The 44,668-nt window shown below is 42.8% G+C and carries 37 protein-coding genes (1 of these 37 running past the window's edge); 9 read left to right on the forward strand and 28 right to left on the reverse strand.

Annotated features, from left to right (window positions below):
- The 3 genes from corA to ACT3S4_RS09725 all read left to right on the forward strand — a co-directional run.
- Positions 1–413, forward strand: partial view of a magnesium/cobalt transporter CorA gene (gene corA, locus ACT3S4_RS09715; protein WP_193007512.1) — the end only. 802 nt of this gene lie to the left of the window's left edge; 413 of the gene's 1,215 nt are visible here — the last part of the coding sequence; its start codon lies off the left edge, out of view; it ends in the stop codon at positions 411–413.
- A gap of 290 nt (positions 414–703) precedes the next feature.
- Positions 704–2,413 carry a chromosome condensation regulator RCC1 gene (locus ACT3S4_RS09720; RefSeq protein ID WP_443518027.1) on the forward strand — a complete coding sequence of 570 codons (1,710 nt, stop codon included), beginning with the start codon at positions 704–706 and terminating at the stop codon, positions 2,411–2,413.
- A gap of 324 nt (positions 2,414–2,737) precedes the next feature.
- Positions 2,738–4,114, forward strand: a complete 1,377-nt coding sequence (locus ACT3S4_RS09725; RefSeq protein ID WP_201559929.1) for a di-heme oxidoredictase family protein — start codon at positions 2,738–2,740, stop codon at positions 4,112–4,114.
- 82 nt (positions 4,115–4,196) lie between these two features.
- Here ACT3S4_RS09725 and ACT3S4_RS09730 read toward each other — a convergent pair whose 3' ends face one another.
- The 17 genes from ACT3S4_RS09730 to ACT3S4_RS09810 form a co-directional block, all read right to left on the reverse strand.
- Positions 4,197–4,715 (reverse strand): phosphate-starvation-inducible protein PsiE, encoded by a 519-nt coding sequence (locus tag ACT3S4_RS09730; protein WP_045451736.1) that lies wholly within the window; start codon positions 4,713–4,715, stop codon positions 4,197–4,199.
- 99 nt (positions 4,716–4,814) lie between these two features.
- Positions 4,815–5,693, reverse strand: a complete 879-nt coding sequence (folD, locus tag ACT3S4_RS09735; RefSeq protein WP_193007509.1) for a bifunctional methylenetetrahydrofolate dehydrogenase/methenyltetrahydrofolate cyclohydrolase FolD — start codon at positions 5,691–5,693, stop codon at positions 4,815–4,817.
- Between the two features lie 311 nt (positions 5,694–6,004).
- Positions 6,005–7,204 (reverse strand): DegT/DnrJ/EryC1/StrS family aminotransferase, encoded by a 1,200-nt coding sequence (locus ACT3S4_RS09740; protein WP_443563892.1) that lies wholly within the window; start codon positions 7,202–7,204, stop codon positions 6,005–6,007.
- A 10-nt stretch (positions 7,205–7,214) separates the two neighbouring features.
- Positions 7,215–7,826: a sugar transferase gene (locus ACT3S4_RS09745; RefSeq protein WP_198330085.1), complete on the reverse strand. Its 612-nt coding sequence runs from the start codon at positions 7,824–7,826 to the stop codon at positions 7,215–7,217.
- The gene (locus ACT3S4_RS09750; RefSeq protein WP_443563891.1) at positions 7,823–8,992 is read right to left on the reverse strand and encodes a glycosyltransferase; all 1,170 of its coding nucleotides are present in this window, start codon (positions 8,990–8,992) and stop codon (positions 7,823–7,825) included. The genes ACT3S4_RS09745 and ACT3S4_RS09750 overlap by 4 nt, the downstream gene beginning before the upstream one ends.
- A 56-nt stretch (positions 8,993–9,048) precedes the next feature.
- Positions 9,049–9,912, reverse strand: coding sequence for a glycosyltransferase family 2 protein (locus ACT3S4_RS09755; RefSeq protein ID WP_443563890.1), 864 nt, complete (start codon positions 9,910–9,912; stop codon positions 9,049–9,051).
- Positions 9,912–10,952 carry an EpsG family protein gene (locus ACT3S4_RS09760; protein WP_443563889.1) on the reverse strand — a complete coding sequence of 347 codons (1,041 nt, stop codon included), beginning with the start codon at positions 10,950–10,952 and terminating at the stop codon, positions 9,912–9,914. The genes ACT3S4_RS09755 and ACT3S4_RS09760 overlap by 1 nt, the downstream gene beginning before the upstream one ends.
- Positions 10,953–11,153: 201 nt before the next feature.
- Positions 11,154–12,248: a glycosyltransferase gene (locus ACT3S4_RS09765; protein ID WP_444760964.1), complete on the reverse strand. Its 1,095-nt coding sequence runs from the start codon at positions 12,246–12,248 to the stop codon at positions 11,154–11,156.
- A 46-nt stretch (positions 12,249–12,294) separates the two neighbouring features.
- The gene (locus ACT3S4_RS09770) at positions 12,295–13,308 is read right to left on the reverse strand and encodes a glycosyltransferase family 2 protein (RefSeq protein WP_444760965.1); all 1,014 of its coding nucleotides are present in this window, start codon (positions 13,306–13,308) and stop codon (positions 12,295–12,297) included.
- Positions 13,305–14,387, reverse strand: coding sequence for a polysaccharide pyruvyl transferase family protein (locus ACT3S4_RS09775; RefSeq protein ID WP_443559555.1), 1,083 nt, complete (start codon positions 14,385–14,387; stop codon positions 13,305–13,307). Before ACT3S4_RS09775 ends, ACT3S4_RS09770 begins: the two co-directional genes overlap by 4 nt.
- Before the next feature lie 13 nt (positions 14,388–14,400).
- Entirely contained in the window at positions 14,401–15,591 is a 1,191-nt protein-coding gene (locus tag ACT3S4_RS09780; RefSeq protein ID WP_444760966.1) for a hypothetical protein, read from the reverse strand.
- Entirely contained in the window at positions 15,584–16,600 is a 1,017-nt protein-coding gene (locus ACT3S4_RS09785) for a glycosyltransferase family 2 protein (RefSeq protein WP_444760967.1), read from the reverse strand. Before ACT3S4_RS09785 ends, ACT3S4_RS09780 begins: the two co-directional genes overlap by 8 nt.
- A 69-nt stretch (positions 16,601–16,669) precedes the next feature.
- Positions 16,670–17,941 (reverse strand): oligosaccharide flippase family protein, encoded by a 1,272-nt coding sequence (locus ACT3S4_RS09790; protein WP_250163856.1) that lies wholly within the window; start codon positions 17,939–17,941, stop codon positions 16,670–16,672.
- A gap of 111 nt (positions 17,942–18,052) precedes the next feature.
- Positions 18,053–20,056, reverse strand: coding sequence for a nucleoside-diphosphate sugar epimerase/dehydratase (locus ACT3S4_RS09795; RefSeq protein ID WP_201559941.1), 2,004 nt, complete (start codon positions 20,054–20,056; stop codon positions 18,053–18,055).
- A 49-nt stretch (positions 20,057–20,105) separates the two neighbouring features.
- Positions 20,106–22,373, reverse strand: coding sequence for a polysaccharide biosynthesis tyrosine autokinase (locus ACT3S4_RS09800; RefSeq protein WP_201559942.1), 2,268 nt, complete (start codon positions 22,371–22,373; stop codon positions 20,106–20,108).
- A 25-nt stretch (positions 22,374–22,398) separates the two neighbouring features.
- Complete coding sequence (locus tag ACT3S4_RS09805) at positions 22,399–22,875, reverse strand: low molecular weight protein-tyrosine-phosphatase (RefSeq protein WP_201559943.1); 477 nt, start codon at positions 22,873–22,875, stop codon at positions 22,399–22,401.
- A 9-nt stretch (positions 22,876–22,884) separates the two neighbouring features.
- Positions 22,885–23,976 (reverse strand): polysaccharide biosynthesis/export family protein, encoded by a 1,092-nt coding sequence (locus tag ACT3S4_RS09810; protein WP_444760968.1) that lies wholly within the window; start codon positions 23,974–23,976, stop codon positions 22,885–22,887.
- Positions 23,977–24,565: 589 nt separating this feature from the next.
- Between ACT3S4_RS09810 and rluB the strand changes: the two genes are divergently transcribed.
- A complete protein-coding gene (gene rluB / locus ACT3S4_RS09815; protein ID WP_045444804.1) occupies positions 24,566–25,513 on the forward strand; it encodes a 23S rRNA pseudouridine(2605) synthase RluB in 948 nt (315 codons plus the stop codon).
- A 144-nt stretch (positions 25,514–25,657) separates the two neighbouring features.
- Here rluB and ACT3S4_RS09820 read toward each other — a convergent pair whose 3' ends face one another.
- The 3 genes from ACT3S4_RS09820 to ACT3S4_RS09830 all read right to left on the reverse strand — a co-directional run bounded on the left by ACT3S4_RS09820 (position 25,658) and on the right by ACT3S4_RS09830 (position 27,924).
- A complete protein-coding gene (locus ACT3S4_RS09820; protein WP_201559945.1) occupies positions 25,658–26,215 on the reverse strand; it encodes a hypothetical protein in 558 nt (185 codons plus the stop codon).
- Positions 26,216–26,255: 40 nt separating this feature from the next.
- Entirely contained in the window at positions 26,256–26,939 is a 684-nt protein-coding gene (locus tag ACT3S4_RS09825; protein ID WP_201559946.1) for a hypothetical protein, read from the reverse strand.
- A 256-nt stretch (positions 26,940–27,195) separates the two neighbouring features.
- Positions 27,196–27,924, reverse strand: a complete 729-nt coding sequence (locus ACT3S4_RS09830; RefSeq protein WP_444760969.1) for a hypothetical protein — start codon at positions 27,922–27,924, stop codon at positions 27,196–27,198.
- 166 nt (positions 27,925–28,090) lie between these two features.
- Here ACT3S4_RS09830 and ACT3S4_RS09835 point away from each other — a divergent pair, with 166 nt between their 5' ends.
- The gene (locus ACT3S4_RS09835; protein ID WP_444760970.1) at positions 28,091–28,693 is read left to right on the forward strand and encodes a LysE/ArgO family amino acid transporter; all 603 of its coding nucleotides are present in this window, start codon (positions 28,091–28,093) and stop codon (positions 28,691–28,693) included.
- 127 nt (positions 28,694–28,820) lie between these two features.
- On the opposite strand, the gene ACT3S4_RS09840 is transcribed toward ACT3S4_RS09835, so the two are convergent.
- The 4 genes from ACT3S4_RS09840 to ACT3S4_RS09855 all read right to left on the reverse strand — a co-directional run bounded on the left by ACT3S4_RS09840 (position 28,821) and on the right by ACT3S4_RS09855 (position 33,539).
- Positions 28,821–30,203, reverse strand: a complete 1,383-nt coding sequence (locus ACT3S4_RS09840) for an NAD(P)-binding domain-containing protein (RefSeq protein WP_444760971.1) — start codon at positions 30,201–30,203, stop codon at positions 28,821–28,823.
- Positions 30,204–30,497: 294 nt separating this feature from the next.
- Complete coding sequence (locus ACT3S4_RS09845; RefSeq protein ID WP_083475671.1) at positions 30,498–31,139, reverse strand: MarC family protein; 642 nt, start codon at positions 31,137–31,139, stop codon at positions 30,498–30,500.
- Positions 31,140–31,431: 292 nt separating this feature from the next.
- Positions 31,432–32,292 carry a carboxylating nicotinate-nucleotide diphosphorylase gene (gene nadC, locus ACT3S4_RS09850; protein ID WP_444760972.1) on the reverse strand — a complete coding sequence of 287 codons (861 nt, stop codon included), beginning with the start codon at positions 32,290–32,292 and terminating at the stop codon, positions 31,432–31,434.
- A 170-nt stretch (positions 32,293–32,462) separates the two neighbouring features.
- Positions 32,463–33,539: an NUDIX hydrolase gene (locus tag ACT3S4_RS09855; protein WP_444760973.1), complete on the reverse strand. Its 1,077-nt coding sequence runs from the start codon at positions 33,537–33,539 to the stop codon at positions 32,463–32,465.
- A 270-nt stretch (positions 33,540–33,809) separates the two neighbouring features.
- Between ACT3S4_RS09855 and nadA the strand changes: the two genes are divergently transcribed.
- The 3 genes from nadA (at position 33,810) to ACT3S4_RS09870 (ending at position 37,838) form a co-directional block, all read left to right on the forward strand.
- Entirely contained in the window at positions 33,810–34,949 is a 1,140-nt protein-coding gene (gene nadA / locus ACT3S4_RS09860) for a quinolinate synthase NadA (RefSeq protein WP_444760974.1), read from the forward strand.
- A 1-nt stretch (position 34,950) separates the two neighbouring features.
- Positions 34,951–36,867, forward strand: coding sequence for an L-aspartate oxidase (gene nadB / locus ACT3S4_RS09865; protein ID WP_201559980.1), 1,917 nt, complete (start codon positions 34,951–34,953; stop codon positions 36,865–36,867).
- 77 nt (positions 36,868–36,944) lie between these two features.
- A complete protein-coding gene (locus ACT3S4_RS09870) occupies positions 36,945–37,838 on the forward strand; it encodes a phosphatidate cytidylyltransferase (RefSeq protein WP_201559951.1) in 894 nt (297 codons plus the stop codon).
- A 7-nt stretch (positions 37,839–37,845) separates the two neighbouring features.
- Here the strand turns inward: ACT3S4_RS09870 and ACT3S4_RS09875 are convergent, their stop codons facing one another.
- The 3 genes from ACT3S4_RS09875 to ACT3S4_RS09885 are packed head-to-tail and all read right to left on the reverse strand — an operon-like array spanning position 37,846 to position 42,639.
- The gene (locus ACT3S4_RS09875) at positions 37,846–38,661 is read right to left on the reverse strand and encodes an SDR family NAD(P)-dependent oxidoreductase (RefSeq protein WP_201559952.1); all 816 of its coding nucleotides are present in this window, start codon (positions 38,659–38,661) and stop codon (positions 37,846–37,848) included.
- Positions 38,662–38,669: 8 nt separating this feature from the next.
- On the reverse strand, positions 38,670–39,860 hold the full coding sequence (locus ACT3S4_RS09880; RefSeq protein WP_444760975.1) for a patatin-like phospholipase family protein: 1,191 nt from the start codon (positions 39,858–39,860) through the stop codon (positions 38,670–38,672).
- The gene (locus ACT3S4_RS09885; protein ID WP_444760976.1) at positions 39,853–42,639 is read right to left on the reverse strand and encodes an alpha/beta fold hydrolase; all 2,787 of its coding nucleotides are present in this window, start codon (positions 42,637–42,639) and stop codon (positions 39,853–39,855) included. The genes ACT3S4_RS09880 and ACT3S4_RS09885 overlap by 8 nt, the downstream gene beginning before the upstream one ends.
- Positions 42,640–42,908: 269 nt before the next feature.
- On the opposite strand from ACT3S4_RS09885, the gene ACT3S4_RS09890 reads away from it, so the two are divergent.
- Positions 42,909–43,820 (forward strand): lysine exporter LysO family protein, encoded by a 912-nt coding sequence (locus ACT3S4_RS09890; protein WP_201559955.1) that lies wholly within the window; start codon positions 42,909–42,911, stop codon positions 43,818–43,820.
- 282 nt (positions 43,821–44,102) lie between these two features.
- Here ACT3S4_RS09890 and ACT3S4_RS09895 read toward each other — a convergent pair whose 3' ends face one another.
- On the reverse strand, positions 44,103–44,582 hold the full coding sequence (locus ACT3S4_RS09895; protein WP_201559956.1) for a hypothetical protein: 480 nt from the start codon (positions 44,580–44,582) through the stop codon (positions 44,103–44,105).
- Positions 44,583–44,668 lie beyond the last annotated feature (86 nt).

The following is a 44,668-nucleotide window of genomic DNA, read 5'->3' on the forward strand; positions in this document are numbered from 1 at the left end:
TACATATGCGGGCGATTATTTTACCAGTACAGGATATCTGTAGTTTTTTTATCAATCATAAAAAAAGCGAGATGGTCTCTGGGTTTTCTCAGGCCGCTAAGCCCTACTTCCGCGACGTCAATGACCATTTGCTACACTCATTAGACGCCATTAACGGTCTAAACGAGATGCTGAGTGTGGTCATGAATACCTATATGGCCATGGTTAATATGGGACAGAACGAGGTGGTGCGTAAGCTTGCTGCTTGGGCAGGTATTTTAGCTGTACCGACGGCCATTGCGGGTATCTATGGGATGAACTTTGATTTCATGCCCGAGCTGCATTGGCAATATTCCTACTTTGTCATCATGCTCATCATTGGGTCATTATGTGGCTATTTATATTACAACTTTAAAAGGCTTAAATGGCTATAACCAAAATTTATAGTTGCTGTTTCATTTGTAGCCAGCGTTCAGCTTTTAAAAACAGCATCCTTAGTGGTGCTGTTTTTCCACTTTATTATTGATAATAATTCTTATTTGTAATACTATTCACATTTATTATTGCTAAACTCTTGCCGCCATTTCTATTATTCCAATGCCATCATATACGATTGACTCAGTCAATAGCACAAACCCTACACCGTCGGATTTGTATGGGACGGTTTTGTTATTTTACGGCTGGCGTACTGACATATTGTCAATTTGCATCTATCGAGGTTTTTATGCGTTTATCCCGTCTTACTCAAGCTGTCGCGGTCGTTACCGCAGCCTTGATTCTTACTGCTTGTGGCAGTGATTCCGACACAGCCACTGCTATCATAGATGGGACACCGCCACTACTAACCACTGATAGCAACTTTACTGATGGCTATAGCGCGGTTGCAGCGGTATTTGTCTCAGGACAAGTACAAGATAGCAGCGGCGTCAAATCATTGACTTATATGCATAATAACGAATTAGCCCAAGCGCTAACGCTAGATGCTGATGGTTATTTTGATGATCGTATTTTATTAACGCTAGGTAGCAATACCATTGTCTTAGAAGCCACAGACAATGCCGGTAATATCATGCGCTCAACCAAGACCATCTACGTAGGCGATACGATTGCCGCAGGTGGTTCGCATACCGCTGCCCTGCATGATGGTCAGCTATATGGTTGGGGTCGCAACAACTATGGTCAGACAGGACTCGGTCTGACCACAAAAATCAGCGATATTATGGGACATCCAGACACGCCGATGCTAATGAACAGCGCACCAAAAGATTTGCTATCTATTGGCTTTAATCAAAATCATTCACTCGCTATTGCTCAAAATGGTCAAGTTTATAGTTGGGGTGAAGACAAATACGGGCAGCTGGGTCGCGGTGATGGGGGTCGTAATGACTGTAGCAAGACTGCAGACTGCCGTTTGGATATCAGCACGATCGAAGGTATCGAAAACGCCGTCATGGTCGCACCCGGCTATAGCCATAACTTGGTATTGACCGAAGAGGGTACGGTTTGGACCTTTGGTGCCAATGGGTATGGTCAACTTGGTAATAATACCAGCACCGATAGCAGCACCCCTGTTAAAGTTGACTTTACAGCAGCCACAGAGGCAGGACATATCGTGCAGGTGGCTGTCAGTGGCAATAGCTCTTATGCCTTAGATGACAAAGGTCAGGTTTGGGGTTGGGGCAGCGATGCTTACGCCAATCTTGGCAAAGGCAAAGTCTGTAACACTACAACCAACTGTATCAACGTCAATGCAACCCCTGTACGTATTCATGTCATTAATGAAACGATTAATAACGCCATTACTGCTAAGACAGATGACGCCACTCAAAAAGCTGACGACCAACCCGCTATAGATGCAGAAAAAGTGACCCAATTGACGGCTGGCAAAGACCATATCTTAGCATTGACCAATAAAGACGCAGTGTATGGCTGGGGGTTAAATGCCACTAGTCAATTGGGCTACAATGGTGAGACATTTAATGGCAGCGAAAAGGCATGGGCAGATGTCATTACCTCACCGACCAAACTGCCTTGGTTTACAGATAAAGAAGTTCGCCGCGTCTATGCCAATGGCAATGCCAGCTATGCGTTACTGGATAATGTCGCCACTAATAATGGCTCATCAGCAACGGATGGTATTCTCTATGCATGGGGCATGTTTGGGGAGACAAATGGCGCAGGCAAGACCATTTACAACGACCTAGATGAACCAACCAATAAGCTGCCGAATCTAAAGAATATCGATAATATGGCCATGGGTGCCATGCATCTGATTGCTCATGAAAAATCGTTTGACCAAGATAATAATACGCTGAAAGCTGGTCATTTATTTACGTGGGGCTGGAGCTTTGAAGGCTCACTCGGCAACAAAGACACCACTCATATTTGGATGTACAACAACCCTATCCCAGTTGCTTTACCTAGTCAGCTATAAGTGTTTTAAGTATGACGAAGCGAACAGTGCATAGTTGGTTGAATTTCCTATCATAAAATTCTCAAACAAGCAGCCTCGTTTGTGCTGCTTGTTTTAGTCAATACGCCTAACTATTGCGCGGTAGCTTATCGCATAATCCTCAGGATATCCTCAATTAAATCGACATCTCTCTAAATAGGCTGACGATGAAGATACACCCTAACCCCTTATATTCTAGCCATTTCAGGTCAGCCCATGTTCTTACGATCAAACTCGTCAACCATATCAAATTCTTCATTGTATACATTACCTCCCATCATACGTAACACACTACTCAGTGTAAGTATGGCGCTGCTGCTCATTGCTTGTGGTGGTTCAGATGATTCAAATAATTCCAGTAATGATGGCAATACTAACGTTCCCAACCCACCCACTACTCCTGACACTCCAGAAATCGATACCAACTGGCAGCCAGCAGGTGGCAGTGCTACGATTGCCGCCAATGGATCACAGCCTTTTTTGCAAATCATGCCCAATCTACCGAGCAGCGCTTTAGGCGGGGTATCACCTGGACGTGAGTTATTTATCACCGAGTGGACACCAGCAAATGAGGGTCGCGTACTGTTCGATGGTGTGGGGCCACTGTTAAATGCCAATGCCTGTACCCAATGCCATAGCGCTGAAGGTCGCAAACCCATTTATGCAGCCAATGGTCAGCTGAGTGATGCGATTTTATTCCGGTTGGGTAATAAGCAAGGCCTGCCACATGCTTATTACGGTGAACAAATGCAGCATCAAAGTATTGCCACAAGTATCAATCCCGAAGGGAGCATACGCTACGCAGCAATGCCCAGTCAAAATGATAAACCTGCTGGCATACAGTTTAGCTTTACTCCAACTGACCTTAATCAACCCTTAGGAAATACAGCGATTAGCGGACGTATCTCACCGCAGCTGGTCGGCATGGGCTTGCTCGACCTGATTCCTGAAGCGAATATCATTGCGGCAGCTGACCCTGATGATAACAATCAAGACGGTATCAGTGGCCGCGTACATTGGGTACAAGATGGCAAACAGCAGCGCATTGGCCGCTTTGGCTGGAAGGCTATTAATACCAGTCTACGTACCCAAAACGCCAATGCCATGTCGCAAGATATGGGTTTGACCACCTCGGTATTTATGGATCCTAACTGTACGGTAAATCAGCCTATTTGTTGGACAGCAGCGAATGGCGGCTCTCCAGAAGTCTCAGACAGCAGTCTAGACGCCGTGACCGATTTTATGACCGCCCTTGCCGTACCTGAAAGGCGAATAGACGATTTATCAGATTTTAATAAAGGAGCGCAACTGTTTGCACAAGTCGGCTGTGCTGGCTGTCATACACCCAAGCAAAAAACAGGCAATAGTGATCGCTTCCCGCTCCTATCACAGCAAAACATTTATCCTTATACTGATTTATTACTGCATGATATGGGCGCTGGACTAGATGACAGCGTAAAAGAGAAAAATGCAGAAAGCTTTGAGTGGCGTACACCGCCATTGTGGGGAATTGGCATTGTGGCACGTGATCCAGAAGCGCGGTTTTTGCATGATGGTCGTGCCAGCAGCTTGACTGAAGCGATACTCTGGCATGGTGGTGAAGCAGAAGGTGCAAAGACGCGCTTTACACAGTTATCCGCCACGCAAAAACAAACATTAATGACCTTCTTAAAGGGCATTTAACGCTCAAACAATAAAATGTGAGATTTAAGAAGGCAAAAAAGGGCTACCAGTGGTAACCCTTTTTTATGCTGCTATTTAATAGTTATTCACGGCGATGCTTGGTATGACTATCAGGCGCTTGAGCATTATCAGGTAACAGCGCTTTAATCGTTAAGTTTGCATGCTGTTTATCTAGATTGTCCTCTGGACGGCCAAACGTTTTTGCTGTCCAAGTTAATACTACGATAGAACCACTCAATAGCATAATGGCCACAGAAATTGTCGCCAGCAGCCATAAATGGAAATAGTCTGAGACTGCCTGTACATCAACCACCAAATGTCGTGACAATGCAGTAATCGCGATAAATATCAAAAACTGTACCGGCAGACGATGGGTTTTAAAATAAATACCTATCATGGCGAGCAGCTCAAGATAAATAAACAACATCAATATGTCTTTTAAATCCGCTGAGCCTTTTTGAACAATACCAACGAACTCTTTACCGGCGGTCCAAACGACAACCACACTGATTAGAAATAAAATAACGTAATGACAGACATCGACAAACTCTCTACCGATACCTTGTAGTCGCTCATGAACACCTACGTTTTTTTTAGCCATGTTTAGGTCCTATCAACTGAGATGTGGTTGATTTAGCCTGAGTATATATTACCTCAGGCCCCTTATTTATCGGCAATCAGTATTCGTATGACTCTCTTTTTAGCCGATATTCAAACCGGCAGATTTTTCAGCAGCATCAACCGTTTGGCGAATAAGGGTATTAATGGTCATTGGACCCACGCCGCCCGGTACAGGCGTATAAGCACTGGCGATGTTTTCAACACCTTGCAACTCAATATCACCGACGCCGCCATTATCCGTTGGATGAAAGCCTGCATCGATAACCACAGCGCCCGCTTTGATCCACTCCGCTTTAATCAATTCTGGCACGCCCACTGCCCCAACCACGATATCCGCACGCTTAATATGAGACTCTAAATCTTGCGTTCTTGAATGGCAAATCGTTACGGTGCAGTTGGCATTCAATAGCATCATCGCCATTGGTTTACCCAAGATGGCACTGCGACCTACAACTACGGCTTCCTTACCAGCAAGCTCGATATTATGATGCTCTAATAAGTGCATGATGCCTTGCGGGGTACATGAACCATAAGCGCTCTGCTGCATCGCCATACGACCAAAGCCAAGACAGGTCACACCATCGACGTCTTTTGCCAAGTTAATCTGCTCAAAGCAAGCACGCTCATCGATATGTGCAGGCACTGGATGTTGTAGCAAGATACCATGGACGTCTGGATTGCTATTAAGCTCATCTATTTTTGCCATCAGCTCTTCAGTGGTTGTCGCACTTGGCATCTCAACGCGTATAGAATCCATGCCGACACGTTTACAAGCATTACCTTTCATACGTACATAAGTCGCAGAAGCGGGATCGTCGCCGACCAATATCGTCGCTAAGCTTGGGGTACGTCCTGTTTTAGCTTTAATAGCGTCTACACGCGTACTCAGTTGCTGTTCTATTTGTTTAGCAAGTGCTTTACCGTCCAAAACGGTAGCAGATCCTTGGGCAGTTGACATAGTAACTCCAATAGAGGGTGCGATAAAAAAAAGAAAGACAGCGCCCGCAACTACTTGCATGCCTGTCTTATGCTTGATCAATGTATGATTAAGACTGATATTGTACCTGTCTGGGCTAAAAAATCCTAGCGTGAGATAAGATTTGAATACTTATAAATTTCTATCACTCGCCAATCTAGCAATCTCATGTCATTACCGATGCAACCTTGACAACCTTTACTGTTTTATAAGAAAGTCCAATCAAAAATAAAAACTTATAGCCGCAACCATTTATAAATAATCAACACGCCTTAATAAGCGATATTCTCACATCACTGAATCATTGAAACAAACACGCGATCGATTGCATCTACCGTTTGCGCGATTTCGGCAGTGGTTAAGGTAGGATGAACCAAAAACATTAAGCTGGTCTCTCCCAACTGTTTTGCTATTGGCAGTCTGTTTTCTGGACGCAAGCCTGTATCATCGAATGCTTTTTCTAAATATACCTCTGAGGCAGACCCTGAATAGCAAGGCACGCCTGACGCATTTATTTCTTCAATGATGCGATCACGTGTCCAGCCCTCAGCTAGGTTATGTGGTTGCACATAAACATACAATTTATAATAAGCATGGGTAGAGTTTGGAAACTGATAATCTTGCTCTAATGTCGGCACCGATAGATAGCCTTTTTCTTCCCATTTAGCACATGCCTCTAATATCGCTTGAGCATTAGCACGGCGCTTCGCTATCCAGTCACTCATATGTGCCAATTGAATACGCCCAATCACGCCTTGAATCTCGGTCATGCGCCAGTTGGTGCCAAAGCTCTCATGCAGCCAATTATAGCCGGGCAGCTGCTCGGTCTCATAGACCGCCGCATAGCTTTTGCCATGATCTTTATACGCCCACATTTTTCGCCATAGCTGCTCGTCATCGGTGGTGACCATGCCGCCCTCGCCGCCTGTGGTCATGATCTTATCTTGGCAAAAACTCCACGCGCCAATATGACCGATACTGCCAACGCTACGACCTTTGTAGCGTGCACCATGCGCTTGTGCACAGTCTTCAATGACATATAAATGATGCTGATCTGCCAGTGCCATAATGCCATCCATATCACAGGGCCAACCTGCCAAATGCACACAGACGATGCCTTTGGTTTTGTCCGTCAATACCGCCGCTATCGACTCTGGAGTGATATTCCCTGTCGCCTCATCAACATCCGCAAAAATGGGCGTCGCGCCTGCATTAACCACTGAGGAGATACTGGCAATAAAAGTACGCGGCGTCACGATAACTTCATCACTCACACCTATACCAAGTGCCTGCAATGCCGCGTCCAATGCCAAAGTTCCGTTGCCCAATGCAATCGCGTATTTGCTACCCGCCCAATCAGCGAATTCCTCTTCAAACTGACGGCATTCTTGCCCTGTCCAATAATTGACCTTGTTGGATAGCAATACTTGACTGACCGCATCCGCTTCTTGCTGAGTAAAACTAGGCCAAGGTGAAAAAGGAGTATTTAGCATGCGTTCCTCATCAAAGCGTGTTTTTATCGACGCTATTACCTGTGAATTTACTCATGGTCGCTTCACCATCAGCACTAATGCCATCTTTGATAATGACTTTTTTTACTGTTTTAACCAAGATCATAATGTCTAACCATAATGACTGATGATCGACATACCATGTGTCGAGCGTAAATTTTTCATGCCAACCAATCGTATTGCGACCATTAACTTGTGCATATCCCGTAATACCCGGACGTACGCGGTGGCGACGCGCTTGCTCATCATTATATAGCGGCAGATATTCCATCAATAGTGGTCGCGGCCCCACCAAACTCATATCACCTTTAATCACATTCCATAGTTCAGGCAGCTCATCGAGACTGCTATTACGCAAGGTCTTACCAAATGCCGTCAAACGCTCATCATCCTCTAAAGGATTACCCTCTGTATCGATAGCATCTTTCATCGAGCGAAACTTAATCATCTCAAACGGCTTGCCATTTAGACCAGGGCGAGTTTGTTTAAATATCACTGGTGAGCCTAAGTTTTTTTTGACTTTATAAGCCGTAATAGCATAAACAGGAGATAATATTACCAAGGCCGCTGTGGCCGCCGTGATGTCAAATAGTCGCTTTATCATTTTGCAGCCCGCCTTTTGTCGTTTACGCGGTCATCCCTACTGCGTAAATAAAAACTTAAATAACTTTGCCACAATTGCTTGCGTTCAAAATTTGCAATGGCCCAGTCTCTTGCATCAGGATATCTCTTTTCAAATTCCTTATCAGTAGCAGCAGCACTGATCGCTTCGGCGACAGACGACATATCCTTAAAATTGAATTTTCGACCACTGACCTCTTCTTTGACACTATCCTTTACACCAACGACATCATAGGCAAAAGTTGGAACAGCGCAACTTGCGGCTTCAATAGCGACACTGCCAAACCCTTCACGATAGCTCAAAAACAAATGTAAATCAGCACACTGAAAAACCTCGTGTACATTTGGATTGGCTGGTATATATACACCTCTATTATCTTTTACAATTTTCTCAACGACTACTTTCCCTACGTCGTCTTCACAGTCTCCTATGAACATAAAGTAGACGTTTTCTTCTCTTAGTTTTTCGGATATATACTCAATATCTTTGAAGCCTTTATCATCACAAACTCGTCCTACCACGCAAATCACAAAGGTATTGTCAGGTATCTTGTACTTCTTTCTTAATGCCTCTTTTTCTAGCTGAGCCATAGGTTGCAGCAAATCAGTATCGATGCCGTTAAATGAGCCATTATCAATGACAATTGCCTTGCTTTTTTTGAGAATATTTTCTGCCAAGCATACGCTGAGCAAAGACTCAGAAACAAATAAAACCTCGTGAGATAAGCCAAAACTTAATATATCCAGACCCTGAAACACCCTCTTTTTTAAACCTGAAAAATTCTCATAGGCTCTACCCACGCTAAAAGCAATTCGTCTCTTTTGCAATGTAACAGCACTTGCGATACTCCCTAACAACAAGGCTTTAGGCGTTAAATAAACCACCACATCAAAACGATTCGATAGCATATAACGGGTTAAAAGCGCGAGCGACTGAGCATCTTTAAACAAAGATGGCTTACGCTGAAAATTTAAATTAATCACCTTGCCTATTTTGCGCTCACGTAAAATATCTAACTGCTGTTTATCGCCACCGCAGATTAAGGTGATCTCAACATCCGCATGGTCTCTAATGTATTCAAGCTGATCACGATATAGCACATTAAATGACACCGCATCTGTCATTAGAAAGCATATCTTTAATGTCATTTCAGCACCTCAATATTTTTTTATATTATTTTATCAGTGACATTTTATAAATAATATTATTTAGCACAAATACTATTTATCACTGACTGATGATGACTTCTTAGCGTGTCAGATATTGTTAATTTATTTCTTTTATTGGCTATCTTTTGTAATAATCCTATCGAATCTAAAAAAGTAACTGTTGTCAGTTTTGCTGATAATTTTAAAGAACCTAAATAACTGTTTCCTTTATATTCACAGTACGTTTTAAAACTGTCTTTGTATGATCTGGTTATTTTAGATAGTGATAAATTTCCTTCTTCTCTATAATAGTATAATAAATCGGGCAATACCGCTAAATTTAAATCTTGATTTGAGATAGCTCTACACCACAAATCGTAATCTTCAGACCTTGGATAATTTTCATTATATTTATTTCGTTCATACCAACTCTTTTTTGCCAAAACAGCAGCATGTACAATAGGATAAGCCGCGGCTATTTCTTTAAATTCCGTGTAAATTTGATCGACATGACGACAACCATAAACTTTATTAAAATTATCAATAGACACGACACCTGTAGAAACCAAATCATAATTTGGATTTTTTTCTAAAAAACTTAATTGAATTGCCAGTCTATCTGGATGAATGAGATCATCGGCATCCATGCGCGCTATATAATCATAGTTCGCTTCTTCAATAAGCTGATTTAATCGAGCAGGCAGTTTTTTATTTATACCATCAGCAATGACCCTTATTCTATGATCAGCCTCTTCAAAACGCTTGGCGATGGCCAATGACGCATCAGTAGAGCCATCATCGATTAATATAAGCTCCCATAACTCATGCGTTTGAGCCAATATGGAGTTGATAGCATCTTCCAAGTACGCTTCAGCATTATAAATGGGAATACCAATGGATATATATGTCTGATTTTTCATTAGAAAACCTCAAATATCGGATTGATAATATACGGACTCAAGTTACTAAATCTCGATGTCGTCAAGACAAAATACATGAGAAAAATAATGATACTCGCTATATATAAATAAATATTATTAATCCTTTTTAAAATCATAGGCAGTATCAAAACCAATGTCCATGTAAAATACGCAAGCAGCCTTTGAGGACCTGAAGGACTGGTGCCCAACATCGCTAACGGTATGATAAAAACCACGCCTGATGCATAAAATGTTATTATTTTTTGAAAATCCTTATCTTTAATTTTATACAGATAACTGACCAAGATGATTAAAATCATGATGGCTGTATAAAAACCAAGCGTTAAAAACCCGCCTGCTTCATCGGATGCTTTCGCATAGCCCTCATATCTATCGTTAGTAGAAGAAATATAAGCGACCAATACCCCACTTACTAATAGCGATCCTAAAAATGTTGCCAAAATCTTATATAAGGGTTTTATTCTTAAATTGACGATAAAATAAAATGGAATCATAAATAATGCGGTTACATGGAACAATGAAGCAATTGCACAAATCAGCAGGTATGGAATAAATCGTTTTTCTAACAGATAAGGAATGGCCAAGGTAAAGATCGCCATTGCCAATCCTTGACGCAATCCATTAAAAGAAAAAGTATAAACGCCTAATGTAATAAATAAAAATACGGAAAACCAATAATTGACGCTGTATTTTTTAATCACTCTAAGATAGCAATAGACAATAATTAAACTGGTAATAACAAGCAGCCAAAAATAATGAGTGGTCATACGTAATAACGCATACTCTAATAACTGATAACCGAACTCAATGTCTTCGTTGAACCTAAAGTACTCGGCATTCAATTGACTGTTGAAATTTCTCGTATAGTTTCCTGTATCCGTACCGACTCGGTAGCTACGAAGGCCTGCAAACAATGTCAATATAATTAGCGGCAGCCAAAAAGACGTACGATTGAGAGATTTTTTCTCCAGTACGATCCAAAAAATAACAAGGCTAAGAACCAGCAGGTATGGAAGCATTTAACCCTCTATAAAAGTAAATGTCGTCAATCTTATATAAATCGGATATGGTGGCAGGTTTACACCGTCTAGTATCTTTTGTACCGTCCAGTACCTATATAACTATAGCCTTATAACTATAGCCTTCCTAGCCACCTCGCTTTTTTTCTCATTCCTTCCAAACTACCTTGGAACAACTATAGATAAGAAGCAAACACTCCGTCACATATTCAAGTACTTTTGCATTAGTATTTGCGCATTGGTAGCAGCACTAAATCCATATAAATTCAGCGCTGCGGTTATGTCTTTTTCATTGGGCTTTGGTTGTTTAGACGCTAATAAGTAATCAACCCAATCCTTGGCTGAGTGAATCGGTAAAAACTGTACTAATCCAAGTCCTAAATCTACTTCAGGCGATACTTGGTCAGAAACCAACGCTTTTAACCCAACTGTTTGGCTCTCGACCAAGACGACAGGGAAACCCTCGTGCAACGAAGGCATGATCATATAGTCGGCGCTGGCCATTAACTCTGTGATATCCGTACGTATCCCCAAAAACTTGACCGTATCTAGGAGTGACTTATCTGCTACTTGTTGCCTGAGCCTCGCCTCCAATGAACCTTGTCCAACAATATATAAGGTAAAGGCAACCTGATATTTTTTTAACTGCTCAGCGACCTCTAAAGAAAACTGATGGTTTTTAACCTCATTTAGACGACCGACTTGGATGATTTTTAGCCCCTCATCGCCAAATTCTTGGTCGATATACTGTCTTGATTGGTTAGCGACTGTCATCATCTGCTGTATGTCAACAGCATTGGGCAATAGCCACACATCTTTTATGCTACCAAATAGGTAATTTGCCGCTTGTTCACCGCAACTCATTTTATCCGTGGCCAATTTACGATTGGTAATGAACGCCCACTGTTCATATATTTTTTTAACAATATTGGTTTTACCATTACTGGTACTATGAGAATGTGAAATGCGATACGGCACGCCAGCACCTTTAGCAGCTAGCAGATGAAAAGCATTGTTTAATAGCATATGAGCATGAACGATTTGATAGTCAGGGTGTTGTTTAAGGAAGTTTTTAAGCTTCCACATACGCGCTAATGAATGATCCGCTAAAATCGGTATAATCCTACCGCCCAGCGCTATTATCTCAGCATCATAGTCACCGACCTCGTCGGTAAAAGTGATAAAATCAAACTGAATCTGGCTATGATCTATATGACGATATAGATTCATGAGCATGGTCTCTGCCCCAGCCCGATCCATTTTTCCCACGATGTGCAGCACTCTCTGAATAGTCATCTCTTTACCTATTAAGAAGCCATAAAACCAAACGTATTTTTCAAAACTATTCTGAATCTGCTTGCTCTTGACCTTTAACCCTTGCTCTTTTGTCTAGCGCTTGACGAAGCACCTGTAACATCAGCAAGGCAACTTGCGTCGGCATACGTACGATATTACTAATCATCATATTTCTTACGGTCAAATCGCTCTTATAACCCTTTAATCGTAACGTTTTATCTGCTTTTTTAGCTTGTGCCAATGCAGCTGCTAAATAATCATTATCTATACGAGTAAAGATGCTCCAATGACTTTGTTTAATTTTATTGGCGAGTGTTTTTTTAACCTCATCCGCTTGATAGTCCTCTACTAAACTGATGACTTCTGCGTGGATAACGAAAAGGTCTAATAGCTTTTTATCTGTTGACCCTGTGATCGACGTGCCGCGCTGTCTGTATAGATAAAAATCAATGGGCAGGTGATACTTAATATTAGTAGCTAAGCCAAGATGCCAATGAAAAGGCCAGTCTTCGTAGTACAGACCCACTGGGAACTGTAATGAGGCCGACCGCACTGCGCTAGATTTAATAAATTTGAGCCATGCAAAATGCGGTAAGCTAAAATATGAGCCGTCTATTTCGGTTGCCTCAAATGCTAAATTGCTAGCGGGATACGGTAGATCTGTCTCTATGATGCCATCTTTGAATGGCGTAAAGCCATACGTCACGACCTCTGCATTCGTGCTAAGCGTACAATCCACACACGCTGCCACCAAGCGAGAGTCTATAATGTCATCAGAATCAACGAACATCATGTATTCGCCTATCGCAGATTTGATACCAGTATTACGTGCCGCAGAAAGACCACTGTTTTTGTGATGCTGAATGACTTTGATGCGTTCATCCATAAGATGTGACGCAAGTGCTTGTTTTGAATCATCAGTGGAGCAATCTTCTACAACGATAATTTCAATATTCTGATAAGTCTGCTGCTTGATGGATGCCAAGCAAGCATCGATATATGACGCAACGTTATACACTGGTACGATGATACTCACTAATGGCGTTTCGATAGTCGTCATATCGCTACCAGCGCTTTTTTTAGGTCATCATACTCAGATATATCAACTGGCGACTCATCCATCGTACCGTGAGGCAGGGACAGAAGGCTATCGATGAATGTTGCAATATCAGCAATCTCTTCTAATTCTAAAAACACCAGCCTTGGATGACCGCCTAACCAGTCCAACTGCGTCTGTCTTATCTTATGATTGGCGTTCGGGAGTACCAAGCACGGCGTACCCGATAGCAAACATAAAATCATGCCATGCAGCCGGTCAGTCACGACCAATTTTGCAGCACGGAATTGACTAAGCTTGTCCGTCAGTAATTTTGTGCAATGTGCCTCATCGAGTTGCGAACCACCAGCATGTGTGTCGGTCTTTTCAATCTGATAGCCAGTATCTGCTAAGGCTTTGTCTATCATGGCGTATTGCTCAGCTGATAATGCGGCTTCTTTGTCATCTCGTAAGCAGCGCAAAATACCTGAAGGCGCTAAGCAATCTGTCGTACCCAGCACTGTGGCATTCGCGCTCATCACAATATCTGGTACGAGACCAATATGCACATTACTGTACTCAGCAAAAAGCTCGAAGAGTTTTTCCGATGTTATCGACTCTCTGGCAAAAACATGTATATCTGGATGCTTGGCGTAAACGTTTACAATACGCTGCAAGGCACGTTTAGACTGAGCAGAATCATTCCAATCTAGTGTCTGAGGAAAACAAACGATTCGATTGGCAGGAAATGACTTGATGACTAATTGGCGCAGCTCCTCAATATCAGGATACGTGCCACCCATATTACCGCCGCCGATGATAGTGACGATATCCGTCTCTTTTATTTGTTGTTTAATTGAATTGAGCACAAATCTGGTTTGACTGATAGCAACACTAACAACATCATAATCCGTCAGCACACGTTGCAAATACTGCTTTTGCGCGTGAGAAATAGCAATATCACCAATATTGCCATAGTCAGCAGCAAGAAAAATAAAGCACCGTTTACCAGTTGGTAACGGTAAACCTCTCGCCCCCATATAAGCGGCCAAGTGTTTTTTTAATCTGAGCGGAATGAGCTTTTTTATAGCAGCAATATTCATTTTTAATGCTCCCTTATTCGTTTCTCATTAACAGCTTCTTCACCCACATACGACGCCTTGAGCCAACAGGAAACAATCTATTCAAGTTAGGAGGCGGTTTACGTTTGAGTGCTTTTTCAATGTATGGCAGCCATTCAAGACCTCTACCCGTTTTAATCATCTCATGACGAATTAACTTCCAATCTATGCTGACAGCCCTGCCCTTTAGAGCCATTGATTTAAAAAGTGATGAGTCCATGGGCTCGCTAAAACATTGAGGGTTATCTATACCTGCAACCAAAAAGTTGAGACGCGTCCTAACACATTTCTCACAGCGACCGCAGTTACTATCATGCTTATCTCCAGCCCAACAGACACGTAAATTCTCTATACCCAATAGCCATGCTGAAAGAGTTTGAAGCTTCTCTGAACGACTAAAGCCTGCACCATCATGAATGAGTCTAAAGTCGCCAGAACTTAGCAGCGGGTCAGTGATTGGGTGTGAGCCCCAAGGACTAATCAATACATCATAAGAATCACCACTACCAATGAGCCCAATTCCTGCATATCGTTTTAAGCCACATAAGACCGAAGCGATAGCAGCAGCATGATAGTCTTCCCAGTTGATGTCCCAAAGTCCTCGAATATTTGTTTTCACAATGACCAAATCGATATTGATATCTGCAAGTACTTTTGTCGCTGTTTTTGCTGCACTGGCAAAGCCTTTTGTATCCTCTAAAGGTATATCAAAGCCATGCACAAAAACCCCTGCTTTAATATTTCGTGTGGCGTATCCTGCTCTGCCTGTCGCATGACGATAAGCGGTAAACTGAGCATCAACGCCACCAGAAAATGCAGCAATCGCACCATCTACTTGTACGTCGCTCTCTCTAATACGATCAACTTGTATATCAATCAAAAAATAACGCTCTGGCAACCACTTATTCCAAACATACTGTAGCTCTGTCAGGTTGGCTAATAGCTCATGCGACACGCTACCATGCACATGAATGGCTGCTCGCATCTGCATCGCGGGCAATAATGTGGCCAGTAAATAAGCATCACAATCATCGTCTTCTGGCATTGGCAAGTTCGCTGGATATACAAACCACAATGCCTTCTCAGTCATTTGCCCACTAGCTGTTGTCTGTTGCAGCAAACAACAGCGCTTTTGACCCTTCTCGTCACTGCGTAAAGGCTGAGGCAACAAATCAATATTAAGCATATTTTTTCACCTTTGCTTTCGACCAAGACAGTTGAAGAAAAACCAGCGTCATAACATACCAGCGCCGTGAAAAACATAAAATCAATACACGAATGCCGCGTGCTGGATGTCGTTGATAATAATGCGGCAAACAGTTCTGATAAACGAAAGACTGTCGTATTTTTATTAACTCTGCACGACGCTTTTTCATATCGATATGTGCCAAATTATTAAGTAAATATGGCAGCATATGCTCAACATAACTACGAGCAAAGTCCGATAATAGCACTTGCTTTTCAGTAGCACTGATCGACCAATCATGTATCCTGACTCTGGCTGTATAGTCCGCTTCAATGGACTCCAAAAGCCCTGATTTATATTGTGAGCTTGTTATCGAGGTCGCATTTTCATAGTAGTTGTATGGACAGTCTGGCAGCACCGATAAACGATTCGCTTTGCTTAGACATGCGATATTAAAAATACCATCCTCACCAAATTTGACGTCGCTATCGAAACGCAGCTCTGCAATTAAATTTTTTCTATACACCTTGGTACAGGCATACCAATATATATGTCTATTCTCTGTCACTCTCAGTTGTAGCGTTTCGATATCTTGCCGTGAGTATTCTGCCGCACTATTAGGACGCTTAATAACAGAACCATCCAGCATCATGCGTTTATGACCAAATGCCAACATCTCGACATCTCGATCTACAGCTTGTTCAAAAACAAAATCAAAATACCAATCATCAATGGTGTCATCCGCATCTATAAAAACGATGTAATTGCCGGTTGCGATATCGAGCCCAGTATTACGAGCCTCTGCCACGCCACCATTTTTTTGATATTTCACCGTAATCCATGACCTAGTACTTGCCCAGCTATGCAATAGGCTAGCAGTATGATCTTTAGAACCATCGTCAATGACTATCAGTTCAATGTCGTGATTCTTTTTCGCAACGTCAATACTATTAATACAACGATCAATAGTAGCAGCGGCATTAAATGCAGCGATAATGACTGAAATCATAGTGAGCCTCTCAAGTTGAGACTTCTCATACATATCCTTTATGACATTCAAAGCAGTCAAAAAACATACCTACTGCTCCACTTCATCGATATGAACAAGACGCCGAAAAGCAACATAAATGATAGATAAACTGAGCAAAACCCCAACAAATGAGAAAAGGGCAATGGCTATCATATCTGACTCAAAAACGTCAAAACCTACATACAGCGCTGCAGCACGAAATACCACTGCAAACACTTCTCTAATCAAAAGAAATCGCTGTAAACGCAATGCTGGCAATGCCGCAGTACTCGCACCAGACACTAAACTGGTCAAAAGCCAAATAGACAGCCACTGCGAATAACTACCTGCCAATGCCCACTCTACACCGAACACTAAAGAAAAAAGATAATCACCAAAAACGAACACCGTACCGAATGGCACAATACCAACCACCAATAAAATCAACGTCACTTTTAATAAAAATTGATAAGCCTCAGGTGAATTTGCTGTGATGGCACGCGTAATTTTAGGATAGAAAACCTCTCCAACCGCCTGACCTAACAGCATCGCGGGTGCACCAAGCACAAGGACAGCCAACGAATACTGCCCTGCAGAAGAGGCACTAAATAGTGATGCTAACAAGATAGTTGGCAACCCCACTGAAGCCGCATTCAGGATACTTTGTGGCATACGATATATCGCAAAATCACGCTGCGATATGGCGGCATGTCGAACACCCTTAGTACCAAACCAATGACGCACATTTAATACACCTACTCTAGGTACACGAAGCATCTGCATGATAAAGTTTGTGAGCTGCCCTGCTATCGTCAATAAAATAAGCAACATCCCTGAAGGTGCTAGCATACCGCCTATCAGCTTACTACTATCTGTCACAAGCTTGCTTTCCACATAAGCCCGAGCTTTCGCTTTAAATAAGCCCACTCTAATAGCAGACTGATCAGCGACAGAAAGAAAAGCACCGACTAATAGCGTTAATGGTATGAGATATAGCATGTTTGGCGTGCTTTCCATACCCATCCAACTTGCCAAATAAAACTTGCCGACATAGACAACAATGAATGAGAGGACAGCTATAACCACACTGAGCAATATGGACAATCGGGCAATGGCCGCAGCATCCTCATCACTGTCAGGCATCACGATTGCATTGGCATAGCCCATAGTGGCAATCGGCGTAATAATGCTGACGATAGCAGTAAAGGCAGCAGCGATACCGAAATCCTCAGGTCTATATAGTCTGGTAAGAAATGGCATAAAAATCATGGCGATGGCCTGTCCAGCAGCAATCCCGCCACCGACCATGACCACATCTCGCACAAAGTGACTGGTTTTCAACCTGTTTATTGTGCTCTGTATCGATGAAAATACTCCAGAGCTCATGACATATTGTCCAATTTAGTGACTCACAGAACTTGTAAGGAATTTATGACAGCGCGCCTCTCTCTATTAACCCATTTCATCTGTCAGTGTGGTATCTACTTTCTCTACCTCGCCATCTTTATCAGACCCTTCTCGGTAACCTTCGACAAAAAACTTAAACTGTGTTTTTAGCCAGACCACATCCTGCTGCTTTGCTTTTTCTGCAAATTCAAATAAAATATTTTCGATATCTTGCAAAGGAAAGCTGTGCTCCATTGCTTGCATAATCAATGGATGAAAAGTAGGTTCGATATTGTCTTCACCAATGATTAACTCCTCGTAGAGCTTTTCACCCGGTCTCAAGCCAGTAAATACGATTTCGATATCGCCATTGGGATTGCTCTCATCTTTTAGCTCACAACCTGTCAAACGAATCATACGTTTTGCCAGATCAACAATTTTGACGGGCGCGCCCATATCAAGCACAAACACTTCACCACCGAATGCCATCGCACCTGCCTGAATAACCAAACTGGCCGCTTCTGGAATCGTCATAAAATAGCGTGTGATGTCTGGATGAGTGATGGTGATCGGACCTCCTTGCTCAATCTGTTTGGTAAATAACGGCACCACAGAGCCTGATGACCCTAAAACATTGCCAAAACGCACCATGCTAAAACAAGTCTGACTGTTACTTTGGCTCAATCCTTGGCAGACCAACTCAGCCAAGCGTTTGGACGCTCCCATGACATTGGTAGGTCGCACGGCTTTGTCAGTAGAAATCAGCACAAAAGTCTCAACGCGAGCCTGTATCGCAGCACGGGCACAATGGTAGGTGCCTTTGGTATTATTGATGGTGCCCTCAAAGGGATTGGACTCAACAATAGGCACATGCTTATAGGCTGCAGCGTGATAAATCGTTTTTATATGGTTTTTTTCGAATATATTGATTAATTTTTTTTCGTTACTGACACTGCCGATAATGCTAATAATCTCAATATTTTGATAATCAGCATTCGCTGTTTTTAGATTACCAAGTTCTTGATCTATAGTGTATAAAGCATACTCAGACTGTTCATATAGCACCAAGCATTTAGGCTTATTTTTAATGATTTGCCGACACAGCTCACTACCGATTGAACCACCTGCCCCGGTAACGAGAACATTTTTGCCCGTGATATTTTTTTGTAGCAACTCCGCAACAGGTTCGACCGTTTCTCGTTCGAGCACATCTAGTATGTCAACGGGTCGTATATGACTGACGGTTACTATCTCATCAGCAAGCTCACGTAAGCTTGGCAAGTCTTTTATCTTAACGGAGATACCTGACAGACTGTCCATAATCTGTTTTTTACGAGCACGGCTCATAGAGGGCATGGCTAAAATCACCTGCGCCACATTGAGTTTTTCTATCAACCACGGAAGCGCGTGAGCCGCATATATTTGTTTGCCATGTAAATAAGCCCCAGTAAGCTGCGGATCATCATCGATATATGCCACCACATTGTACTGATAAGAATGCCTCAAACTTTCTAGCAACTCTCGACCAGCTTCTCCTGCACCATAGATAATCACGTTGTCACAACAGGCATCTGGACGACGGCTTTGACCTGCACCCTGTAGACGTTTCAGTAACGCGCGGATCATGAGCCTACTATTCCACAGCCAAATAAAAAATAGAAATAAAAATATAACGGGGGCTGAGCGCGGTATTGTCGCTGATGGGCTCAAATAAATGATGACTTGATAAACAATAATAAGTAAAAAAAACAGTTGCAGCACACGACCCATCACTGCATCAAAAAACCCTCGAGAGGCGCTGCGATAAAAACCAATAAGATATAAGCTAGCAACCGGCACGAATGCATAAAAAGCCAATGCTGCAAGACTGATATGAGAGGCCATATACCCTTGTCGTAGCATCAATGCCAATAATAGGCAAAAGATCGACATGGCAAAATCTATACTAAATAAGAGGGTACTTTTAGTCAGGCGTGGTAATGACAATAAATACAGAGCCATACGCTTCGACCATTGATTAAAACCACTGGACGATTGATAAGCATTGTTTGACTCTGTTTTTATAAACATAATATCCACCCAATTAAGTTGGTTTGCTTATGAGCGACAACCACGCAAACTAGCGGTTATCTCCATAGGCATAATGATAATGGTAGCTATATTTATCCATAAGACCCTGCTGTACATCATTGAGAATAATGCCATCTACTTGTACATTGGCTTTATTCATTTGCTTGATCGCATAAACCAGCTGCCCTTCTATTGAATGATTAAACTTCGTAACGATGAGTACTTTGTCTGCATGTTGCGCAAGTACCATAGCATCTGACGCCGCCAATATCGGGGGTGAGTCGATGACAATATAATCGTATTGAGTTTTTAATTCTGCCATCAAATGATTGAATTTTTCGCCCATCAATAAGGAGGTGGGATTATGCGGTTGCCGTCCGCGCGGTATGAAATCAATCAACTCCATACCAGTGGGGTGAATAAAGCTTTCGACCCCTAAGCTAGGAACCTCACTGTCTGATCGAGTACCATCAATCGGAGAAAAATGCTTTTTATCCTGCAACAAATAATCGGCAAGACCATCATGTTGGCTCATATTAAACATTTTATGCAGCTCACCTAAGCGCATGTCACCATCTATGACCAAGACTTTTTTGTTGAGCTGGGCAAATACCTCTGATAAATTGGCAGCGATAAACGACTTGCCCACACCAGGGCTCTCCCCAGTAATCAATATGACTTGCGCGGGCTGCCCGACCGCTGTCCCCATTGGCATACCAAACATCAAATTGGTTCTTAAGCTTTTGATCGCCTCATAACTCAAACTACTGTGATCAACATGAGCGAGCATGCGAGGGGTGGTATTCTTCTTTTTACTCAACCTCGACAGTAAGGGTGAGCGTGGAATCGTTGCGATGACAGGGATGCCCGTTGTGACCTCTAAATGCTCTGGATCTTTTACGACATTTCTAACAAGGTTCTTCAAGAGCACCATCATCACCCCAAACATCATGCCTATCAATGTGGTCAGCATCAGGATTTGTAGTTTATTTGGTGCAATGGCATTAAAGGTGCTGGTCGGTGAATCGATAATACGGGCATAGCCGATTTGACCAGCCTTGACGATTTTAAGTTGCTCATAGTTTTTGAGCAGCGTCAGATAGATTTCTCGATTGATGGCGGTATCTTCTGACAGCTTTAAAAACTCTCGCTGTATTTCAGGGAGACCTGCAATGGTATTGTCTATCTCTCTTATTCTATTATTCAGCACTTTGAGCTGTTCATTAATTTGAATGACCAGTGGATGTTCTTCGGTGTAATAAGTAGTTAGGTCTGCTTTTTTGAGTCTAAGCTCATTGAGCTGCTCCTCAATGCGCGACTTCTCATTCAATAACAATTCAGCTTCTTTACCCACATCAATCGTGCCATATTTTTTACGAAAGTCATTAAACAGTGCTTCAGAAGTCTCTAATTTTTCTTTTAATAGAGGTATCTGCGTTTCCATAAAGGCAAGTGTTTTGGTCGTTTCTTCAGAGCCACGAGATTGGTTTTGATCGACGTAGGATTGGACAATCTGATTGAGTATAGTCGTGATTTGCTCTTGGTTGGGACCCGTCATCGACAGCTGAATAATCCCCGTTTTTTGACCTTTTTCTTCAACGGATAAGGCGCCGTTGATAGCGTCAGTCGCAGCCTTTATCGTCTGCTTACTAATATTAATTGGGTAACCATCAGCAGGTAACTCTGTGACAGTAATATTAATCTGACCGTCCAACCCTTTGAACTGATGCGCCTGACCAAGCTGACCTTTAAATTCATCAAACCCATTGCTCAAAACAAACCCTGTAGCAGATTTTGTTAGTGTAAAAGGTTGGTTCAAGTACGCTGGTGATACATCAAATTGGCGGACTTTTACTATGCCATTTTCGGTATCAAGTGACACATCATCCGGTGTGTTTAATTGCGTGTAAGTACGATTGCTTTTTATTCTATCAAGATGACCAATATTGGGATCTGTTAGCTTAATGCGTAGGTGCAATAGCTCAACCACCGGCTCCAATATCATACGTGATCGTATCAGCTCTGCTTCTGTCTCCGCTTTGCTAACTTCTGCACCAACCAACTCTGAGATACTCTCACCAAGCGCCTCTATTCCTTGAGTATTTTCTTCAATCTGTATCAGCGCATCTGATTTATAGATGGGATTCACATAGCGGGTATACAAAAGCCCTAGTAAAAGCCCCAATATCGCCATGAGAGCAATAATTTTCCAACCACGTAACAATACTAAAGCCAGCGCCATTAAATCGATGTCGTCATTGTTTTTTTCGCCCGTAGACGTTGATAGGTCTTTTGAATCCATATTATTCATAACCATATACTCATCGCTCAATGTTGATCGTTTAATAGCATTCGCTGAACTTCAACGCTCTAATCGATGGCGCGTCGCTAATCTTGTCAGTCCATTGTTCAAGACTATCGATAATATCTTGTCTACTCTTCTCAAATGCTGAGTCATCCTGCTGATAAGGGTCAGCAATATCTTTATCAAGCCAATGCCCAATTCGAAAGATTTTTCCGCGACAGTGCGGCCACTGACTTTCAATCCATTTTGTTTGGCTGGTTGTCATCGTCAAAATTAAATCTGACTGACTGACTAATGCTTCATCAATTTGCTTGGCGATATGAGCACTGATGTCTATATTATGAGTAGCCATCAATGCAACCGCTTTGGCATCAGCTGCGTGACCTACGAGCGCTGACAGACCAGCAGAGTCGATGTGCTTTTCTGGATAATATGCCGTTAATATGGCAGCGGCCATCGGGCTGCGGCATATATTGCCAACACAAACAACCAAGATCTGATCAAACGCTCGCATGACTGACTCCTATATCCCTGAAATCACATTGATTGCTGATGTTGAAGGCAGTATGGCGCTGATAATACGGTTCCAGCGCGCCAAGCCAGTTGGATCAACATAAAGGATGTCATTGGCTTGCATGTCAAAACGACTGGCCAAAGCAAAACTTGTGATGCTCTGCATGTCGACATAATAAATATTGGTGTATTGATACTTTGGATTATCCCGAACGATATATACTTTGGCCGCATTGGCCGTATTAGAATTCAATCCATTTGACTCACCTAATACATGCGCTAGGCTCAGCCCTTGCTCAGGAATAGCAACGGGCTCAATTTTGCCAAATTCTCCCAATACATAGACCTTATTGCGGCTTTGGCTATTGACATGAATAGCATCGCCGTCTTGTAAGTATATTTGATTGGCAGACAGCCCCATTTGATTTAATGATTGGATACCGAGCTTGTAACTTTTGCCTTGACGGTTTAATACGATATGGTTTGAATCACCCGTATCAGTCGTACCACCCGCCATAGAAATAGCGCCATATACTGAGATGGGCACATCTGCGATAACAAACTCACCAGACTGCTTGACCTCACCATCTACGAAAAACTTACTACCACGGTAGTTGATGATTTTGACCTGAGGATCTGAGTATTTGAGATAGCGTTGAAGCTTGCTTTGCAAAGTGGCAGTGAACTGCGGCACACTGAGACCACTGGCTTTGACTCTCCCTATTAAGGGGAATTGTATAAACCCTTGCTGGTCAACGGTCAGACTAGACGTTGAGGCGTTAATATCTGGATAATTGGTCAGGATAATATTGAGAACATCCCCTTTAGCAATGCCATAGCTGACACGCCCAGATGTTTTTACTAAATGATATAAATCTCGATCAAGATTGACGGCTTCTTTAGGTGGTAGATTAGCCAAACTCAAAGGTTGAATATAGAATTGTAGACCGTTTTCTGCAGTGAATGTCCCTGACTCAGGTAATTTTCCAGACTGAAGTCCTGAATTTATGGTGCAACTGCTGAGTAATACTGTCAGCAATAAGCAAGACGCACTCGCTATTAAGGAGCGCTTTTGTACAGAAATGAAATATTTATAAACCATAACAGTTACTCATATTTATATTCGTGAATCAAAAATAAGTGCCTTGCTGCTATCAATATATTCATAAAAAAGGATGTATTTATTGAATATACACCTAAACTATACATAACGCAATATTTATAAACATTGATGTAAGAACAGTTTTTTTAGTTAATTTATTTTACGCAAGCCCTTCTCGTAAATAATGTATAGCGCATATCAATAAAAACAAAAAGACAGAAAAATCTAAATAGGAGGACATATTAAAAGGTGTTAGCAGTATTTTTTACGGTTCATGCTGCCGAAAATAGAAATTTGGTATTGGTTATGCTGCTTAACTGATCTTAATAATACTTAGAGAACTTACTGTTTTATTAAAAAATAAATATAAGCATTTGTGTGCAAATAGCTTAGTTTCACAACACCCTAATCAACTTTTATTTTAGAAATCTCTTTTAATTTAGCAAACTTTCTTTTATTAATGTAAAACGATAAATTGATACCGTTTGTAGATACTGGTTTGCGTGCTAAAGTCATCAAAATAGCGTAGAATAGTCAATCCAATTTTTTACATTGAGAAATGTAAACCCACCGACTCAAGGACATGATTATGAAAGATGAAAAATTACAGAAAGCCCTCGCCCGTATGGGTCTTGGCTCACGCCGTCAAATGGAAGAAGTCATAAAATCAGGGCGTGTTACTGTTAATAACGGACCTGCGACCATTGGTGATCGCGTCGAGCAAGGCGATGAGATTCGCGTTGACGGTCGTCAGATCAAATACACCTCTGAAAACGAAAAGCGTCGCCGTGTTATCGCTTACTACAAACCTGAAGGCGAAGTCTGCTCTGCTAAAGATCCAGAAGGTCGTCCAACCGTTTTTGAGCGTTTACCAAAACTGACTCATGATCGCTGGGTGATGGTTGGTCGCTTGGACATCAATTCAACCGGGCTATTATTGTTTACCAATGATGGTGAGATGGCGCATCGCTTGATGCATCCGTCTGGTGAAGTCACTCGCGAGTACGCAGTACGTGTATTGGGTGAAGTCACGCCTGAAATTGCACGTGCATTAACGGCTGGCGTTATGCTAGAAGATGGCCTTGCAAAGTTTGAAGATATCAAAGAAGGCGGTGGTGAAGGCGTCAACAAGTGGTATCACGTCCAACTAAAAGAAGGTCGTAACCGTGAAGTACGTCGCTTGTTTGAATCACAAGGCCTGAAAGTAAGCCGTCTACTGCGCACGCGTTACGGTACGATTGCTCTACCAAAAGAGCTACGTACTGGTCGTTTCTTAGAACTCGACAGAAAAGACATCAATACGTTGACCGATCTAGTGAGCTTGCGTCCTCGTTATGGTACGGGTCTGCATGGCGCAGCGAAAGAGAAGCAAGAGCGTATCAGAAGCAAGCCGCTTAAAGCGCGTCGCGCTACTGACAGTCGTAGCGATAGCCGCAGTGGTAGCGACAATCGTAACAGCAGCGCGAAGCCTAAAAGTAGTGCTAGCCCTGCCAGCCGTGGTACGCGCAATACTCGTGACCGCAACGACAAGCGTTAATCGCCTAAATGTAAAATGTAGTGTGACTTTGAATCTTCAATAGTTTTAAAGTAGACCACAAAAAAGCTGCCAATGATGAATAATCATTGGCAGCTTTTTTATATAAGTTTTACAAAAAGTCGTTGTCAACCTGACGACTTATATTTAGCTATCGTGGCTATTAATATAATTCCTCATTACTCGTAGTTCTTGTAACTGCTGACTTCCCATTTGTTCTAATAATCTATCTAGACGCTGCTCAATATTATTAAATACCTGCTGTAATAACTGATTGGCTTCTGCCTTTTTTTCATTATCTGCATTGTCAGCGCTTATATTAATATTCGCTAGATGATGATGACTGGCAAGCATTTCAGGCAGCCTAGTGTGCAACATCTTATTCAATACAAACTGTTGCTCGGTTACGGCAGGCGTTTTATGCTGAGCTTGTAGTGATTTTTGATACACTTGATAGCGGGTTACTTTTTCATCGATACGTTTTAATTGGCGCAGCTGTGGCTCTGACAAATCTTTCAGGTATTTTTTATTTAAATTTAGTTGCTGCCAACTGAGTTTGGACAATGACAACGGTGCATCATAATCCTGATAAGTGAGTACACCTGGCGAAATACCGACCGCTTTGTGCAGCGCATGCCAGCCTTTTTTACCCAAATAAAAGGTGGTAACGGTCGTTACAATGCCAATGCCTATTAAGATGCTCATATACCCTTACTCTTCATCGTTTAATCAAACCACTTTGCCTTTACAGTTTAATATTCTCAGCACTCACATTCTCACCAGTTGCGCCAGTTGGATCTTCAATCGCTTTAATTTCTATATTAGCACTACTGACACTACTAACATTGCTATCGAGCTTTTGCATATCTGTCGTAGTAGCAGGATTATTAAAGCGTTTTTGTAGATAGCGGTTGGTCGCGAGCAGCTTTTGACCATCTTGATGATAAGAGGCATTCAATAAATCATCAAACTGAGTATTAATGGTACGCAATACATCTAATAGCGCTTCTTTTCCAGTCACATTAGAGTGCTTAATTTTGGTCGTGTCAGCGCGCGCGCCCTCCCCCACATCTAAGTCGTGCAAGCGGCGATAGTCAGTCACAGCAAGTGGCACATGTCTGTCCATTAGGTTTTGAATCATAATGTAGGTTTCATTGACCGTGTCTTTATCGTCTATCTTGCCATCATTATTGGTATCGCCATAAATGACTCGCAGCTTCTCCCCTTTTTCATTGATTTGGTCGAGTGCTGTTTTGACTTCAACAGGCAAGCTTTTTTCTGGGATGTAACCCAATTGCGGCATCGCTTTGTACTCAAGCATCTTAGGCGCAGTCATTTTTTTGATACCACGATACCCAAGATATAACCCAGCGACTGGTAACACTCCATATAAAATGAACATGACAAACATCGCAGTAACTTGAGTCATTAGAGTATCCTAATTGTTGAATAAAATGGCTTGGCTAAATAGCTTGGTAAACTTCTTCTTATTTTAAATAGCTTATTATTCTAAATAAGATAGATGGTTATTATTAAACAAAAAAATAAGGCTCTATTAAAGCCCTATATTGTTATGCATTACGTCGCTTGTGTGAAAACCATGTTAGGGCGTGTCCCCAATTTAATCACAGCTCTGAATTATGTTAATTTTATAATGCCAATTAACAGCCATTATCTATTAGTAATTAACTTTTTGTACGGCTTTTGACATAACGATGCGTTGAAGCAAGACGGTTCATCACTGTTTGATGCAGCTCATCTAGCAATTCATCAAGTTCATAATCAACCTCTAAAAACAAATCTGTCAGCATGTCACCTGCCGTCATCCTTCCTTGCACCATATTGTTTTTGGTGCGATGCGGACTAAAGCGCTGTAATTGCTCATAATGATATAGCGCTTCTGGGATACTCTCTGACACCAGCTTATCGATGACAAACTGGCGTTCATTATGCTGCTGCTGTTGCTCATTGAGCTCGCTGCTCCACTCACGATAGCGTTTTAACTTACCATTAATACGGTCTAGTATCGCAACTGCCTCGATAGGCATGGCGTTTAGGGTGGCTTCATCGAACACATCAACAAGCTCAGTCATAATCGGGCAGCGTCCATGTTTGAGATACCACAAGGTATCGGGGTCAAAGGGCGGTCTATTGGTCGGGCGCATCTGAGCGCGATTGGACAGATAGCGATCAGTCAATGGTGTCGGCGTTCTGATATCACTCACTTGCGCTAGAGCATCACAAATACGATCTGCACGCTCAGGAGGCGTCAGCACAGAATGCTGATTGACAGTTTGTTCGTTCTCATCATTGTTATCAGTCACCGTCATATCTTGACTAATAACCATTTCCTGAGCATTTTTGGCTGCTAGCGTTGGCAGGTCATCTTGCGCTTGCCCAAATGACTTTAGCATTCTTGTCAGACTTACCACCATGACCTACCTTGCCCCTCGCCTCATACACGCTTATCGCGCTCGTATTGCATAGATTTACCCAATAGCGTATCTTAACAGCTTTTTACCGCGCTGCCAGTAAGCAAAATGTCAACATTTCTCATCCGCTCATGCTAAGCACTCTATTATGAATACGACCGATTACACCGCTGGATTTTTACTTGGGCTATCGCTTATCATCGCGATTGGCTCACAAAACGCCTTTGTACTTAAGCAAGGCCTAAAACGCGAACACATATTTTTTGTCTGCTTATTTTGCGCGGTCAGTGATGCTCTTTTAATCTCTGCTGGCGTTGGCGGTTTTGGCGCAGTCACGGCGCAATATCCGCAAGTGGTCAAAATCGCAAAAATTGCTGGCGTCTTATTCTTGCTAGGCTATGGATTGCAAAGCTTATATGCCAGTATGCGCGTCACACATGCACTCACCATCGAGGGACAAGTCGTCACCAGCTTAAAAAAAGCTCTGTTATTATGCTTTGGCTTTACATGGCTGAACCCACATGTCTACCTAGATACATTGGTGCTCGTCGGTATGGTTTCAACTGGTGCTAGCAGTAAACTGGCATTTGCAGTCGGTGCCGTCAGTGCCTCATTCTTTTTCTTTTTTGCATTGGGTTATGGTGCGCGATTACTCAAACCATTATTTGCCAAACCAAAAGCGTGGAATATACTCGATGCTTTGGTAGGGATACTCATGTTGTATTTGGCGTGGCATCTGTACCAAAGTTAAAAACAACGATAAAGGCAAAAATAGGTGATAGGCTAAACCATTAACACAGCTTCTACATATAAGTATAAAAAAGCCAAACACCTTATATAAATGCGTTTGGCTTTTTGGAATCTGACACTTTTACTATTTACGATACTTTTTTACGCTTTTTAGGCTTAACGAAGGTTAAGTTCAAAAAATGCTCAAGCGAGTCATCAAGGACGTCCAACCAAGGCTCTGGCAACTCAGGCGATAGCGTGCCTGTTAACGTAGAGCGATACGCCTTTTCTCTAAAGGTCATGATATTATCGGCTTTATCTTTTTGCCATTCTTTTAAGATTTCACCCTGTTTTTCAACTGCAAATTCTGGATAATCGGTCGCATTGGTTAAATCACGAATATAAGCGGCTTGAAAGTCGATTGAATCGCTGACCGTCACGCACTTCGCATAAGTTGCCAACCACTTTTTCTCATCTGCTTCACGGTGTACCAATTCAGGCAATTCGATATCGCCCATCATCACATCGCGTGCATACCATGCTTGAGCGTCAAACATATTAAAGGTGAAGTACTGATCCTGCATACCTAAATAAATGAGCTTTGGGTTTGGCTGCCAAAAAATCCCTTTGTGCAAGTTGGCTGGATATAAGCAGTTATGTGTTTGCAGACGTAGCTCATCGGGCATAAAGGGGAAATGAAACAGATAACCGGTACACATAATAATGGCATCAAATTTTTGGCTGCTACCATCGGCAAAGTGCGCCACATCTTCTTCAAAATGGGTGACCAAAGGCACTTCTTTGATACCCTCTGGCCAGTCATAGCCGAGTGCTTGCGTGCGATAGCTGATAGTGACTGATTTGGTGCCATACTTATAGCACTGCGTGCCAATGTCTTCGGCTGAATAACTACTGCCGATGAGCAAAATATCTTCGTCTTTGAATTCTAAGGCGTCACGAAAATCATGCGCGTGCAGAATGCGACCGGGGAAAGTTTCTAACCCTTCAAAGTAAGGCATGTTGGGCGTGGAGAAATGACCCGTCGCTACTACGACATAATCAAACTCTTCCACTTCTTGCTCATTGGTTTTATGATTCATCACCGTCACGGTGAATTTTTGCGTCTCATCGTCGAACGCTACCCAACGTACAGGACATTCAAAGCGGATGTATTTTTGGATATCTTGTTTATCGATACGCCCCATAATATAGTCTTTTAGGACTTCACGCGGTGGGTATGAGGGGATCGCTTCACCAAAATGTTCATCAAACGAATAATCAGCAAATTCTAAGCACTCTTTGGGACCATTCGACCACAAATAACGGTACATACTACCGTGAACAGGCTCACCATTTCTGTCTAACCCTGTGCGCCAGCTATAGTTCCACATGCCACCAATAGCGTTTTGCTTTTCATAACAAACTATCTCAGGTAAGTTTTTTGCGCCAGCCAATCGAGCCGCTTCGAAAGCGCGTAATTGTGCTAAACCACTTGGACCTGCACCTAAAATAGCAATTCTTTTATTACTCAAGACTAACTCCTATGATAATAGTTGTCTGTCCACTGTAACATATTTTTATGAATGGTGTTTTTTTGAATACTTTTGGTGATTAATTGGCCATAGCTTAAGATATGACGATTCTCAAGAAATGGCTTCTAACCGAATTTTTGATTTTTAAATTTGATATGGGTTAGCACGTACTTTTCATTAGGGCGTATTAAACATGCATAAATCGGCACTGTCAGTGCTAGGGTTGAATATTCAACACGCCCATTGAGGAATAAATCAAAAAAATTGACGGACAAACATAAGGTAGCAGCGTCATTACACTAAATCAGGAAATAAAGTGCGTAAGCCATTAACGATAATTTCGATAGAAACTGCCGCCAATAACATCCCCATAATTCGGCTCATGATGTTCAATCCAGTATCACCCAGCAAGCGACTGATACGACCTGCCGCCATCAGTGCTAGATAACAAAACAGACTGATAAATAAACCAGCAATCAATATGGCAGATACTTGCAAAATACCAGAGACTTGTGAAGAATAAATAATCACCGTCGAGATACCACCTGGTCCAATCATCATTGGAATGGCGATCGGCACAACCGCTGCTGCCATGGTGGGCGGCGCGTCTTGCACATGGTCAACATCGAAGTTTTCTTGATCGGGCTTCACGGGATTACCGTCGCCATTCATCATATTAAGAGCAATCAAAAACACCAAGATACCACCTGCCAGCTGAAACGAGCCGATAGAAATACCAAGTGCTTTTAGTAGTGTCTCGCCTGCTACCGTAAAGAAACTAATAGTGATAAAAATCGTCAAACAAGCAACACGCGCCACTTTACGTCGATTATTCATCGAATAACCACGGGTCAAATCCAAAAATAACGTCAAAGCGCTAAAGGGATTAATCAGTACCATAAAGGCTAAGATTATCTTGATGATTTCAGTATTCACTGAGCGCTCGCTTGTCTATTAGTCAAATCGGGCAAAAAGATAAGGTCATCGTGCGAGTGCAACGATGACCCAATAGATGGTTAACAATAACTTTGTAGCTTATATTGTATCATAGGCAGATAAGCTAATTAAATCATTAACTTTGCTTACCTTTCTGACAGCAGACTATCAACGAAAATAGAGGCTCAACATTGACCTATCAGCCACTATTTGGCGGGTAAATAACCTCATAAAGCTTAATCGCTAAAACAAATATGTGAAGACAGGTATGTGAAGACAGCCATGTTGAAAATCATGCGCTAAAATCAAGACCGATATCTAATGCCGTGGTACTGTGCGTCAAATAACCCATGGCAATAAAATCAACACCCGTTTTTGCTGCTGCTTGCACCGTTTCAGGAGTAATACCACCTGAAGCTTCTGTTCTCGCGCGACCTTTACACATCGTTACTGCCTGCAATAGTATTTCAGGGGACATATTATCTAATAGCACCAAGCTCACGCCAGCGTCTAGTGCCTGCGCTAGTTGCTCTAAAGTATCGACTTCTACTTCGATGGGTATTAAATGCCCAGCAAAATATTGGGCTTGTTTAATCGCAGTCTTTATATCACCAGCGATAGCAATATGATTGTCTTTGATTAAAATAGCATCATCCAGTCCCAGACGATGGTTGCGCCCGCCGCCGCAGCGTACCGCGTACTTTTGTACAATGCGCAAGCCTGGAATAGTCTTACGTGTACAAGTAATTTGCGCAGGATACTCTGCCACACTATCTACAATTTTTCTGGTATCTGTCGCAATACCACTCAAGTGGGTCATAAAATTGAGCGCGGTACGTTCTGCTGTCAGCAAATGGCGGGCATTACCACGCACACTAGCCAAGACTGTACCTGCATCAACCCATTCACCATCAGCAACTTGAGCCACAAACTCAATCTGAGGATCAACCATGGCAAACGATAAACGTGCCAAATCCATACCACATATCACGCCTGCTTGCCGCGCTTTAATCTCTAGCTTCGCTTGCATATCGGCTGGAATGGTGGCTTGTGATGTGACATCTCCGCGTCTGCCCAAATCCTCAGTTAGCGCAGCTTCAACCAAAGGTCTAAGCAATACATCATCCAATGCTGGTTCTTTTTTAACTGTCATCTTTAACCCTTAAATAAACGTGGCGTTCATATATGCTTATGCAATTAAACTCAAAATGAGCATAAATATAGCGTAAAGTTAACAGCCTCGCAAGGAACCGTCATCATTTTGGGCAGCCGACAGGGTTTTATAGTCATAAAAATAAAGATAGCAAGGTAGTCTATTAACTCCTATTTACGCTTAGGCAACTTACTATCCATCAATAAGCTTTGTAGTTCAATATCATGACGAAATCGATAAAGCTTGGCAGGGCGACCACGTTGGGCACTACTACTCTGCCCTGTCTCCATCACAAGTTTTTGTGAATCTAGCAAACGACGGAAATTTTGCTTGTGCAAGCGCACTCCTGAGAGCGCTTCTACGCTTTGTTGTAATTGTGACAAGGTAAATACATCTGGCATCAAGCCAAAAATAAGCGGTCGGTACTCAATTTTGGCACGCAGCCGTGAAATAGCCGTTGCAATCACTCGGCGATGATCATAATACATTGGCACCCCAATGAGCTGTGACCAGTTTTCAGGTAGCTTATTTTGATGGCTCGGTTGGTGAGCACTTTGATGATTCATTGAATAGCTGGGTGGATAGTTTGGTGCTTCCGGTATCAGTCCCGCTTCATACAGCATCTCATAGCGCAGTAACACATGCTCAGCGACCCACTCTCTATTTTCATAATGATCGTATGCTGTGTATTCATTATCCGCATTTTCACTTGTGGGCATATCACCCACTAAGAGCGCTTCACTTACACCCCAACATAGACCAATACGCTGACGGCGGCGCTGCTGAATGCCTGAATCTTTAGCGCTATCTGCCCAACTCAATAATGCTGGCACAATATTATTCATAATGATGCTAGGTATGCCATCCAAATGATTTTCCCAAGGAAAGTAATCATACCAATCGCGCCACAATGCTTGGCTTTGTAGCTGCGGCGTTTGTGTCTCTTGCACCAGTCCCAAATAGCTCACGTAGACCAGTGCGTGACCATCAACATTGCGCCTATTGGTATCGACAAAGGTATAGAGTTGCTCCAAATAACCAAGTGGTTGCTGTGTTTGCTCCTCAACCCATTGGCGCACACCCGCTTGCAATGAGCGATGCAACGGCATCAATGGACCATTGGGTAACAGCTTTCCTTGATCAACGGTTAAGACCCGAGCGGTATGCTCAGTAATGGCGACTAGCACGGCCACGACTTCTGTGGTGCCACTACCTTGCTGATGCGCGTGTGAATAAGACAACGTCATGACTTTAGTGATTACCTTTTATTTTAATTATTAAATAAAGCTCAACTGCTAAGCTGTTGACCATTTGCTCAGTATAGCTTGAATCAACGATTATCATAGTTCGTGGTTGTAATTATATAAAATGAGTCTTTATAAATCATAAATGTATAAAAAATACTTGTATTTATGCTCAAAATGAGCATAATTAAAACATCTGACTAGCCAACGATATTAATTGACTTATTTTTAGCGGCATATTGCTTGTCGTTACTGCCTAAAAGGTTTGCATTTATGAAAACTTATCCTTACGACGCGCCCATCATGAGCAATGACAATCGTATTGCTACTCAAATGAATATTGAATATGCCAAAGCTAAAATGCCAGCAGACTTGCCGCGTGCTGAACGTCTCATAGTCGAGGAAAACATTAAACAGCTATTAAATGCGCATAATGCAGTATTGGTCGCCCATTATTATGTCGACCCCTTTATTCAGGATTTGGCATTGGCAACGGGCGGTTGCGTGGGTGATTCGCTGGAGATGGCACGCTTTGGGCAAGCGCATAGCGCCCAGACGTTAGTGGTCGCTGGCGTCCGCTTTATGGGCGAATCCGCAAAAATCTTAAGTATGGAAAAAACCGTACTGATGCCAGACCTAGAAGCCGAGTGTTCGCTTGATTTGGGCTGCCCTGCTGACGAGTTTTCCGCATTTTGTGATGCTCACCCTGAGCGTACAGTCGTGGTTTACGCCAATACTAGCGCCGCCGTCAAAGCCCGTGCCGATTGGGTGGTGACGTCATCCATTGGCATCGATATCATTCGCCATTTGCATGCGAATGGTGAAAAAATTATTTGGGGGCCTGATCGCCATTTAGGTAAATATATTGCTGCTGAGACTGGCGCAGATATGCTGCTTTGGCAAGGCTCGTGCCTCGTACATAATGAGTTTAAGGCGACCGAGCTGATTCAATTAAAAGAGGATCATCCAGAGGCCAAAGTATTAGTGCATCCTGAATCCCCTGATAGCGTGGTGGCGCTGGCCGACGTGGTCGGCTCGACCAGTAAGCTGTTGCAATCGACTTATGAGATGGATGCCGATACCTTTATCGTCGCCACCGATTTGGGTATTTTGCACGAAATGCAAAAACGCTCACCATATAAGCGCTTCTTAGCTGCACCTACTGCAGGTGAAAGCGCCAGTTGTAAGAGTTGCGCGTTTTGCCCATGGATGGCGATGAATGGTCTACAAGGTATCGAGCAATGCCTGATCAATAATAGCGGTGAAGTATTAATGACACCTGAGCTGGCAGTCGCGGCTAGAAAACCCTTGCAACGCATGCTTGATTTTGCCGAAACGCAGAAGCAACGTGTGGCAACGAGCGGCGATATTGTCAAAGACCGTGAGTTATTTGCCAATGTCGGGGCTGCCTAATATGAGCGCGGCATTGACAGCGGAATCATTAGGTCTCGATAGCCCTGCTGCTATAGTACAAACGGACGTGCTTATCATTGGCGCGGGATTAGCAGGCTTAAGCACGGCTCTAGCATTACCAAAATCGCTGAATATTACTGTATTGAGCAAAGCCGCCTTAGAGATTTGCTCCAGTCATTATGCCCAAGGTGGCATCGCGGCAAGCTTGGATAAAGAGGACTCTGTCGCTGACCATATTGCCGATACCCTAATCGCTGGCGCAGGGTTATGCGAAGCTAATAATACCAGTCGCATTTTAAGTGCCGGGCAACAGGCCGTTCAATGGCTATGTGAGCAAGGTGTGCCTTTTACCCAAATACCGCAAGAAGATAATGCAGAACCTGTCACCAAACTACAGACTGAACTACAAACTGCCGACTTACATTTAACCAAAGAAGGCGGGCATGGTTGCAGGCGGGTCGCACATGCGGATGATGCGACTGGTCGACACATTATGGAAGCCTTGACTATAAAGGCGCAAAACGCTGCTAATATCACTATTTTGCCTTATCATGAAGCGCTGAGCCTTTTAACAAATAGTGCCAATCCAAATAAGCAATGCCAAGGGGCGCAAGTTTTTGATCATAATAATCAACGACAACTGACTTTTTATAGTCACGCAGTCGTACTGGCTAGTGGCGGTTTAGGACAACTGTTCAAGCGAGCCAGTGCACCAAATGTCTGTGTTGGCGATGGTGTGATGATGGCATGGCAAGCAGGCTGTCGCTTAGCAAACTTGGAGTTCATTCAATTTCATCCAACAGGTTTAGCGTTAGATGACAGCAGCTTTTTGATATCGGAAGCACTACGCGGTGAAGGTGGGCGGCTGACCTGTCCGCAAACTGGCAAGCGCTTTATGTTAAAAATTGATGAGCGGGCAGAATTGGCACCACGCGATATCGTCGCTCGCGCCATCGCTGAGCAGATCAGTAATAACGGGCTTGGCTACGTACATTTAGATGTCAGTCATTTGCCAGAACAGTTTTTACGGGAGCATTTCCCACAGATTTATCAAACATTATTCAACCTCGGCATTGATATGACTAGGGAACCTATCCCCGTTGCCCCGACTGCGCATTATAGTTGCGGTGGCGTGGTTACTGACGCCAATGGTTTGAGCGATGTGATAGGTTTATATGCCGCAGGCGAAGTTGCCTATACAGGTTTGCATGGTGCGAATCGCTTAGCAAGTAATTCACTTTTAGAATGCGTAGTCGTTGGGCGCAATATCGCTGCTGACTTACCGCGATATTTAAAAGCATTAGACAATCTAGATACCGTTGACGTTTATGATAATTTACATTTATCAGCAACTGCCATTTGGACAGCACCAACGCTCAAAGATATTCAAACTATTAAGCTTCCTTCTTCTCCTACCATTCTATTTAATTTATCTCATTGTGATGACACTGATATCGTTACCCGCGATTATGCGGGCAAAATAGTCACAGAATTAAAAGTTTTAATGACCTCTTATATGGGTATCACTCGAAATGCCGAATCATTAGAGCAAATATTAATACAGATACAGCAATGGCAACAGTGGCTTGAAAAAACTAGGTTAAATCAGTCCAGTATGAGTACTTTAGATGGCACTATCACTGCTAATGAGCTGGCACTATTTCAATTAGCACGACAATTACAATTAGCCACGTTGGTTATTCAGTCAGCTTATCAGCGTTATGAGAGTCGCGGTGGTCACTATCGTCAAGACTATCCACATTTGGCATCCACACCTCGAACCAGTGTGATTGCGCCATTATCGAAGTTGAGAGAAGCTGACAAAACAGGCAGCAAAGAGGGTGGCATTGATTGGCTGCTTCAGCCTATAATCGATGACACAGAGGCTAGAGTGGTAAATACAGTTGCTAACATCTAACAGCAATTGGAGGCCGCCACTTTAGCCATGAAAAACGGTAACTTGCCGTTCTTTATTGACCTTGAATTGCTAAAAATATGGCTACTGATTTGCAGTTTGTGATCGGACTTATGATGGTCGTCAGTGTGACTTGGGGCATGCTTGCCCTACCTCGCTTACGTCAGCGCTTACCGAAAATCTATTTAATCGCGCGCTCATGGTGGCTCATGTTAGCGGCGCTTTGCGCGTGTTACGTTATCGCTAAGGTAACGAATAATAGCCAACCCATGCAGCCTCCTACCTACCCTTATCAGTGGCTGCTCATCGCTTTTTTCGTTTTAATTGGTTTGCGTGGCTGCTATGAGATTAAACGTTTGTGGTGCTTACATAGCAAGTCGGTGCTGATTAAAAAGCTGCAAGCACGTGGTTTACAGCCCATGACCATACCTTTTAGCCAAAATCCTGCGCATTCCTCTCAAACTTATACGCGTCTAAATCTGTTAGACCTAGTCTTTAGCTCTGCTTTTCTCACACTGATTGTCAGTCTTATTGCTTTAAAACAATTAATCTGGCAGCGCGAGCAGTATGGCGTTTTATTTTTTGTGTTATTCGCCAGTCAATTTAATGATATTGCCCAGTATTTATGCGGACGATTGCTTGGTCACAAGCTGTTTACGCGTGGTCTTGCCCCAATTATTAGCCCGAATAAAAGTATCGAAGGCGCTCTTTTCGGCAGTATGCTAGCGGCGATATTGGCAACACTATTAGGCATTTGGCTCACGCCTTTTAACTGGTGGATTTGCTTATTAGCCGCTTACGGCTTAGCGGTCAGTGGTATCGCTGGAGATTTATTAGAGTCCGCCTTTAAACGTCAGCATGGGGTGAAAGACACGGGTACGATGCTCGCCGGACATGGCGGCGTATTGGACAGAGTAGATAGCTTGCTCATTGGCGTGCCGCTATTTACCTTGTTTTATTGGCTGCTTGGGTAAGCTGTTATCAAGTCGTTTTATCCAACTTACTGCGTAATATCCAATTAAGCACAGGCTTAGGCAAATGATTGAGCGCCCGAGTAATATAGCGCATGGAGCGTGGAAATATGGCCAGCTCAATATTTTTATCAATGGCTTGCATAACATTCTCAACCGCCGTTTGCGTACTGATGATGGATGGCTTATGACTGGCATCGCCGTTATTCAAATCGCGTAATGCTTGGGTATCGATGTAGCCTGAGGCGATGCAATTGACTTGAATAGGATAAGGCATCAGCGCCGCTCGATAAGCGCTAGCAGTCGCAATCATCGCGCGTTTGCTTTTGGCATAAAGGCTAGCATAAGGGTACTCCATAGTACCAGCGATAGACGCGATACAAATCAGGCTCAGCCTACTTTTTCCCTCGAAATCTATTGACCGACTTTCACGCTTTAACTGCTCACTTGCCCATCTAAAAACCTGCTCAAACGCTTGCAGATTAATTGCTAGCATTTTATCGCTGTCAGCTTGATTGAGATGATGGACACGCTCATTGGTATAACTGCCTGCACTATAAATCACTCTTTGAAAACTGCTATCTGACAAGTTATCTACCAACGTTTGTGTTTGCGCTCTATCGGTTAAATCACAGCAGTGAGTAACAATGTCAGGATGCTGACTATTGATATGGGCTATCTTCTCTACGCTATGACCAACCACGCTCACTTGCCAGCCAAGCGCCTGATGATGCAGCGCCAACGCCAAGCCAAGTCCACTCGTACCACCAAAGACGATAATATGCGATGGCTTATGAGTTGAAGTCGACTGTGTGATGTTTTTCATTTTAGAGTTCATAGACCATGCTGCTGTATATAGTCAGCCGTACGCTGATACCCATACTGCCATTGCACCTGCATCTGCTGTACAAAGCCATCATAGTCACTGTGAATGAGTTCAACCGTCATTTGATTTATATTAAAACGCTTTTGTACATGCTGTCCTGCCAACTGCTGACCATTATCTGCAAAGGGTAACCAATGCAATTGATGGCTATTTCTTTCTGACTTCATAAGTGATGACGTTTCCATTGGCTGATAACCATGCACCTGTGCCAAACGCTCATTTGGGTCAAAACCAAAAACGCGTTGAATGGCTGGTGCGGCAAGCCATGAATCATAACCTGCCTTGGTCTCTGCAAATACCGTCTGTCCTAGCTGACATGCTAGCTCAACGGGCGTGAGATTAATCACTCCGCCCAAGCACCAGCCAAGCGTTTCAATATGCGTTGGCGGTAGATAATACATATCTGCCATAGAAGCACGAACCGCTGGATTGAATTCCCACTGCTTTACGATATTTACTGACTGATGAATACGCCTATCGGCAAACGTATGCGCAGGTGCGTTAAGTATTTCATCAAAATGCTCTGATACTGCCAAACACGGTGGCGCAAATAACAATTCTTGCAGCTTAAACTCATCGTAAACAGAACTATCAGTAGTAAGCGTTTGATCGGCTGTTTGATAAAGTCGGCTAGCAATAATGGCTATCTCTGGCGCGGTAGGGTTATATAGATTATTGTGATTAGGAGAAAAATGAGACAATTCATCGAGCCATTGCCCCTCGTTATCTATCCGAAACATCGCTAAATACTGCAACTCATCCAATAGTCGTTTGTAGCTGTCTGATTGCTGCTGTTTTTGTCTTTTACCTCTTTGTTTTGATAACTGCCAACGTTTAAGCGCCTGAGTCATATAACGTATCTTTAATCGCCTATTGGCTTCGTCTGGCGCAACATGTCTGATTGCCGTAATGACACGATACAACTCACGGCTGCACATGAGCTCCTGCAAATCCTTGGGATCAGGCGCTAGATTGACCAGATAAGCCGACAGACTGCCACCGCAAGTGCCGACGATGACATCTGGCTTCAAATCATGAGCAACCAATGCCGCATAGCTGCCCAAATAATAGGCGAAACGTGAACCGCCCCCTGAAAAAAGTTGCACACGCTCATAGGGCTTGGCATGCGTATTATTCATGATTGGTTGAGGTGACTTTAATTGCCAATGACACGGTAAAGATACCAAAACGATCGATACGCATAGCGACTTTCTTAAAGCCAGCATTCTCAACCAATTGATCCATTTCCGCTTGTGAGCGACAGCGCATCACCCAACTACTGCCGCGATGATTGTTTAAGGTTTTACTAATGAATTCCTGCTCAGGATGCCACGGCTGATTGGTATAAAGTAAATAACCATCAGATTTTAAACTGTCATAAATGCCTGCCAATGCTGTCGCTGGTAGTGTATTGTCAGAAAACAATTCAAACACGCCAGAGGCGATAGCAATATCGAATTTTTTATCATCAAGACTTTTAGCATTGGCACTTCTCTTCTGCATATTAGAATAACTGGCAGGGTCAAACGCATCTTTTTGACAAGTAAGGACACGATCAGCAATCTCTAACTGCTCCGCCTTTGCCTGTAAGGCTTGGATATTATGCTGCTCATAATCACGTAGCTCAGCATGCAAGTTGGTAAACTCTATTAATAAATCAAACGCATAAAAGCCATGCCCACTAGCGATATCGAGTAGTTTTGGTTGGTATGGTTTAGTACTGCTCTGGTTTTTGTCTTCAATATCTGCCAGAGCCTCCCGTGCGAGTTCTAATATATGCTCGCGGCGAATACGAATCCCCTGCCAGCCTATATTACTAAGATAAAATTTATCGACCGCCTGCCCAAATTTATTTTGACCACTAGGCTGATTATAATAAACGTGATCGAGCGAATGCCCCGAATCAAAGCCATGCTCCAGTCCTGTAGCAATCGCGTCGCTGACATGACCAAATTTTTGCATGGCAAATCGAGTAATGGCAAAGCTCGGATTAAAAGGCTTAATCGCTAAACGGTCAACCTTATCTTTACTGGCACTATTCATATGCGCCAAGCTCAAATCAGGCGCTTCAATGTCCTTACTGAATACCTGCTCAGCGAACTCGATACAATCTGCAAAGACGTCTGCCTTATTGGTCTCATGGAAGATTGCATGATAGCTATCTGGATATAACTGCCAGCGTTTATTGGTCGTATTAATCGCCTCATAAAAATCGCGCTCTGCCTGTTTATCGACCACGTAATCCTTACCCGCACATAATACAAACGTCGGTACATTAATAGCGCTAGCATCATCGAGCAAGCGTTGACCCGTTGCATGAGTATCGATGAGCAAGTCGGTCGAGATGCTATTAGATATCAGCGGGTCGGCATTATAAGCTTGCTGTGCGTCTTTATCATGAGTCAATACTTGCGCTTTGACGTAACTGCTCACGCGTGACATCAGTCCAAGCGCGCGAGCCACCTTTAACGATGGTATGGCAAATGGCATGTACAAGCGGATACTCAACGCTGGTGTACCCAATATCATTCCGCGAATGTTGGGTGCGTAATCATGTACCCATGCTGCGGCGAGTACTGCACCGATACTACTGGCGACGATTAAGGTATCCTCGATAGCAATGCCCGTTTGCCCGATAACCAATTGCACAAAACCATCTAAATCACGCTCAAGCTCGGTGACGCTTTCTGCATGATCCTTGATACCACCCGAGCGCCCATTACCGCGCGCATCCCAAGCAAATACTTGATAGCCCGCCATGGCAAACTGCTCCCCAAGTTCTGCTAAGCGTCCCGAATGCTCGTGACCACGATGTAACAGAATGACTTGACGCAGAGGCTGACTGGCTTGTTTGATACCCTCTAAAGGTGTCGTTAACCAATAGCGATAATATATTGCCGTGCCATCGTAAGCGTTATAGCAACTTTCACCGCTTATCAATTTGGAAGACGATAAATTGAGCGTATCACTAACCTGCTCCACTTTTTCATGACTATTGAGAGGGGTGGTCGGCATTATCTTAGGCTCCAAAAAGGAAGTTTTAATAGCAGAATTTGATAAAGGGGCATTTAATGAAGAAAAATTTGATAGAGGATAGCTTAATAAAGAATAATTTGATGAAACAGCATCGAAAAATAGCGTATTGGATTGACCAACATACATTTGGTAACCAAGCGGAAAAATAGATTTGTACGATGGCTCTGGTATTAACTCAAGAGTTTCTGAGTAATTTGAACGAAGCGCGGGTGGTTTACGTATCAAGTATAAATCTGCCATATAACGCAGGCGATTCAAGCAGGTTTTTAATAGTAGTGCCTCTGTCAGTATCAATAGTGGACGCGCTTTGATATGCGATAGCATGATCGGCATTTTAGTCGCCATGAAAGCGCCAAGCAAACCTAGTAAAAAAGCACGATCGCTTTTGCCTAAAGGCCCTTGGTTTGCTCTAATGTCTAACATCGTATTACTAGTGATACCTAGTAACTCAGTGCTGATACTAAGCGCAATCAGACCGATAATATGACGCTGATGGATTGATATACGGTTTGGTAAATTGACTGTCGACGCTTGTAAATTACCATTAGCAACATGCGGAGCTAAACTTGCGATAAGCGCCGTATCAGCCACGATATCACCCACTTCATTAAGCACTGCCCCAAGCCTTGAGGCTTGCCCATGCTCACGCGCCATCATGCCATCGATAGCATTGAGCGCCATACGCACAAACAGTGATGAAGGTAACAGCAACCATAATGCCTGCTGCTCAGTTGCGGGTTTGGCAATCATATAGGCCGTACCAAGGCTCAATAATACGGCTGACACCGTCACTTGATTTGCTGTCACCTTTTGCTCGACCAACACATCACTTATTGGGCGCAGCTGATCTTGAAACTGAGACTTGAGCTGATATAGCGACATGAGGCAAGCCAAATATAGTAAGTCTATTAATGTAGCAACAAAAGTTGGTCAGGTAAATACTTAAGCGTTGTTAGCAGTCAAATTATCATGAATGAAATCCTGACTTACAGCTTAGTGATTCACGATTTTATCTTAACACTGAATATTTGGTCGTTAAACAGTCGGCTTTTACAAGGAATCTTAGCCGCTCATGTCAGCATTGATCGTTTCATGTGATACAATTTCCAGCTTCTTAAAAACGCCTTTGAAAATGCCGCGAGCCAATCACCATGCAAAGCCTAGTTACCCTTGTTCTGGTATTAATGCCAATGTTTATTGGCTTTGCCATTCCTTCTCATCCAACCATGACAAAGCTTGCAGATAAAGGCTTATCTTATCTGGTATTTATCATCTTAGCGCTGATTGGTATCGAGCTGTCACAAGTTGAAGGACTTGGCAGTCAGATAGGCGAAATTGCGCTGTATGTGACCATACTATCGATTTTGACAATTGCCAGTGGTTTGTTTGCCCTGATGTTATTTGACCGACTGCGCCCATGGCATGCCAAAAAACCCAGCGTAAAATCTAAAGAACATCGCGTGAGCATCCGTGGTAGCCTCGCTCAAGTCGTTTGTGTGGTCATTGGTATGGTGATTGGTTATTTCTTACCAGACAATTATATACCGCCTGAAAATACCATGACGGTGATGCTGATGATATTAATTTTGTTGGTCGGCATTGGCTTAAAAGGCTCAGGTATTACGCTAAAAGAAGTGCTGCTGAATAAGCGCGGCGTTGAGATGAGTGTCATTTTTACACTAGCTGTCTTGGTTGGTGGCTTAATATTTGCGCTGATGTTCAGTGAGGTATCGTGGACCAAAGGCTTGGCACTGGCGTCAGGATTTGGTTGGTATTCGTTATCAGCGATTGTGATGACTGATGCTTATGGCGCGGTTTGGGGCAGTGTCGCGCTATTTAATGACTTAGTGCGTGAGTTTTTTGCATTGATATTTATTCCCGTGTTTATGCGTAAATATCCATCAGCAGCAGTTGGGCTTGGCGGCGCGACCAGTTTGGATTTTACCCTGCCAATTATTCAACAATCTGGCGGTCTAAAAGTAGTGCCATTGGCAATTAGCTTTGGCTTTATTATTAATATTGTCTCGCCTGTGCTGATGGTGGTGTTTTCGGCGTTGGGGTAAGGTTAAATTTTGATGATTGGTAGTCATTAACCATCATCTGCAACGTTATTCAAATAACTCACAGTGCTTGGCATATTCACCATATTTTTGCATATCAGAATCATATTCAAGATTCATCAAATCATGAACTTCACTACTCGCCATTAAAGTTGCGCGGCGTTGTTTTGCCTCAATACTTTTAAGATTGAGCTTTTCAAAACTTGGATCTATAAACGCTGTATCTGTAACTATAATCTTATTTGAGCACTCATAAGTACGGATACGCTCAGCATCGATATTATATTACAACACTAAATTATTCTTAATAATTAGCGCGCGATTGCGTGATAAAGAATCGAAACCAAAAGTCGCTAAAGCATCTTTATCTATTTCACTTGTCGCTGCATGACCGAAAATAAAAACATTGGCTTTTGGGCGATCATTAAGACTTTCTGCTATTTTCACAAATACTGCATCATAGATATCAAATAGCTGACTGCTCATTTGCGAGAAAACCCCATTGAACTCCATTTCAAGTGCCTTGCCTCCCTCAATTATTATTTCACAGCCTTTAGCATCAATTACTACATTGGGTCGCGTTTCAGGGCATTCGTCTATAGCATCAAGCACACCATCGCCATCTAAATCGCTATCTGCCTGCATCGTTCTGATATTTTCATCTTTAGGTAGCTTTTTAGACGGCGCAGTTGTATTAGTTTGGCAGCCAGCTAAACCAATAAATAATGCCAGTAGCAATAAATTTCCATAGTTTCTAGTTGTCATTGCTACTCTCTTTTCATTCAGAATAATTTAAGGCTTTATCTGTCATCACTTTCAGTTTTTTTGAAATGTTTAATATATTACTTAAC

The organism is Psychrobacter sp. AOP30-A2-5 (assembly GCF_052378115.1).
GTDB lineage: Bacteria > Pseudomonadota > Gammaproteobacteria > Pseudomonadales > Moraxellaceae > Psychrobacter.

Bases quoted from the DNA above. Each gene is read 5' to 3' on its own strand.
- ACT3S4_RS09720 (WP_443518027.1), top strand. From the start codon at position 704: ATGCGTTTATCCCGTCTTACTCAAGCTGTCGCGGTCGTTACCGCAGCC.
- ACT3S4_RS09725 (WP_201559929.1), top strand. From the start codon at position 2,738: ATGGCGCTGCTGCTCATTGCTTGTGGTGGTTCAGATGATTCAAATAAT.
- ACT3S4_RS09730 (WP_045451736.1), bottom strand. From the start codon at position 4,715: ATGGCTAAAAAAAACGTAGGTGTTCATGAGCGACTACAAGGTATCGGT.
- folD (WP_193007509.1), bottom strand. From the start codon at position 5,693: ATGTCAACTGCCCAAGGATCTGCTACCGTTTTGGACGGTAAAGCACTT.
- ACT3S4_RS09740 (WP_443563892.1), bottom strand. From the start codon at position 7,204: ATGCTAAATACTCCTTTTTCACCTTGGCCTAGTTTTACTCAGCAAGAA.
- ACT3S4_RS09745 (WP_198330085.1), bottom strand. From the start codon at position 7,826: ATGATAAAGCGACTATTTGACATCACGGCGGCCACAGCGGCCTTGGTA.
- ACT3S4_RS09750 (WP_443563891.1), bottom strand. From the start codon at position 8,992: ATGACATTAAAGATATGCTTTCTAATGACAGATGCGGTGTCATTTAAT.
- ACT3S4_RS09755 (WP_443563890.1), bottom strand. From the start codon at position 9,912: ATGAAAAATCAGACATATATATCCATTGGTATTCCCATTTATAATGCT.
- ACT3S4_RS09760 (WP_443563889.1), bottom strand. From the start codon at position 10,952: ATGCTTCCATACCTGCTGGTTCTTAGCCTTGTTATTTTTTGGATCGTA.
- ACT3S4_RS09765 (WP_444760964.1), bottom strand. From the start codon at position 12,248: ATGACTATTCAGAGAGTGCTGCACATCGTGGGAAAAATGGATCGGGCT.
- ACT3S4_RS09770 (WP_444760965.1), bottom strand. From the start codon at position 13,308: ATGACGACTATCGAAACGCCATTAGTGAGTATCATCGTACCAGTGTAT.
- ACT3S4_RS09775 (WP_443559555.1), bottom strand. From the start codon at position 14,387: ATGAATATTGCTGCTATAAAAAAGCTCATTCCGCTCAGATTAAAAAAA.
- ACT3S4_RS09780 (WP_444760966.1), bottom strand. From the start codon at position 15,591: ATGCTTAATATTGATTTGTTGCCTCAGCCTTTACGCAGTGACGAGAAG.
- ACT3S4_RS09785 (WP_444760967.1), bottom strand. From the start codon at position 16,600: ATGATTTCAGTCATTATCGCTGCATTTAATGCCGCTGCTACTATTGAT.
- ACT3S4_RS09795 (WP_201559941.1), bottom strand. From the start codon at position 20,056: ATGTTTATAAAAACAGAGTCAAACAATGCTTATCAATCGTCCAGTGGT.
- ACT3S4_RS09800 (WP_201559942.1), bottom strand. From the start codon at position 22,373: ATGGTTATGAATAATATGGATTCAAAAGACCTATCAACGTCTACGGGC.
- ACT3S4_RS09805 (WP_201559943.1), bottom strand. From the start codon at position 22,875: ATGCGAGCGTTTGATCAGATCTTGGTTGTTTGTGTTGGCAATATATGC.
- ACT3S4_RS09810 (WP_444760968.1), bottom strand. From the start codon at position 23,976: ATGGTTTATAAATATTTCATTTCTGTACAAAAGCGCTCCTTAATAGCG.
- rluB (WP_045444804.1), top strand. From the start codon at position 24,566: ATGAAAGATGAAAAATTACAGAAAGCCCTCGCCCGTATGGGTCTTGGC.
- ACT3S4_RS09820 (WP_201559945.1), bottom strand. From the start codon at position 26,215: ATGAGCATCTTAATAGGCATTGGCATTGTAACGACCGTTACCACCTTT.
- ACT3S4_RS09825 (WP_201559946.1), bottom strand. From the start codon at position 26,939: ATGACTCAAGTTACTGCGATGTTTGTCATGTTCATTTTATATGGAGTG.
- ACT3S4_RS09830 (WP_444760969.1), bottom strand. From the start codon at position 27,924: ATGCTAAAGTCATTTGGGCAAGCGCAAGATGACCTGCCAACGCTAGCA.
- ACT3S4_RS09835 (WP_444760970.1), top strand. From the start codon at position 28,091: ATGAATACGACCGATTACACCGCTGGATTTTTACTTGGGCTATCGCTT.
- nadC (WP_444760972.1), bottom strand. From the start codon at position 32,292: ATGACAGTTAAAAAAGAACCAGCATTGGATGATGTATTGCTTAGACCT.
- ACT3S4_RS09855 (WP_444760973.1), bottom strand. From the start codon at position 33,539: ATGACGTTGTCTTATTCACACGCGCATCAGCAAGGTAGTGGCACCACA.
- nadA (WP_444760974.1), top strand. From the start codon at position 33,810: ATGAAAACTTATCCTTACGACGCGCCCATCATGAGCAATGACAATCGT.
- nadB (WP_201559980.1), top strand. From the start codon at position 34,951: ATGAGCGCGGCATTGACAGCGGAATCATTAGGTCTCGATAGCCCTGCT.
- ACT3S4_RS09870 (WP_201559951.1), top strand. From the start codon at position 36,945: ATGGCTACTGATTTGCAGTTTGTGATCGGACTTATGATGGTCGTCAGT.
- ACT3S4_RS09875 (WP_201559952.1), bottom strand. From the start codon at position 38,661: ATGAAAAACATCACACAGTCGACTTCAACTCATAAGCCATCGCATATT.
- ACT3S4_RS09880 (WP_444760975.1), bottom strand. From the start codon at position 39,860: ATGAATAATACGCATGCCAAGCCCTATGAGCGTGTGCAACTTTTTTCA.
- ACT3S4_RS09885 (WP_444760976.1), bottom strand. From the start codon at position 42,639: ATGTCGCTATATCAGCTCAAGTCTCAGTTTCAAGATCAGCTGCGCCCA.
- ACT3S4_RS09890 (WP_201559955.1), top strand. From the start codon at position 42,909: ATGCAAAGCCTAGTTACCCTTGTTCTGGTATTAATGCCAATGTTTATT.
- ACT3S4_RS09895 (WP_201559956.1), bottom strand. From the start codon at position 44,582: ATGACAACTAGAAACTATGGAAATTTATTGCTACTGGCATTATTTATT.